We start from the raw sequence: 57,671 nt of genomic DNA on the forward strand, positions 1-57,671 counted from the left end.
AAGACGATGTGGCGTTGCGCTGTTACCCACCTTGAGCCAAGGGTTCGTTCCAGAATTAACCATCGTGATGGTCCCACTAAAGACCTCACTTGGTGCGACGTAGTTTGGCACGGTGATGGTGCCACAGGTTGCGCCGTTTTGATATACCGTTACGTAGAACTCCGCACTTCCTGTCTGCGCAAATGGGTTCTGACACACTACCTTACGACGGAAGTCTGCCTGGTATGGCCCCGCACTCACCCATGAAGAACTCGTTGCTCCATTTGACCAAATAGTCGAGAGAGTGGCACCAGTACTTGGATTCAAATCATAATAACTACAACTTGATGCATCAGTTGATGTGTATCCAAAATTTACCGTTCCGTTGTAAGGGATTGCCGTAGAAGCTCCGGGTGACCACGTCACCACGGGGACGCCATAAATCTGAATTGAGTATGAACTCCATCCTGATACTGGCCCACCATTGGTCTCTGTACGCGCCTTAAAGGTCTTCGCACCTGATCCCGCCCAATTATTCTGTGCACTTAATTGTGTGCCTGAAGTTGTTGTGCCTGTTGGAGGGAGATACTGATCAGTCGTACCATTATTATCCCAATCAATTGCATACACGATACCATCACCTGATGGATTCGTTGCCTGGAAAGTGAAGGAATAACTTGTGCTTACCTGACCCTGTACCGGACCACCGATGGTTGGTGGATTTGGGTTGGGTTTCGTTTCTGAACACGATGCATTCGTTCCTCCATTTGCACCATTACAAGTCCATGTCCACTGGAGTGGACCGCTAACATTACTGACTGAAGTACCTGCTGCACAGGTGTAATGTGTTGGCCCGGCACTACATGCGCCATTGAGGGGAGCAACCGTAACAGTCGTATTTGTATTAGCAGTCGTTCCTCCAGGGCCCGTACATGTCAACGTAAAGACCGTTGTACTTGTAAGCGCACCTGTTCCCACACTTGTGCCGCTTAAAGTCGTCTGCCAATTTGGCGTTGCTCCTTTTTGAATATTACAGCTTGACGCATTTGCAGATGACCATGTAATTGCCGAAGAAGCATTGTACGCGATACTTGTCGGCGACGCACTAATCGACACGCTTGGATTTACATAAACGGTCACCGAGTTATTACTATTTCCACCCGTACCAACGCAAGAAATGGCGAAGGTTGTGTTTGCAGTGAGTGCGCCGCTTGAGACACTCCCTGAGAGCCCTGATTGCCATGCGCTACCCGCCTTCGTTACTGAACAACTTGTCGCATCAGTTGATGACCAGGTGATCGTTGCGGAGCCATTATATGCAACAGGTGTTGCAGAGGTGCTGATTGTCGCAGTTGAAGCAGGAACGATAGTGACATTGTATGTTGTCCAACCTGATACGCGACCATCACTGGTCTCTGTGCGTGCCTTAAAGGTTTTCACGCCTGCCCCCGCCCAGCTATTTCCTTGACTAAACGTCCAGCCTGAAGCGCCGTATGCGGAAGACTGATCTGCGACACCATTATTGTCCCAATCGATTCCATAACGGACTGTTGAGCTCAGTGGGTCAGTGCCGGTAAAGGTGTAGGTGTAACTTGTAGAAATTGCCCCAGATGTAGGACCACCAATTGTCGGCGCAACTGGGTTTGGTTTTGTCTCAGAACACAAACCCGAGTTAGTGCCATTATTTGAACCATTACAATTCCAGGTCCATGTTGTTGTATTGCTGAGATTATTCACCGACGTTCCAGGAGAACAGTTATAGTGCGTTGCACTACAAACACCATTCACCTTTGCAATCTGACAGGTTGGACTATTTGTACCATTATTTGCCCCAGCGCAATACCAATTGTTGTAAGATGCATCGTCGGCGGTATCGACAAGCGTACCTGTTGTGCACCCATTGATACTACTTAAGTTACATGCACCATTTGTCTTTGGATACGAACAGTTCACGCTATTTGCGCCACCATTTGAACCCGCACAGTACCAGATGTTGTTATTTGCATCATCGGCAAGATCGGTCCATGATCCGGCAGAACAACCATTGATGGCAGTGTTGTTACATGCGCCATTTACAGGTGTCGGAACAGTCACATTATATGTACTCCAACCCGAACTACGTCCATCGCTCGCGAGCGTATATGCCTTAAATGTCTTTGCACCAGCACTAGACCAACTATTGTTTTGTGTAAATATCCAGTTTGATGTGCTATATGCAGATGATTGATCAACAACACTGTTGTTGTCCCAGTCGATCTGATAGCTCACTGTACTGCCCAATGGATCTGCCGCCTGGAATGTATATGGATAACTCGTGCTGATGATTGGCGATGTCTGACCACCTATAGTAGGAACTGCGGGTAGTGGCTTCGTCTCTGAACAAGCAGGACTACTTCCCCCACAACCACCCGTACAGCTCCAATTCCATGTAAGTGTGTTGCTTACGTTACTTGCTGATGTACCCGCAGAGCATCCATAATGCGTTGCGCTGCAAGCACCATTAAGTGCTGCAACCGAACATGATCCGTAGGCATATGTTCCCGACCATGCACCGTTTGACTGACAGCTTTGCACCTGACTCGTACAAGAAGATCCGCAGGCAACTGATGATGCTTGATACATCGTGCGCGTCGATGCTGCCGGGGCAGAAGAAAGTGTGTATGACCCACTCCAAGCGCCACTCGTCTGACAATACTGTGTCTCGCTATAATAGCTATAGGTTCCACAGGCAGAAGTTGCTGCAGCATACATCGTACGCGAAGATGCTGCAGGAGCTGAAGCAAGTGTATATGAACCAGAAAGAGTCCCTGCATTACAGGTGCGTGTTTGACTTACTGGTGCTGATCCACAAGCATAGGAGCCACTTGCGTATGCAGTGACCGACTGTCCACTTGCAATAGTTCCTCCCCACGGAAGATTACATGCGGGTTTCGTCTCACTACAGGATGCATTCGAGCCACCTCCAGTACCATTACAATTCCAAGTCCACGCAGCAGCTCCATCAACATTATTTGCTGACGTTCCTGCAGCACAAGCATAATGAGAAGCCGAACATACTCCATTTACTGCAAGAACTTCAGAACACGAAGCTAGACCATATGCATGCGAACAATCCCAATAATACGCCGAGCCGCTATAATATTGAGAACTCGCGCCTCCCCAAGAGCAGCCATAGTGCGTAGGACTACAAGAGGACGCACCACAACACGTACCACAATCAGGATAAGGGGTACAGTTATACCAACCCGTATCATCACCTATACAATCACAATCATAATAAGCTTCAGCACTGCTGAAGGAAAGTGAGACGCCTTTATTCTCATTATTAACGTTAAGTGATGGCGCAAAGAATAACACCGCCATGACGAAGAATAAGGCTAGCACGGGAAAGATTTTTCTCCACAACATAATTATCCATATTATACACTAAATATCTTGCATTTTTAAATCGCACGTGAAGTAAACCCACCGCATAACACGCGCGAAGCAAAAAACTCCACGTATGGAGTTTTCATTTGCATTAGAGCTGCGTTGCGGCGAGTGCTGAGTTTATGCGTGGTATCAACGTATTTTTCTGCAGTGCAATCGCCGTGAGTAATTTTGTCACATCATGGTCATGTGCAAAAAAGAGCGCATCGGAGCCATTATCCTCCCAATAACCGAGCGCACGGAGCATGCGGATGGCCATATAGAGTTCAAAATAATAACAGTCTTCTCGCGATTCAAGTGTTTCGAGGCGTGTGAGCTCAGTGATGAGCTCTTCGTAAAGTTCAGCATGTGGCTCTTCTCCATGAATAAGCCGCATAAGCATGCTTGAAAGTGCCGCGAGCACCTTACGGCGATGGGGATGGCGAAAGAGTACACTCTGCGTGCTAATCGTGCGCGCACTGGTTAGTCTCCAACCATGTTTTCCGCGTACAAGATCGAGATGTGCATGAGCAAAACGCTGCAGAACGAAACGCAGACGAGACTTCCCGAGACGTAGACTCTTGGCAATCACCATCACGAGACCGAGTTCTTTTGTATATACAAAAAGAAGCGCATCCCCTTCTCCTGTGGGCTTTGACTGCAATACAATTCCCTCAACATGATAAATACGATACGCCATGAATGCTTCTATTTTCCCTGAAAAAACTCTGTGCCGCAAGATTACACAAGAGCGTAAACGTGTTTATCTATAACAAAAACGCCATTGCTGGCGTTTTTGTTACATTTTTTCGAGTGCAAATTCAAGCTTTCCCTCAAGTAGCGCTACCGACTGCGTCGTTTCGCCTTCCTTGATGTCGAGGATGGTCGCCTCAACCGAGAGCATTTCCTGCATGTCGAGCGCAAAAGCCATTGCCTCCTCATTACCTGCGATAAGCAATCGTGCTGCCTCACCAGGATTGAACCCTGAGCGCTTGCGCTCTTCCTGAATCGCGCGAAGCACGTCACGCATCACTCCCTCGCGCTTAAGCTCTGGAGTCAAAACAAGATCAAGCTCTACAGCATCAGCGAGAAGGGCTGCGTCATGTGAAACAGTCTTTACATTAAGCTCATCGGCAATGATTGCAGTAAGAGCGGCGTCCGCAACGAGTGCTTTGTTACCCACATAAAGTGCGGCGAGTGGCTGACGCACCTTGATGCCGTTCTTTGCACGCTGCTCAAGTGCAAGTGTTACCGTCTTACGCACCGCCTCCATCGTATCGAGCACAGTGTGTAGAGCAACACCAGGCACTGGCCACTGCTCAAGATGCACACTTTCAAGCTTCTTCTCCACAGGAAGACGCTGATAGAGATCCTCGGCAAGGAATGGAGTGAACGGTGCAAGCAAACGCGAGAGTTGGAATAATATCCAGCCAAGCGTCATCTCTGCAAATGCCCTATCTTCTCCCTCTCCCTTCAAGCGATCGCGTGAGCGGCGAAGCCACCATGTCGAAAGATCATCAATCAGTGGCAAGACTTGCTTTGCTGCACGATCAAGCTCGTTGGTCTCAAGGAAGTGTGTGGCCTCGTTATGCGTCTCATTCCATCGTGCAATGATCCAACGATCAAGTGCATGAGTCGACTTCGGCTGCTCACGGAGCACCGCCTGTCCCGTAGCATACATCTCATAGAACGAGCGTACATTATCAAGACGTAATGTGAGTTTCTTTGTGATCTCATCAACACCAAGTGTTGAAAATTTCAGATCCTCGCCGCGCATCGCAGGCGACGCAACCATATAGAAGCGTAGTGCATCAGCACCATACTTCCCTACGACTTCCATAGGGTCTGGATAATTACGTAGCTTCTTGCTCATCTTTTCACCGTTCTCAGCAAGGACAAGACCGTTTACAATCACATTTCGAAATGGCGACTTTCCAAAGAGTCCAATTCCAAGAAGCAGCATAGAATAGAACCATCCTCTTGTCTGGTCAAGACCCTCGGCGATGAAATGCGCCGGGAAATTATGCAAGAACATCTTTCCTGCATCATCATTCTCATTACCACTAAAGTAGTGCTGCGCAAATGGCATTGAGCCAGACTCAAACCAGCAGTCGAACACTTCGGGAATACGCCTCATCTTGCCTCCACAGGCACAGCTGAAGACCACATCATCAATGTGCGGTCGATGGAGATCAAGCGCGTAGTCAGCATTATGCGGAAGTGGAGCAAACTTCATCTTATGCACCTCAGCATTAAGGACATAATCATCGTTTGCATTTTTACGCAATCGTATCGTCTCCGCCTCATCTGCGCCACGCGCTACTGCATCAAGCATCCATACACCATACTCGTGTGTAACAAAAAGAATGTTCTTCCCTTCATACACTGCGTCGGTCGCATAAAATGCCTCTCCAAAGCGACGCTTCATATCACGCAATGATTCACCATTCGGCGCTGCACGCGCAAACTTTTCCTCAACTGACGGGAACATCGCGCGATACTCATCGACACTGTGACCATTGAGGTCACCTGCATCTACCTCGTGCAGTCGTGCATCATAAATGATTTGATCTCGAGGAATACCAACCATATCTGCCGCAATCTCTGCCGTCTCCTTCGTACGCTGCATCGGTGAAGCGATAATGATATCGATCTTCATCTTCTGTAACTTTTCACCAGCACTCTTCACTTGCTCTATCCCCTTCTTCGTCAGTGGATTAACGTCATCTTCGCGACAGGAAATGATATCCTGCACATTTGACTCTGCCTCACCATGGCGAATTGCGAAATAGTGGTTCTTCGGAGGCTGCGCATCACGCAGCTCATCAATATGACCAATGACACGAATAGCATCACAGTCCTTACATTTCCATACAGGAATTGCTGCACCCCAATAGCGGCTGCGCGAAATCGCCCAATCGCGTGCTCCCTCAAGCCAATTATGGAAACGGCCGTGGCCTACAGCATCTGGCACCCAATTGATTTCCTTATTTGCTTCAACAGCCTTCTCTTTAATCTCGCCCACATTCACAAACCATGAAGATGCCGCGTAATTGATGAGTGGCCAATCGCAGCGCCAACAATACGGATAGCTGTGAGTCATATTCTCCTTGCTGAAGAAGAGATTTGCATCTTGAAGGAACTTGATGACAGCGATGTCGGTGCTGAGTCGTACGCGGTCATCATCGCTCTTTGGTTTCACTGACATTCCCGCAAAACCAGTCACTTCATCCTTAATCGTTCCATCCATGCGCACATGCTGAATGAACGGGAGTTGTTCCCGCTTCCCGAGCTGCATATCATCATCACCAAATGCTGGCGCAATATGCACTATCCCTGTACCCGTATCACTTGCAACGAAATCTGCACCATAGACATGCCAACCACGCTCGCGGTTTATGAGCTCAGCGTCATTAGCATAATCCATAAATGGAGGAATATATGCGATTCCAACGAGCTCTTTACCTGATACTTCTCCGGTCACGACAGCGCTTGGAGCAATACGAGGCAATGTATCCTTCTGTGCAATATATGTTGTCGCATCTCCAGGAAGCGTAAATCGCACATAAGCAAGATCCACATTGACCGCGAGTGCAACATTTCCCGGCAACGTCCAAGGAGTCGTTGTCCATGCAAGAAGTGCAACATCAGGATTATCACGCAACGGAAATTTAAGCGTGACTGAGATATCCTTTACATCCTTATACCCGCCCGCAACCTCTGAGGCAGCGAGTGTCGTCTCACAACGAGGACAAATGTGCATAGACTTGTAGCCCTCATAAATGAGCTTCTTGTCATAGAGTGTTTTGAAGGCCCACCATACACTTGCCATATAGCCAGTATCCATCGTCTTGTAGGCATGATCCATGTCTACCCAACGACCAACACGTGGTACGATTTCCTTCCATTCTTTGTCATACATCAGCACCGATGCTTCTGCTTTCGCATTAAAGGCACCGATACCATATTCCTCGATCTGTCGCTTATGCTCGAGGCCAAGTTCTTGTTCAATGAGATTCTCCACCGGAAGTCCGTGGCAGTCCCAACCCCACACACGGCGCACATAGCGTCCACGCATCGTCTGAAAACGAGGAATGACATCCTTGATGGTACCCGCAAGAATATGCCCATAGTGGGGCAAGCCGGTGGCAAATGGTGGCCCATCGAAAAACACGAACGGCTCATTGTGCGCAGTAGCTTCGAGTGACTTCTTAAAAATACGCTCTTTCGTCCAAAAATCTCCGATACGCACCTCGCGCTCGGCTAATGTTTCCTTTGAAAGATCGTGTGGCTGCTTTGAATCCATAGTGTTCTTATAGTATAGGAAAATGACCATTTATCAAGAATGTGGTGTTGTGCAATGTGTGGACTAGCGGAGCCCTAAATCATTTGTTAGTATTATCCTCATGGAAGTACCATCAGCAAACACGGAGAATACCACGAATGAAGCACAAGGGAGCTTCATGGGTCCGATCTGGAAAATCACACTCATGACAATGCTCGGCACCGCATGCATCGGTTATGCAATAAACCTTTTTGCACTTGAAAAGCGACATGAGGAAAATATGCAGGAGGTTGCAAAAGTCGAATTCCGTACACAGCAATATGCAGCGTACCGAGACATTTACAAGACCGAAGGCAAGGCCGCTGCGGACGCCACACTAAAAAACAACTAATATGGCACGCAAAGAAATCATTCAGTTGAGTGGAACGCACATCCTCATCGCAATGGCCGTCATTGGTAATCTCCTTGTTGGCGCCTTTCTCTATCGCTATCACTCTTTTGCACTCTTCCGCCTTGAGGATAGAGACCTTGCAACTTTCACAAAAGCGCAGCGCGCAGAACGCGATGTCAAAGAAGAGATTCGCGAACTTGAGCATGCCAAATCATGGAACGAGACAGCCTACGCACTCAAGAATCCTTGGAGTGCGGACGAAAAACTCTAAAACAAAAAACGAGCCTTCGGCTCGTTTTTGTTTTGTTTACATCTTGCTTGGCACAGCGATGCCGAGCAATGTAAGCCCGCGCTCTATCACGATGCTTGTCGCTTTGGCAATTGCGAGATTATAGCCAATCGCAGGATTCTCAGTATCGAGAATCTTGGTATTACCGTACCAGCCATTGAATGCCTGTGCGGTCTCAAGCAGATAGGTCGCGATATGATGTGGTGCCCATTCATTTATTGAAAGCTGCACTACCTCAGGGAAACGCGTGAGCATTTTCTCAATCTGGGTGACCTCGGTAGTCGGGACTACACACTCTCCCCGCTTGCAGGCCACATACCCTTCAGCTGCAGCCTTCGTGAGCACAGAACGTGCGCGCACAACGGTATATTGCAGATACGGACCAGAATCACCCTCAAACGAAAGAGAAGTGTCGGGATCAAAGTTGATATTTTTTCCTGCTGCGGCACGCAAAATTGCGAACTTTATCGCTCCTATTGCGACGCGATCAATATCCTCATCAATAAGCTGCGGCGCACGTTCACGTACTTCTTCTGCGAGTGTATCGATGATATCCGCTGCTAGTGGTACGCCACCAAGACGCGAAGACATCTTCTGTCCCTTGAATGTCATGCGACCATGCGTACGATGTATGGAAAGCTTTTCCCAGAGTGGATTTATCCTTTTCGCTGCCGCGAGGACAACATCGAAGTGTGAAGCCTGTTCGTGATCGGTGATAAAAAGTGAGAGATCAGGATTATATCGATCAAATTTGAGCGAGAGCAAGCCGAGGTCTTTTGCTTCGTACGTTGGTCGTCCCTCCTTGTTCACAAACACACGCGTATGGAGGCCATCCTGTTCACCCTCATAGATGATTGCTCCTTCACTCTTTGCAAACACATCTCCAATATGTGTAGCAACAAGCTGCTCCCCCACCTTTCCCGCCTCACTCTCAAAAATATACGCATCGAAATGTGAACCGAGGCGCTTCGTAGTCTCTACAAAGTAGTCAAGATTAATAGTCTTACACTCCTCGAAGATATCAAGTATGTTTCCTGGTATGCGCTCGAAGAGTGTCTTCGAGATCTCGAGCACCTCAGCTTTCACCACATCACTCTCTTCATAAAGCTGCGTCCCCTTCGCATAGCAAGCACCTAAGTATGCAAGTTTATCTTGCTCCGTCTTGCACGCACGCAGTTTTTCAATACCATCTTGAGCTACAACATACACCGCTTTTGCAATACCAAGCGAGACGTCGGATGGAAAAGAAATAGAAGTCACCTTGCCTGCCCCCGAAAATTCTGCAAGTCGTTTGATCGACTCACCTACGGCATTGTTCATCAAGTGGCCGATGTGAAACGGTTTGAATAAGTTTGGACTTGAATGCTCAACGAGAATTTTCTTACCGTCCCACGAATCCTCTTTTCCATAGATTTCACCTTCCTCCACAATGCGCTCCACCTCACCACGAAATACCTCATCTTCGATCGTGAAATTAATAAAACCAGGACCAGCAATTGCAATAGTCTTTACTCCTTTGATGGCACGGGAGGTAAGCGCCACGACAAGCTCCTCGGCAAGCGTACGAGGATTCTTCCCTACACTCTTTGCGACGACCATAGCGGCATTTGTCGCAAAATCACCATGTGATGCAACAGTCGGATGCTCCAATCCAAAAGCAACCTCAGGCAGGCCAATAGCAATAAGCGTAGCGCTAATTTCGCGCCTCAGGAATTCGCTGAACATATGTGATTACTATATATGCTTTGCCTTAAACCCGCAACAAAAGAAAACGCGCCCGAAGGCGCGAATATTTGCTAGTGTTTTGCAAGAATACGACGAACGATGTCCTCAGCTTCCTTGCAGACGATCTCGAGAGGCTTCGTTGCATCGATACGATACATCTTACCAGGAACCTCCTCGGCGAAAAACTGCTCGTAGCCCTTGCGCACACGTTCATACCACTCAAGAGGCTCAGTATCGAAGCGTGATGCAGCTTCATTGCGTGCAAGCGCACGTGCACGGCCGACCTCTGCGGGCACATCGAAATAGATGTAGGCATCAGGACGCGCATAGCGCGTAATGATACTGGTGATTCCCGAGAAGTATGCAACCGCATCTTCATGCTCGTACGGAACTTGAATTGCAAACGAAGAACCGTCGAAGCGATCAGTGATGACATGAAATCCCTCAGCACGCTTCGGTGCGATGAACTTCGCAACATGCTCTGCCCTATCAGCGCAAAAGAGCAAAAACTGCGTGTGCCAATGATACTCGCCTGTGCTCTTGCGAAAAATAAATTCGCGCATGGCTTTATCATCAGGTTCCCTAGTGTAGACCACAGGCAGATCGGAAAGTACACGTGCGAGATGCTCACGCACCGTCGACTTACCACTCCCTTCGATACCTTCAAGCGCGATCATCATTCCATACATAGCTACTCCTTTTATTGTGAATAATCTTACTCAAAATTATCACGAGGGGGACCCCTGTCAATTTACGCAATAGCAATTTTGGGTTCAAATACAGGTAACAAAAAACCCGCTCAGAATATGGGCGGATTTCATATACTATGCATTGAGCAAGCGCTCGAGCTGCGCGTATAATTCCTCCTTGGAGCCACTATTGTCGATGATTACCGCAGACCTTGCCTTGAGTCCATCAATGAGCAGCTCCGACTCAAGCTTGTGATCATTCACGAATTGTTCCATGGTCTTTTCTACATCATCTGACTTTTCGCCACGAAGTTTCATACGTGCAAAACGTGTCTCCATTGGTGCATCGATATAGATGAGGCGAAACCCAGGCTGTCGCTCAAGAAAGGTCACATCATCAGGACGACGGACGCCATCAACGATGATGAGTGGGGCCGTAGATTTTTCTACCTGCGTCGCAAGGGCGCGCGCAAGTGTATCTTCCCCAAAGCCCTCACGGAGTACGCGCGAAAGACGTGAAAGATGTTCACGGTCATTAGGAAGTCCAAGAATTTCTACAATAGAAAAGAGTGAGCTTGAGAAGCGGAACAGTGTCGCATTGTGGCGCTCCTTGAAATATTCCGCGATGGTACCTTTTCCTGCGGCAATAGGACCAGTGATACCGATGATTTGTTTTGCCATATAGAAGAGTATAGCATATGGGAGCTCAAGCCTAAATAAACGGTTATTCTACATTTTGCCCGTTGAGCGCGCTGGCACGAGTCACAAAGTATTCTGCTCCGCACTGCTCGCAGAATACCAAGTGCTCGTCGCCACACCTCGCTGGTCCTCAATATAAAAACACTCTTCGGAAAGAGTGTTTTTATATTTGCGGGCCGAGCTCCGGTTTACAGCAAGGGCGGATGCATACGCATCCGCCACTTGTGACATTTTGATATGTTGTTGAGTTTGAGCCGCGATGGATTACATCTCGCACTTTACACCCATAGACCTTGCTGTACCAGCAACAATCTTCATTGCTGCCTCGAGGTTAGCTGCATTAAGATCAGGCATCTTCTTCTTTGCGATCTCCTCAACCTGTGACTTCGTGAGGGTACCTGCATTCTGTGAGCCTGGCTTGTTTGAAGCCTTCTCCTTGCCGAGTGCCTTAAGGATAAGACGTGACATTGGAGAAACCTTGGTGATGAAATCGTAGGTGCGATCATCGTAAACGGTGATCACTACAGGAACGATATCGCCTACCATGTCCTTTGTTGCATCGTTGAACTTCTTGACGAAGTCACCGATGTTTACACCTGCCTGACCAAGTGCTGGTCCAACTGGTGGTGCTGGTGTTGCCTTACCTCCTGGGATCTGCAACTTCACCAACTTTACTACTTTCTTTGCCATAATATATAAACTTAAGTTTATTGCCCAGCGAAGCGAGAGAAGAAAATGGCGTTACTTCGCATATTTTCTTCCGAGCGAGCGCAGACAACAAGTAATTACTTATTCTTGAGCCATAGAAGCTTGGGATGTAATCAGTGTTGCAACACTGCCTCCCTAATACTCTTGAATACTGTGCATACTACAGCATTTTCCGGAAAAATCAACCCTGCCTTGGATTTCGCATTTACCCTACCCACACCATGAAACCGCGAGAATTTTTGCTCGCAACAGCCTCGCTGGAGCTTGACGCGGTACGATGGTACCGCGAGAGCGAAGCGTGAGGCTGGTCCGAGCAAAAAGGCCGCGGCTGTAAGGTCGCGAAACCCGTGGAATTGTTTTTTCCATCAAAAAACCCTAGCAGGGCTAGAGCTTTTTGATCTGGAAAAAATCCAATTCCACGGGAGTTTCGCGACCGAACATGGAAACATTGACTTTGACTCGAGCTTTCTCACGATCTATCTCTGAGATACGTCCTTCCATATCCTTGAATGGACCATCCATGACCATGACCGTCTCTCCGACTTCAACATCCATGACCGCACGTGCTTCTCCGTCCTTGCCGATGTAGCCGAGGAAGTGTGCAACCTCCTTTGGAGTAAGCGGCACTGGAATAACACCTGCACCGACGAATCCAGTAACGCGTGGCGTATTACGCACGACGTACCATGACTCAGGGTCATACTTCATGTCGACGAGCACATAACCTGGATAGATCTGCTCCTCGACTTCGACACGCTTGGTACCCTTCATCTTTACGGTCTTTTGCTTTGGGACAACGACATCAAAGATCTTTGTACCCATACCGAGTGACTCGATACGCTGCTTCAAGTTACGCACCACCGCATTCTCATATCCTGAGTAGGTGTGAATTGCGTACCACTGACGGCCACGAGCTGCAGTCGCAGCAAAGGTATCATCCTTCGCAACTTCTGATGGGATTTCCTCATGACGAATTTCTTCTTGATCCATAGTGATGTGTTATTTTTTAACCGTGCATTGAAGCACGAAGTACTAGGCTGAATTCTAAGACTGAAGATTTTGGATGAAATTTTCAGATATTCAGCCTTTATTAGGTGCTCAGATTTGAGATGCAATTGCCACTGATGGAGATGTGCGAACTCTAGCGAGCCGTACTCGGAGTACGGTGAGCGAGTCGCGCATCGAAGCAGTGGTAAGTGCGCTCAAATATGAGTGCCCTAGCGGATACCGATAAACGCAGCAAGTGCTTTACCAAATCCGTTGTCGAGAGCTCCCAGTGCAATACCGACAACAACAGAGATACCGATGACAAGCATCGTGTGATTGACTACAGTCTCACGTGTTGGCCATGAGATGTGTACCATCTCTGCACGTGCCTCCTTTAAGTAGGTGATGAATGACGACATAATATTTTGAAGTAGTTCCGTCTGTGGTTCTTATTAAAAACCGCCCACAGGCGAATTACGCTATTAATATACTCCTTTTCCGGACCCAAGTCAATAAGCCATAAAATATATAAAAATGCCCCATTGGGGCATTTAAAAGCTAGGGAAAAAGCAGGAACTGCATGAGCGAAGAGAGCTCAGGCCAGAGATTCATGATCTCCTTTCTGGCGTCCGCCGGCGACTCACTTGCATGGATGACGTTGCGCACCTGACGCAATTCTTCATCGGCAATTTTCATGGAGTCAGTCGATAGTGCGCGAATGGTGCCCGGCTCCGCAAACGCGGGATCGGTGGCACCAACAATCTTGCGCAGGGTTGCATTGGCCTGCTCGCCCGAAAGGATGAATGCATGCACCTTACCCATGGTCATGTTCTCGCGTATCACCGCAAGAATCTCCTTCCCGAGCTCAGTCGGGGTCTTTGAGACTCCTCCGCGCTTGGAAAGGATATCATGACGCTTCGCGCCAAGCCGCTGGCACCAATGATCACTCTTGTCATAGTGACGAGCGGCCTGCAGTGGGGAAATTGAGAACTCCGCCTCCATGATGATGGAAAGCTTTCCATCCGCGACGAGCATTTCTCGGATCTGATCCCGAAGGCCCATCTCCATACCATCGGGCTTGATGAGCGCGAACGCAAACTCATTACCGGACATACCGTCCTCCATAAAATGGCACACGCCATGATTATCTGAAGAAAAACTAACACGCGCAGTACAAAAAGAAAAGAGCCCCGATGTTTGGGGCTCTTTGAAGAACTTATGCGGCAAAAGGCTTTGGCGTGTGCATCGACTTACGTCGCTGCTGTGTGTAAACGAGAGAAGCGTCGAGACGCTCCCCATCGAGGATCACTGTTCTCCGTCCAGTGACGAAGAAGCGGCGCGATGGAATGACGCCAGGAATCACTTTCCGCATCTTTTCGATGACTTCCGAATGTTCCACGGGAGTATTCCACATGCCGTACACCTGCATCTGCAGGGCCTTATCTTTGTGCTTGAAGAGGCCGGCGAATTCCCCCGTCGCTTCAAGCACGATGAATGCGACGGTAGCTGGTGACTTAGGATTCTTGGGATAAGCCCGCACTCCGAGAATGAGTCTCCCCTTCTCGGATACAATATGCGTCTGAGCCAGACACCCCCGCTTCTGCTTCGCGAGCAGATAGCTGACAAGGTTGAGGTCAGAGAGCTGGTGGTTCGGGATGATGACGATCTCCCGTTCCTTGCGCATTGCACGGGCAGCAGGGTCCCCCTGCACCATAGTCACCCCCGGAGGAAATGACTGCTCGGCATAGCCGAGTGTGGCTTCGCCACCTGGTTTTTCCGAAGAAAGTGATTGTGGTTGACTCATGCATACCTCCATACTTTCGAACATTGATGAGAAAGGACAGGTGGCGTACTCTATGTACGTAGGAGTATTATAGCACAAATATATAGTTTGTAAAGGTGTTTGCGGATATAACAAAACGGAGGCTTAAAACCTCCGTTTTCTGTTATTTTCCACCACTAATTTCGTATGTGATAGTTACATTTGAGTGATACTGATTCTGCCCCGTTGGAAGCACTGGAGCAGGAGATACATCAGCAGCCATTGCCTTTGAATATTCCATTCCCCCGCGACCAAAATATGGAATCGCATTGTTCTCATTGAAGTTTGCAATGCGCACCAACTTTACGTTAAGTTGACCAGCAAGCTTTTCTGCCTTCTCCTTTGCTTGAGCAATCGCCTTTGCGCGTGCCTCAGCCTGAACCTTGTCCGTATTCTCTACCTTGAAGTTTAACTGACCAACATCGGTTGCACCATTCTTCGTAACAATATCAAGGATATTTGCTGCATTATCGAAGTTTTTGCTTCCGCGCATTGTAAGCTCAATACGCTGCGAAACCATATATCCACGAAGCTTCTGTGTTCCCGGAACACATGGCTGTGCATATCCCGGCGCTGCGAGTGGGCACACCTGCTGCACATAATCATACTGTGGCTGAAGATCATACGAAAGTGTCTTTATATCATCCTTCGAGAGACCTGCTGCAGTCAACGCATCGACAAGCTTCTGCATTGTACTGTTCACAAACTCACTTGCGAGCTTCTGCTCTTTAGCCTCTTTGCTTACACTAAATGAAAGCGTTACGACATCTGCGGTTGCATATGCGTCACCTTCACCATTAACCGTTACCGTAGCAATCTGCTTATCTTTTGCAGATTCATCCCCCATGCCTTTAATAGCTGAAATACCTACAGCACCCATCAAAAAGATACCTGCAACAAGAGCTGCGGTGCCGACGCGCACAAGAAGCGTTGATTGTGTTTCTGAAATCATAAATATAGTGATTAATTACATTAAGTATAACATGACCCCCTGCAAGTTGTGACAAAAAACAATAAAACACGATTACTCGTGTTTTATTTCCAGAACTTTTTGACTAATTCATTAAATGCCGCCCCACGAGCAAACTCATGAAGGAATTTCTCAAAAGAGGAACCTCCAGGAGAAAATGCGATAATTGCCTTCTCCCCCTTCGCTAGCCCCAATGTCAATTCCCACGCCTTGCGCACACATTCCTCAAGTGTCTTATATTGGACTGGATCCACCTTGAGGTATTTCGCCTTTTTGAGTGCAGCAATGAGCTTCGTCGTCCCTGTTCCTTCGAGAAACACAATTTGCTCCTTTGGAAGCGTGCTGCGCAGTGCACGTGCGAGGTCGTCATAATGAAGCTGCTTATCAGTTCCCCCAGTAATCAGGATGAGTTTTTCCTTCGGCATCTTCCCGAAACGAGTGAGCACGGCAGCAACCCCATCAGGGCTTGTTGCGCAACTATCGTTTATGACGGTAATATGCTTATCAGCATATACTTCTTCCTGACGCATCACTGGATTCTTGAGTGCGAGAATATCTTTTTCGCTCACATTTATTTCGGGTGCAAAGAGTTTTACCGCAAGCAGTGCGGCAAGAAGATTCTGCAAGCTGTGTGGTCCCCGCTCTCTAAGAAATCGATCGACGCGCACTAACTTTTGCTCGATCCCTGCTGCTCGAAACACGGCATAACCGTCACGAACAAATAATCCATTCTTTCGCGCCGGCAACTCTTTGCGACTCGTAAAGAAAATCATACCTTGCGGTTTCATCTTGAGGAAAAATGATGTCCATTTATCCTCCGCATTAAGCACTAGGAAATCTCCACTAGTTTGATTTGCGAATATTCCGCCTTTCGCAGTGGCGTATTGTTCGATTCCTCCATAACGATTCAAGTGATCAGGGTAGATATTCGTAATCACTGAGACGTGTGGTGCACGCTTTGCCCCCGGCAGGAACTCAAGTTGCCACGAAGAGAGCTCAGCGACGACGGGAATATCTTTTCCTTTGATGCGTACGATCTCTTTCAGCAATGCATTCTCTGGAGTATTACCTGAAGGGCGTGTCTGTGGCCATTTCTTCGCGAGTAAATTCGCGATCCATAACGTCGTCGTCGTCTTTCCGCGGGTCCCCGTGACCGCAACAACAGGCTGCACGGCCGTATCGAAGAAAAGTGTCACGTCATTCACGATACGCTTCCCCGCCTTTCTTGCGATTGCGAGAAATGGTGACTCACGAGGTACGCCAGGATTTGCAACAACGATGTCGTGTGCAGCAAAATCCTTTTCATCATGTTTCCCTAGCACATAACGAACCTTTACATCCTTGAGTGCATCGATACTTGGTTTAAGTACCTTGCGCGTACGCATGTCTGTTGCGGTCACCTTTGCTCCTTTACTTGCGAGCCATTTTGTCGTAGCAACACCTCCGCCATGAAGCCCAAGCCCCATCACGAGCGCCTTCTTGCCTTTCAAATTTTCCTTTTCCATGGGGTCATCATAGCATATTTGGATTGTTTTAAAAAAGCACACCATCGTGCGCTTTTACCAGAGACTTGCCCCTGGAGAATATATTTTCCAAGTATTCACTCTCGTCGTATCTACTAGTTGCGGCTGTGAACTTGCCACAAATCCTGGCTCGTTAATCAATCTATCAATAAATGCATACTCGATACCATTGGATATATAAATATAACAACTTATACTACCAACTTTATCCGCTGTAGGCTCAGACGGTATTGCACTAATATAAATTGGTGCCAAACCAGGGATTACATTATTCGCGGAAAACGAACCCCAGAGCGCACATTCTGAACGCGTCAGACCTCCTGTGCTTGGGTAAGACCCATTCGCGTCATAATACATATCGAGAGCCAACTTCACCTCACGAAAATCAGAAACACGTTTTGCGAGCCTTGCTTTCACACGCGCAGCGCCAATGGTCGCAAGTATGACACTTGAAAGCAACACCATTGTCGCAATGACAACAAGTAGCTCAACAAGGCTAAATCCGCGCTCATATTTCATGTACCTATTATACACGAGGAATTGGCACGCTCGACTGAAATATCAAAAAAACTATAATAAATGTTACTAGAGTCCAAACAACGTCTGTAGAGCAATAAAATAAACGCCCAAGGGCGTTATATTTTAATCAAGATGTTCACGCAAAGCTTTCAAGATACTCGCGGATTCATTCGTCTGCACTACGAGTATGCGTGCGGATGAATTATCAGCAGAAATATCAAGGAACGCTGCCTCGCCAGGAGTACCAACGAGCTGCGCATTCAATGCAGGGTTAAGCGCAAGGCCGAACGCTGAAAGACTTTCGATGATGCGATTGCGCACCACAGGTGCCCCTTCTCCAATAGCAGCAGTAAAGACGAGTGCATCGAGTCCACCAAGGACTGCGATATAACTCCCTACGGTCTTCACGACTTGATACACAAAGAGATCAAGTGCGAGCTTTGCCTTTTCGTCACCCTCCCCCGAGAGCCTGATGATATCGCGCATATCACTACTTACTCCAGAGAGTCCGAGAAGTCCAGATTCTTTATTGCAAAGCGTCTCGATCTCCGCACGAGTCTTCCCTGCCGAAAGTAGTGCAAAGATAATGCTTGGGTCAATAGTCCCACTACGCGTCCCCATCATCAAGCCCTCAAGCGGAGTAAAGCCCATCGATGTATCAATGGTCTTTCCGTCACGAAGTGCGGTAATGCTTGCGCCGCTGCCGAGATGAAGCACGATCGTGCGCGTAATTGCAACCTCAGATGCATGTTCATTCAGTCTATCCCATATTGAGGCGACGGAGTGTCCGTGGTATCCATAACGTGCAAAACCAAATTCATCAACCACTTTTGCAGAGAGGCCATAACTCTTCGCCACGTTAGGCATCGTGTGATGGAATGCACTATCGGACGCTGAGATCAGTCTTGTATTCGGAAGTGCAGCGCGAATGAGTGCGAGCTCGAGCCGTGCAGGATGTATATGGAGCGGCGCAAGATATTCCTGTGCCTCAAATTTCTCCATAAATTCATCATCCACGACACGATGCTCTGCGAAATAATCTCCAGGGGCAACTGTGCGCACTGCAATCGCACCAATCGTGGCGATACCACGGGCAGTACAATCAGCAATCACACGATCAATCGCATGCTGAAACTCCTCGGAAGTGATCATCACTTCGATTCGTCCTCCATCAGTCACTGCGAGCTTGAACTCCTGTCCAACTTTTTCAAAATGCCAAACAATGAGTTTTTCATTGCCCTTATAGAGTGCGTATTTCTTGGAAGAACTTCCGATATTTACAATTATTTGTTCCATGTCCATGCGTCAATTTCATCAGGATCCATTCCGTGTTCAATAATATACGAGCGGTGTGCTTTGAGCTTCTCCTCATACTTTGCAACAATTCCCATTCCAAAGTCTCGTGCTATCCAGTCACGCTCCATGAGGGTTGTGAAGATATCAATTACGAGATGGTAACGACTTGTCTTGTTGCGCACATGCATATCAAATGGAGTAGTCGTTGAACCACTCTCAGAGTAGCCGTGCACATGGAAACGGTTCGGGTTTGACTCATGAGGATTATCAAACAAGATTGCTTTCACCGCCTCGGTATAACCGTGGAAATTGAAAATGACTGGCTTATCCACCGTGAAGAAATCATGGAAGTGTGGGCGTGGTGGCACACAATCAGTTCCTCCGATTCCATTCAATGCCGAGAACTCGAGCACATTCACGAAACGCGTGCGCAATGTTGGATACTCGTCCTTTGCAAGCGAGATAGCAGCTAGTGCCTCCTTCACCATGTAACTACCTGAAGCAGCCATCACGATTTCTGGATTTTCATCACTTGCGAATTGCCACGTACTGATTCCGTGTTTCAGCTCCTCCTTCGCTTCCGCATCAGTAAGCCATAGTGGTTCGTCGGTCTTTCCTGCTGCAATCACGTTGATCGAATTCTTTGATTCCAAGCAGTGCTGCATTACGAGTGCTGCAGAGTTTGCATCTGCGGGGAAATAAACGTGCACAAAATCTCCGTGACGAGAAAGCATATCCGAGATGAATCCTGGATTCTGGTGTGAGAAGCCATTATGATCTTGGCGCCAACTTGATGACGTGAGGATATAGTTCGCAGAAGGACAATCGCCTCTCCATGGAAGCTCAAGACAGATACGAAGATACTTCGCGTACTGATCCACCATGCTCGTAATCACCTGAACGAATGCTTCATATGAAGCGAGTACACCATGGCGACCGGTCAAAATATAACCCTGCATCATTCCCTGCATCGTATGCTCAGAGAGCATTTCATAGACATGTCCACCAGGAGCTAAGTCCTTATCCCATGGCTTTCGAGGCCAATTGAATGAACGAGTCGTTGCCTTAAATACTGCATCGAGCTTATTCGAGTAGGTCTCATCTGGAGAAAAGAGTGAAATATTGCCTTGCTCCTTATTGGCCTTCATGACCTCTGCAAGATAGATACCTACTTGCTTCATCGAGCTTGCTACATCGATACCACGCTTATCCGTCGTCTTGAGCGCGACTTCAGGAAGTGTGAGCTTGAGCAATTCACGAGTTGCAGTACATGCATGCTTGGTGCTTCCCATGCGCAAGTGCTCATTTGGCACAAGCGACATGATCTCATCGGTAAACTTCCCATCAACAAAGAGCTCATGGAAGTTATATGAGCGCATCCACGCCTCCACTGCCGCGCGCTGCTCGGGATCGGTGCGCGCCTCGAGTCCAACAACTTGGTGCGAGAGACAATTATCCTCATACTTCTCACCCTGCAATTCCTTGATACCTGACCAGCCCTTTGGTGTACGCATCACAATCATTGGAAATCGCGGTGCAACCACCTCAACACCAGAGCGTGCTGCCTCTTGGATCATGCGAATTTCTTCGTATGCCTGGTCAAGCGCACGGATCATCTGTGCATCAACGTCGCCCTTATATTCATCAACGATCATCGGAGCATAGCCATAGCCATGGAAGAGATCCATCAATTCCTCATCGCTCATACGTCCGAAGAATGTGGGACCTGAGATCTTGTAGCCATTTAAGTGGAGCACAGGGAGCACGGCACCATCCTTCTTTGGGCTAATGAGTTTATTTGCATGCCAAGCAGTCGCGAGCGGACCTGTCTCAGCTTCACCGTCTCCAACAAGACAAGTAACGATCAGTTCGGGATTATCGAGCACCGCACCATATGATGATGCGAGTGAATAACCAAGTTCCCCACCCTCAAGAATCACTCCGGGAGTCTCAGGACTTGAGTGGCTCGGGAAGCCATATGGCCAACTAAACTTACGAGCAATCTCTGCGATGCCTGCTTCGTCACGAAGAATTGTTGGATGAAACTGTGTAAGCGAGCCCTCGAGAAAAACATTCGCCTGAAGTCCAGGAAAACCGTGTCCTGGTCCAAGGACGAACATCATGTCGACATTCTTCTCAATAATCAGACGATTAAGGTGCGCATAAAGGAAATTTATTCCTGGAACGCTTCCCCAGTGACCAAGCAATCGTGGCTTGATATGTTCTTCGCGAAGCGGCTCCGTGAGCATATAATTTCCGCGTAAATAAATCTGAATGGCAGAGAGATAATTCGCGGCGCGAACATATTTCTGCAAACGAGCAATGGTGTCATTTTCAGTCATGCGCCTATTTTATCACAGAAAATGAAAGAACTTGAACGAGCTAAATTCAAGATCGCACTGCTCTTTATTTGTAGAAACTATATTCGGTCGTTCTTTGACTTTTGTCCAAGACGCTATAGTATGACAGCAGATTGTTCTCAGAAAGGAACTCCTATGAGCCTCACTGTTTCTCTCGTGCAGTACCCCTCGAACCCTGCAACGCAGATGGCCAAACATGCTGCCGGCGTATGCAAGAATCCGCACATCCCCCAAATGGGCGCCCCCGGCGTCGATGTGCGCAAGGGACTTTTCCAGGTCTCCCACCACACGACCCTCGCGCATACGAACCTCACGTTCGCCATCGATGGCCTCTCCGTCAACGGCTTTACCTTCGGTGCACACCTCGCGAACATCTACTACAACAGCGATCAGCGTAGCGGAAGGTTCTGCAACGATATGTTCGGGAACCCCGATATCCTTGCGCTCGCTGAGCACATGCAGACGTACTGGAGCTTGGACACGAAACAACTCGAAGCGGCCCTCAACTTCATCAAGAAGGGTCTTCACCTCTATGCGTCACACCTCGACGAAAGCACACAGCTCATGAAGCTGTGGGCAAAAGAGGAACGTCCGTACATAAAGACCGACATGCTCGAAAAGAGCGGGGCGCGCAACTTCGCACAGGAACAACTGCGCATGCTTGTCCCGACGATATTCCCAAGCGGGACCGATATCACACTCAGCCTCACGGCCATCTTTTCGCTGTGGCACACCGCGCACTCTCCGGAGATGCGTGCGCTCACTGATAAGATGCGTGACATCGTACTCGAACTCTGGCCCGATATCGACTATATGTTCGACGAGAAATCACGTCGTGCATATGATTTCGTTCCGAAGTTCGAAGGAGCTCCGCACCTCACGAGCGACCCCGTCGCTCGGTTCATTGGGCACACGGGCGACTTCGGAAAGATCATCGTCCCTGACGAGGAAGACATGTCCCCTGTGGACCTGCTCCCTTATCGTCCCAAGTACATGGACAACAATGGTATCGAAGTCCATTCGGAAATCGAATACTCTGTTGCAACCATGGGGCAAGACCAGAGGCATCGCTCGATCCGCCGCACGGAACCTCGTTTTACGGGTGGCTTCTATATGCCCCCCGTCATCGAGGCGTGCGTCCCCAAGGACATCGTCCTTGCGTACATGGAAGAATGGTACGCCCTGCGTACACTTCTCCCCGAGAGTCTCGTGCTCGCACTTGCTCCGTATGGCGCAGTGGTGCAGTACCGCAAGTTCGCCCCGATCAATGCGTTCGCGCATGAGCAAGCCAAGCGTGCCTGCAAGCTCGCGCAAGGAGAGATTCGCAAAGGAGCACTCCTCCTTCGCGAATCCATTCTGGCTTCAGGTGTGCCCAATGCAGCAATCGCAGCAGAGCTCATCGGCTCACCCTGCTGCCGCAACGGCGGCACCTGCACCGAAGGGCTTTACTACTGTGGTATCAGTCTTGCCGCGATTCGTAGCGGAGACCTTTCAGCCTGCTTCGGTCCGTTCAAAGTGTAAGCATCAAAACAATGCACTCGCCCTTCGGGGCGAGTTTTCATTAAAAAATCCGTCATGCGGATTTTTTAATTAAGCAGCTGCTCTTTAATAAGCTTCATCTCTTCCACCTTTGCGGCGAGATCGGAAGTTGCGGCATACACAGCTTCTACTCCATTTTGTGATCCATAGAAGAAGTGTGTTCCCGCATACTCTCTAATCGCAGCGAGGTCATCCTCAGCATGCCTGCTCCCGATAACAACAAAGCCGATCTTACGAGTTCCGAATTCACTGACTGGCAAATCATAGAGCGAGAGCGAATTCGACGTTCCATCCTTTTCCTTAACGAGCAGTCCGCCTTGGAATCGCGAATCGAGCAGCCACGCATTTTTGTTCTTCCAAGAAAAACGTGCCTGCCCGAATGGCTCAAATGAATGCTCTTCAGTAAGTGTCGCCTTCATGAGGAAACTCTTTTGAGTATCTGAGTATGAAAGTAATTTTGCGAGATCTCGTGGTGTTGTTGTCGATACAGTGAGGCTCGTGCCTCCACTCCACTCTGTGCTCATCATCCCGATTGCCTTCGACTTCTCATTCATGTAGTTGCGAAATACTTTTTCTCCGCGTAACTTTACAATTCCTTTTGCGGCAATATCGCTTCCATCAAAGAGGAGTGGGTAAAGCAATGCGCCAACTTGCACAGCACCGACATCGGTTGCTCTTGCGCTCGCAACATCTTTTCCCTTCACTAATTTTTCAAAATCAATATATTTATATTGATCGATTGTCTCCACTGAGACAAGTGCAGTCATGAGCGCGACGAGTCGCCCCGGATGCACCAGCGCGTCCTCACCATGACTCCAGAGCACTTGACCTGTCTCTTCATCAAACACCGAAAATGCCTGTGCACTCACCTCGGGAAGCGCTCCCGTATCACGCATATAGTAGCGCATCTCGTTGCTTGGAAGCGGAAGTGTACCACCCGTTACGTGCATGCGGGTATTCACACGCACAAGACCGAAAAGTTTTTCGGCATCGGGAGTCGAGAGCCTGATACACCCACCAGAATACCCCTTAGGAACATCCGTACCATCCTGATAGGTCGGCCATCCGTGAATAAAGAAATTTCCGTAAAATTGCATGCTCCATGGCATCCACGTATTCCCAATCGAAGACAAATGCTTTGTCTCCTTCGTCTTCACCGCATAGTCACCTGCAGGTGTCTCCCAAAATGTCCCTGGACGACCTATTGAAAGAATAGAAAATGACGCAACGGTTGTTGTCCCCTCAGTGACTATAAGCGTTTTCGCATCAAGGTTCACACTGATCTCACGCTCATCAGACACCGGGGCATCAATAACATTACTTCGACCATCGAATAATACAGAGAGTGCAGCAAAATCTTTAAGTGATATTTGATTTGGAGGTAATGCTGCAGTATTGGTCGCAGGAGCACTGCCGACGGCTGCTGCAGTCATCTGCGCACCATGAACATTCGGAAGAGCAGAGGCAAAAGCGATAGCAAAAGCCGCACCAGAGCAAAGCGCCCCAGAGAGCATGAACAATTTTGCATGTGTTGGTGCAGTGCGCATGAAAAGTATCAGTCGCGGAAAGCGGCCACTTATCTAGAGTTTACATGGTATTGATGCCCCACACAAACTGTGGATAACATATATATTTCAAATAGATTGGTGTACAATATGCACATATAAGCAAATAACCATAGTATATGCATAAACATTTACTTCCCTATCGCGACAACTTCTTCGAAGATTTTTTCACCGGGGACATGCGTCTCCCAAGTCTATTCGAGGAGCGCACCGGTAGACTCCTTGGATTCCCTCGCATTGATGTACGCGATGAAGCAAAGCATCTCGTCGTCACTGCAAACATCCCTGGCATAGCAGCAAAAGACGTACATATTGACGTTGAAGATAATATGCTCACCCTCAGCGGAAGCGTCTCGCGCGAAGAAGAGGAGGGTAAAAAAGATTCGGACTACTATCGCATGGAGCGAGAAGAAGGGTCTTTTGCTCGCACAATCACACTTCCTACTGGAGTAGATCGTAGTGGCATTGAAGCGAAAACGAAAAATGGTGTACTCACAATCATCCTTCCGAAAAAATCAGAGGAACAAAAATCGAGAATCAACATCAGAGAAGAATAAGAAAACCGCCGGCCCGAGGCCGGCGGCGTTGTTTACTTGTGCACTGCGATGAACAGCGCTCCGTGCGTGTTCTTCTCACTCGCACCTTCACGGATGATGTCGAATTGCATCACCTCGGGAAGGGATTCGGTGCCTGTGGCTGAGACAATATCTCCGAGCATGAAGCGAGCCTCATGGATCCCGGAGACACTCTCGACAAGCGGGACCGTGACGGTCTTGCCGAAGAGTTCCGTGCGCAGCATGAGCTTTGCACCCGCCTCAGCATTCACCGTCGCAGTGATCTCACTCACTGCATAACGCTCCGCCCGAATGGACTCCGTACCCGATGCGCTCGTCACGATTGACTTCGCAGATTCGGTCAGCTCGCCTTGCACGGAAGAGCCGACCCACCTGTTCTGCGTGACGACGTGGACATTGTCCGCACCCTGCACGGAACCCATCGTGAACTGCGTCCCCACGAGCGAACCGCCCGAGTTGCAGTAGATGGTCTGAATGCTGTAGCCACCCGAAAGCGTAATGCTGAAGGTAGGCCGGTCGCCATAGTTCACCCGCACGCTGGTCGGACTGATCGCCGCGCCCGTGTCGCACTGCGTGCTCACGAGAATGGGTTTGTCGAGAGCAGAGTCATCATGACCCCTGCTGCCGGAGCACGCTGAAAAGGTGAGCAGAAGCAGCACGGAAACCAAGGAAGAGGCCGTATTTCGATTGATGCGCACGAGCGCCCCCTGTAAAGAAGTTGTCCTAGACAATATCTAACACATGTGTTCATATTTTGCAAGACAAAAAACAGGGTCTCCCCTGTTTTTCTAGTAAAAGAGTGAAATTATTGCCGCAACGCCAGCGACTGACATCATGCCGATCGTCACCCACCCAAGCGTGCTGAGGAGCCTGCTGTTTGCGTACTCACCCATGATTTCCTTGCTACTGCTTATCTTCACAATGAAAACAAGAGCTATCGGCGCAACGATGCCGTTTGCAACTGCGGAATAGATAAGTGCTTTCATTGGATCAAGTCCGATGAAATTCAATCCGATTCCAATAACCACAGAAACAATGATGACGCCATAGAATGCATACGCCTCTTTGAGCTTGCGGTAGAGACCGTGCTTAAAACCGAAACTCTCAGAAATAGCATACGCGCTCGAACCCGCAAGCACGGGGATCGCGAGCATACCAACGCCTACGATACCAATGGCGAAGAGATAGAAAGCCAGATCGCCCGCAAATGGTCGTAGTGCCTCGGCTGCGTCTGCCGCAGTTGCAATGTTCGTCACCCCATGCGTGAAGAGGGTACCCGCACATGCAGCGATAATGAAGAACATGACAAGATTCGAAAAGAACATTCCACTCACCACATCTTTACGCATCTTCTTGATCGTTCCTGGTTCGATATTCTGCTGCCAAAGATTTTCATCTTCCTTTCCCTGCAAATTCTGTTCTTCGACTTCTTGTGCAGTTTGCCAGAAGAAAAGATAAGGAGAAATCGTTGTACCCAAGATGGCGCAGACCAGAAGAATTTGATCCTTATCAAAGGTCATGGAAGGCATCGCAAGGTGCCTAAATACATCTGGCCAGTTCAGTTCACTCATGAGTGCAGCAAAGATATATGCGAGAAGAGTGAATGAAAGATATTTCAAAATCTTCGCGTACCGCGCATATGTGGTAAAAATTTGGAGCAACGCACTCACAACACCAAAACCAATCACAAGAAGAGCGAAACTCATCTTTGGGAATATGAGCTGCACTCCCTGCGCCATCGCACCAAAATCCGCACCGATGTTGAATGTATTCGCAATAAGAAGCACTGATGTAATAAGATACAGTGTCCAGCGGGGATAGTTCTTGCGAATATTCGCTGCAAGGCCATGACCCGTCACCAGCCCAATGCGTGCACACATTTCCTGCACTGTAGCCATGAATGGAAACGAAAAGGCAGAAAGCCAAATGAGCTGTGGTCCATACTGCGCACCTGTTTGAGAATAGGTCGCAATTCCTGATGGATCATCATCTGCGGCGCCCGTAGTGAGACCCGGACCGATCGTCTCCCAGTATTCTTCCGCAACCTTGAATGGTTTTTTACTAATGAGCATCTGCTCCTCTTTTTGGATGAACTCTATGCCTTCATCGAGCAGCTTCGAGGGTTCCTCAAAAGCTTTCTCGAGTGCATGTTCGAATTGTTCTTCGTTCATAATATGTTTGCTTCATCATATCATAAAACGCCGTAAACAGGCGTTTTAGAGCTCGCGAATCAATGTACGCTTATAATCCTCATCTTTCAAAATACTGATGCCCCGCAATTCCAGTGGCGCAAAATCAGACCAAGAATATATAGTGATATGCGTCAGAGGAACTTCAAAACTTGGCCCAAGCAGCGCAGAGAGTCCATGGTAATACTGCTCGATCCCCGGCACATGCACGCGCTCAACAATAGCGCGACGAATATGCGGAGGGACATCACTTTTCCCCGCCTCCATGAGTCGCTCTCTTGTATAAATTTCCTCATGTAACGAGTATCTTCCAAGGCGCTCATATGACCAATCTTGCGCTTTCGCCAATGTCTCTAGATTTTGTAATGTTTCATTAAATTGCTGGAACTCTTCAACCAAATCATGTACGCGTCGTGCATTATCGGACACAACGATACTAATATGAAATTCTGATTTCAGTGTTAATCCATTTGAAGCGCCAACCACCTTGATCTCCTCGGGTATTTCCAAATGTGCAACACCAAGCATGAGGGTGCAGTCGTGGCTATTGAACTTGATTTGCGTCGGTAATAACATAACAATCATTATAGCAAACAAAAAAGAGGCACTCGCCTCTTTGTTGCTATTCCACTACACGGACTATTCGTGCAGATTTTTCTGCCTTTTTTATAGTAACACTCTCCCCCGTTTCAAGTGCAATAACCTCCTCCTGATTGTCCGCATAGATATTTGCGGGGCCTCGCGTCAGCTTGAGGACGACGGTGCGTTGCTCCGCAAGTACGACATGATCCGCTTGCTCTGTACTATTATTGAAAGCGAGCCCGATTCCTGTCTCGAAATAACTATCGGTAATACTACGATAATAACCCGTTGACCCAAATGGTGTCGCAACCACCACTCCGTCACCAATGACTTCATGAAGCTCCATACTCCCATCAACGGTGATCTTATAGCGAATACCGTGACGCGGATCAGTATTGTGGACGGTAATGTCATTAAGACCAATCAATGTTTTCCCTTTTGCCTGCGCCTCGAGCTTCCATACATCGGCAATGTGATACTCACCATCGCGTACGCGACGCAAAACTTCTTCATTTTCAAAAGTTCCTGAACCAAACTTACACATCTTGCAAATATTACTATCACGCAGCACGATCTTCGGAATTTCAGGATACATAAACTCTGAGAGTATGAGCGTGCCATCCCCTCCAAAACTAATGACAAAGTCAGGGTTATTTTCCACAATTGTAAAATCATATTTTTTCACGAGATCCGTGATATTTTCTGGATGATTTCCAAATATCAATGCTTTCATCACTTAAGAATAACATCCGCAAGGAGAACAGCAACGCGTGCCGAAATGTCTATAATATATGGTATTATTTACTCATGAAAGCGCACATCGATAGTTTGGCTCATGTTGTCATGGCGATACATGACGACGAAGCACTCCACTCAGGATTTAGTAACGCAGTCGAAATACTCAGTGAGGCAGTTCCTCATCGCAGGAAGATTCTCGTTGCAGGAAACGGTGGCAGTGCAGGAGAAGCGCAACGCTTCGCACTCGCATTTGTAGTGAAATTCCAAAAGGAACACGAGGCATATCCTGCCCTCTCACTCGCATCGGACCCATCAGTGCTCACCGCGATTGGTAATGATTTTGGTTTTGCTGAGGAGTTTGTACGTCAAGTTGAAGCTTTTGGTGAGGCCGACGATATTTTCGTCGCACTCTCCGTGAGTGGCAACTCAGAAAATGTCATTCGTGCAGCAGTAAGAGCAAAGGAACTCGGCATGAAGACCATTGCCCTCATTGGTAAGGGTGGCGGAAAAATGAAAGGCATTTGTGACGCAGAGATGATCATTCCATCAGAGGACGGATCACGTATCCAAGAAATGCATCTTTTCATTCTCGATGCATTGTGCGCTGAGATGGAAAACAGCTTCAAATAAAATAAAACACCATGCCCACAAGGCATGGTGTTTTTGCAACACACGACCCCGCTGGTGAGCAATACCCTCCCCATGGGACCAGCATGCTATGATGAGCACACAAAACCGTACACCTATGCTTCCTACCATCGAACAACGACTTGCAACCCTGCTCCACGCGAAAGCCACCCAGATTATTGCCGCAATCAAATTACTCGACGAGGGCTCGACTGTTCCATTCATTGCTCGTTATCGCAAAGAAGTTACCGGTAGTCTCGACGATACTCAATTGCGCCTCCTTGAAGAGAAATTGCGCTACATGCGTGAGCTTGAGGAGCGCCGCACTGCGATTATTGCCTCCATCGAGGAGCAAGGCAAGATGACACCCGAACTTCTTGCATCGATTCAGCAAGCAGAAGACAAAACGCGACTCGAGGACCTCTACCTCCCCTACAAGCCAAAGCGTCGCACAAAGGCACAGATTGCAATCGAAGCTGGACTTGATGTACTTGCTGAAAGTCTTCTCAAAGACCCGAGACTCAATCCTGAAACTGAAGCAGTCAAGTTTTTGCGTCCCGCATTCAAGGTCGAAGCTGGAGAAAATCCTGGAGTACCCGACACAAAGACCGCCCTCGAAGGCGCACGTGCAATCCTCATGGAGCGCTTCGCCGAAGAAGCAGAACTCCTGAAATCACTCCGTGGCTACATCATCAAGCACGGCGTCGTCGACGCGAAGGTTAATGAAGGAAAAGAAAAGGAAGGAGAAAAGTTTGCAGACTATTTCGACTACAATGAACCATTAGTACACATTCCCTCACATCGCGCACTTGCACTACTCCGCGCCCAGAACGAGGGAATCCTTTCGATAAACTTGAGGCTCGATAGTGAAAAAGAGCGTCCGAAACTTTCGGATCCACACAATCCATGCGAGGAACGTATCGCAGATCAGTATCATATCGAAGACCGAGGACGCCCCGCAGACCCCTGGCTTCTTGATACAGTACGCCTCTCCTGGAGAGGAAAGATATTTCCTCATCTTGAGACTGATCTTATGGGCAAGTTGCGTGAGCATGCGGAGGAAGAAGCGATCAATGTATTCGCGCGCAATCTCAAGGCGCTTCTCCTTGCAGCACCTGCAGGACACCGTGTCACAATGGGACTTGACCCGGGCCTCCGCACTGGGACAAAGGTTGCTGTTGTTGATGCAACAGGCAAAGTACTTGAACATGCAACCATTTACCCACACCAGCCACACAATGATTGGGAGGGTGCACTCAAAACACTAACCAGTCTTGCGAAGAAACATCATGTTTCACTACTCTCCATCGGCAATGGCACCGCTTCGCGTGAAACAGATAAACTTGCAATTGAACTCATTAAACGTGAACCCGAACTCAAACTCGCAAAACTCGTTGTCTCTGAGGCGGGCGCATCAGTATACTCTGCATCGGCATATGCATCAAAAGAATTACCCGATCTCGATGTTTCCATTCGTGGCGCAGTGTCCATCGCACGTCGCTTACAGGACCCACTCGCGGAACTTGTGAAAATCGATCCGAAATCGATCGGTGTTGGACAATATCAACATGACGTGAATCAACCTGACCTCGCACGCTCACTTGATGCTGTCGTCGAAGATTGTGTGAATGCAGTCGGGGTCGATGTGAATACCGCCTCGAGCCCACTCCTTGCGCGCGTGTCTGGACTTTCAGCAAGTGTCGCACAAGCAATCGTTGCTTTTCGTGAGAAGAAAGGAATGTTTCACACCCGCAAAGAACTCCATGATGTTCCTCGCCTGGGAGACAAGGCGTTCGAGCAGGCAGCAGGATTCTTGCGCATCACAAATGGCGAGGATCCACTCGATGCCTCAGGTGTCCACCCTGAGTCCTATCCTGTCGTTAAGAAGATATTGAAGGACTTAAAGCTCAGTCTGAAGGAGGTCATCGGAAAAAGTGAAGTACTCAAGGCTATTGAGCCAGCCAAGTATGCGGATGCACAGTTCGGTATTCCAACAATTACCGATATCATCAAAGAGCTCGAGAAGCCTGGCCGTGATCCACGACCTGAGTTCAAAACTGCGACATTTACTGAAGGAGTAGAGACACTCAAGGACTTAAAGAAAGGAATGGTGCTTGAAGGAGTAGTAACGAATGTCGCTGCGTTCGGAGTATTCGTTGACATCGGCGTGCATCAAGACGGACTCATTCATATCTCACAGCTCTCAGATACTTTTGTGAAAGATCCCCACACCATCGTGAAGGTGGGTGATGTGGTAAATGTCGAAGTGATGGAGGTGGAGGTAGAGAGGAAAAGGATAGGACTGAAAAGGGTGAAATAAAAGCTAGAGCGAGAGCTCTAGTTTTTGTATTAGTAGTATACCATTGACATTTGTGATACTTATTGTATAACTCATTCAGGCCGAAACCAAGCTCGCAGTTGCGAGCGCTCAAAAGGATGTTCCCATGAGTATGTTCAACTCACCGCAGCAGAACAATACACCCAGAGAAAGAGAGTTCCCCATCTGGTTCTATCTCATCGCGGCTGCGATCGTGAGCATCATCTGTCTCGCCCTCTTCTACCTCGCGATCAAACCTGCCATCGACCAGAAGCGTGCGTATACGCTGGGGAGCACGGTTGGACACAAAGCGTTCACCGCTCGACTCCTTGGTCACGACAACGAAATCATCGGCATCGACGAGGAGAAGACGTTCACCCTCTTCGTGTACTACACCGGCTCGGTCACCTACTACGCCGGGGGGCGTGGCGGTGACACGAAGAACATCCGGACGCAAGGCGGTGATGGTAATTATGACATCGCCAAGTTCAAGCGTCAGATCGCGGAACTCGAAGCCAAGGGCATGAAGCTCGATGAGAGTTCGGTCACGATGGAGCGCTTCCCTGATGGCATGTTCATCGTCGGAAAGCTCAACAAGAAATAAAAATACAGGCGCCAAGGTGGCGCCTGTTTTTATTGGAGGAAATGAAAACCGCCGAGGCGATTTTCAAATTACTTATTTTTCAGATCATGTCTGACGACAAGATAAGTTCCGATCCAAGAACCAATCGCGAGTGGCACTATATACAAATAATTCTGCACATAATTAAGAACACCAAAAGCGATGAGGAAATGCATCAGTGCACCGACACTAGCAGAGGCAAAAGGCCTTTTGTTCGTAACCGCAATCGTATAATAAGCATACATTGCATCGACTATCATGTAAGCAACAAAAACAGTTACGGCGATCTTCAAATCAAAAGTTTGCCAATGCGAGCTTATGTCCATGAAAAAAGTATAACAAATTCATATATAATTACACCTTCTCGTACTCATATTCCAGAGGTAAATGGAGTGCCGTCATGGTAGATATGCGAGATATTTTTGGTGGATAGAAAGATATGACGATTCAAAATTTTCAAGAATATGAAAATCGTTCCCTACTTCATTGACTTCTGTTTGCTGAAATATGTTTCAAGATCAGCATATTCACTCTTGAACATATCGAAATACTCAGCTTGGTTCGAAAAATGAATCACATCGAGACGTGCAAATCTAACCATCTCCCCCTTCCATCCAAAAGAGATGATCGGGGAAAGGCTAAGTTGGCTAAAGTTTTGTCCACAAACAGCGGCCGTACCATTTGGCACTGAAGAAATGAGTTTCTCATCATAACGAGGCAACACGGCTCTTCCCGATGAGATCGCTACAGCAGAACCATCAATGAGTAGGATCGATGCTTCGCCGATAAAGCCCCCTCGCCCGAGAAGCGTAAGGATTTGAACATTCCCTGAACAGCTTTGCTCAGCCAGGTCAAAAATTCTAGAAATATGTGTCGCGACGATCGGAGTAATGCTCCTATAATAATCATAAGTCATTCCGTTCTGATCCCTTTCGAATACTGCAGGGTCTGGCAGATAAGGAACATCAGCAAGCAAAGAATTCTTATCCTGATATTCAGCACTACAATCGAGTATCATGTTCCCTCCTGCATCACGAGCACCCGGTCCATTCGTCTTGAAATCGCTGCAAATTTTTATTATTTCATCTTTTTTTGCATTGAGTGGAATAGTATCCACCATCTGGACGAATGCCTCGCTCCGCTCAGCGCGAACGTCCGACTGATTTTTCATCTGTTTTTGCTCGAAATGATCCGAAATGATACTGATCACAAAACTAACGAACAACAGAGAGAGTAAACCAAAGACGACAACCTCGAATTTGCTAACTTCCTTGGGACTCTTTTGGAGCACGGGAGTATTTGCATCGATCAATGGCTCATTCGACATGGTGGCTTCTTCCCTATCATTCCCCCGATGAATGACAAACAGGAGAATATATATAACAAGGATGACGAACGAAACGCCCGCAAGGACCATACCGAAGAGCGCTCCAAAACCATTATCGTTCGCCATCGCGATCAAACCAAGAATAATACCTGCGAGTGGAAATAAGCCAATGAAAACAAGCATAGAAGTCTTGGCAACACGAGGGACCTTGCTTGAAACTGACGAAATTTCGTTCTCTTTAGAGAGCAACTTTTTTGCACGATACAGGAACATCACCAATAACGGTAAGGCCAAAGGGAACAGCATTGGCTCTTTCAATATGGTTAAAGCACCCACCGCCCCAGTCCCTTCAGGGCCTAGAAAAATAAAATAGAGAAAGAGTATTGCCAGTACGATATAACCCCAACCAACGATTTTAGGAGATCTCATGGATTCATTGTAACAAACATGAGATAGGCGGCAAGCAGTTGGGTGCAATAATGCAAAATGAGATTTGTATTGTGTTACATAAAATACGAATTCATACCTATAGGGATTTAGTCACAAGTCACTAAGTCTTTTGGCGACGAGTCGCCAAAAGACAAAGTGCTCGCTACCCCGACTCGCCGACCGTGAGCACGGCTGGATTTATCACGGCCTTCTAATTATTAATGTATGCTTCGCATGCGAATTAAAAAGAGATTTGCCCTGCGTCACATCCATATTCTGCTCCATGCATTCGCAGAATATGGTGTGCGCCCGGGCCCGCCCTCGGCCACAATGTTCTTTGCCGCAAAGAACATTGGCTTCGCGGCCTCCGGGCTTCAAATCCCTGTTCGCCTCCGAGTGGCCTCTGCGCGAAAGCTTTGCTTTCTTGCAGGCCACTCGGGGCGACCGGGACCGCAAAAAGAAAACACTCGCAGAATTTCTGCGAGTGTTTTCTTTATTGGGTCCCTACAGGGATTTGAACCCTGGCTGGAGGTTCCACAAACCTCAGTGCTAACCACTACACCATAAGGACCATTCGATATATAACATTGCGAGACCCGTTGGGTCTTAAACGTTATGGAGCGATAATAACAGGTTTTCTTGAAAAATCAAGTGACAATAATATAAAAGAAAAAGCATCCTTATGGTAAACCACAAGGATGCGAAACAATACAAACACTAGGCAATAGAACGTAATTGACCCAACTCTTTACGCACTGCATCGACAGAAGGTCGCAGTTCGGGGAGCAGCAGCCAGATATCGTAGAGCGAGTGCCTAAACTTTGCACTCACGTCTCGAAGGATACGATACGTCATATACTGATGAGCAACATAACGCCGAATGACCGACAGCGTCGCCTTCCCTGCCAACGCGTGTGCATGTCGTGGGAGAATATGCTTATCGTCATAGACGATCTCCATAAGCGTATCGACATCTTCGAGCCAAAATGCAACAAGAAATACAATGAACCAATACAACTGCTTACTAAGCAACTTGCAATATGGTCCAAGAGTACCATCATTGAGGAGCGTCAGGTTCGTAAAGATTTCCATGGAATACCTCTTGGTTGTAGGTATGGAAATAGCACGTAACAAAAATTTAACTAGATAAGTTCTACCAAAATATCAAGCATTGTCAAGCTTTTGCTTGCAAAGGATAGTAAGCATGTTACGCTGAATACATGAAAATACTCTTTCTTTTTGGCGGAGGGAAATGGGATAACGATGCCCTCCTGCTCAAGGATTCGTATACTGTGAAAATCGCACGCTCAGCTTCGATTGAGGAGCGGCTCATTACGGGGAAAGGTAAAACACCAGATGAACTTCGCGATGGCGAGAGCACTGCTATGCTCATCACTATGAAGCCAACGGACTATGTCATCGTATTCGATGAACGCGGAAAGAAGTTCTCATCAGAAAAATTTGCTGAGCTCCTCGAGCGTGCAGAGCAGGACGGCAAGCGTGTAGTGATTGCCGTGGGTGGAGCATATGGAATGAATGATGAAGTCCGTGCGCGTGCGCAAAACATCGTTGCATTTAGTGACATGATCTTCCCGCACGATCTCGCACGTATCATGGCGATGGAGCAAGTGTATCGAGGGTTGGCTATTCAGAAGGGCTCCCCCTACCACCACGCAGGTTAAATAGCATATTTTGGCGCATTTTACATTGCTTCACTGCGAGATTCACTCAATGTATGATAATACATCTCGTTAAAATTCTCGCAGTTCCAGCAACGCAAACTGCATCCAAAATCTTCTATTTACAACAATGCGAATTGGAACATTTATCGCAAAGAAAAAACGCACCAAGGGTGCGTTTTTGATTTTGTACTATTACCAGAATTCTTTCACACGAGCAGGTCGTTCCATGGAACCGATGGGCACCCTGATGATGTATTCAACGCGGGGCTGATCAGCCGTGAACCAAAGCGCTTTTCCGACGATGTTTATCGTCCTCTTTTCGATGACTCCGCCATCACGTTGCTCAAAAGAAAGACGCACCTCTCCTTCAGTGAATATTCCTTGTGACGGAAACCCTTCACTATCGAGATTCACGATATAGGCATCTTTCTTCGTATCGCCATCATTCGATACTGCAACAGCAATGACATAGACAACGGCTTTGTGCGGTCGCGAGAGTGGTGAAAGCTTTACCATCTCGGACCACACGACTTTTCGTGCACTCACCTGTAGAGGAATGTAGAGCAGCACGAATACCACAAGCGCGCACCCAACCGCACTAACGAGCAGCGCAGGAACTTTGAGTGCTCTTTTCGTCGCTTTAGCGGAAATGAGCAATGCGAAGAAAAAGAACACACTGAGTACTGTATAGGTAAGCCAGAGCATACGCTCTCCTTTGTTTGGAAATATCCTGCTCAGTTATAGCATGGGGCAATGCACTGTCAACGAAATAAAAACCACTTGATTATTCGTCAAATGGTTCTGGCAATTCAGGACTACGCTCCCAAACAAATCGCTGACGGAGTGCATAGTCATCAATGGTGAGCGACTCAGGATTACTATTACAAAATGCTTCCGCATCGAGCACAAGCTCGCGCTGCGCTGTCGAAAGCCCCATGAGCATACCCATCATTTTGAAATACGCGGCCATGCCATGATGAGGGAGATCCTCGGTGCGTGGTAGATACTCTTCGCCATATGCAAAGAGCTCAATGCTATTGATACGTGGCGCAGCCAGCATGCGTGTAACAGCGGATGTGTGTGCTCCAAAGTCTCCTGCTGAATGCATAGAAGTAAAAGTATCGCGTGATGAAGAGAGAAGATGGCGGAGAGACAGGGGTTCGGTCATAGGGGGATGATAGCAGAGAAATGGGGAAATGCGAAATACTAATGCGATACAGTTACGATGCAGAGGGAAACGTAAAACCGTTCCGGTTTGAGTTTCATTGAGCGCAGGGCCGCACTAAATCAGACATATCAATAGATTAGGGAGGCGAAAAACCTTTTAGGTTTTTACCTCTTGGAACGCTTCGCGTACTAAATCAGATATATCTAATACAAGGGCAAACAAAAACCCTTTGGGTTTGTGTTTGATTGAGCGCAAAGCCGCGCGGAATAGGAGTCGGGACTTGAGCACGACTCTCAAAGTATTAGAGTCCGAGAGAGGACTTTGTCACAAGTCACTAAGTCTCGCTTCGGCTACGCCTCGCTGCGACTAAGTGCTCGCGACCCCGGCTCGGCTACGACCGCTTCGGTCGGAACCTCAGCGGCCGGCTTCGCGGCCTCCGCCTTTCAAGTCCTCGCTCGGATCGCAACGATAAAACAAAAAAGAGCTTGCGCTCTTTTTTGTATCGTTGTGTCCGAGAGAGGACTTGAACCTCCATGGGTTACCCCGCTACCACCTCAAGGTAGTGCGTCTACCAATTTCGCCACCCGGACATTTATTGTGGAGTCACTATAGCAGAACGCCAGAAGAAATCAAGTGCCTTTAAATATTCCTTTAATATGCTAGACTGCGAATACAAACAAAAGGGCACGTGGCGGAATTGGTATACGCGTACGTCTCAGAAGCGTATGGGGAAACCCATGGGAGTTCAAGTCTCCCCGTGCCCACAATGACCAAAAACAATGCGCGAGCATTGTTTTTGTTTGTCATTGCGAGGTACGGAGGGACTTGAAAGACGGAGCCGGGTGCGAGGCGGATATTCATGAAGCTTGGGGCAAGCTTCATACCGCCAAGCAAGACGGAACTACGCCCACAGCGAAGCTTTGGGAGCGAGGACGAGTGAGTCCGGGGAGGAACCACCCTATATTTCTGGAGTGATGAGCGAACAGAAATATAGAGGTGAGTTGACCCCTCGAGTCATCTTCTCTAGTGACTTGTGACCAAGTCTCCCCGTGCCCACAAAACAAAAAACCAGACTCCCGTCTGGTTTTTTGATTATTACATCTGCGCAGGTACTCCCCCACCCATCTTCTTCCCCGCCTTAAGGCTTAGAATAAAGATGATCGTATAAAAGAGGAATCCAACTGAACACAATGGCAAACTATATACGAATGCCATGAATCCATCCGAGAAGAGAATCGGCAATTCTCCTGCAGTAAGATAGCCCGAGAATAATGCGCCAAAAAGTGAAAACCCTGTGACTGCCACCAACAGACCCTTCGTGAATCCATTCTTCACTTGTGCCATGATCATGAGCACGGTGAGTACTGCATACACCAGGAAGCCAGTGTAACACGCAGGATAGCCAAGGAAGTATGGACACTGAGAACCAAAAGCGCATGTTGCGGTAAAGATCTTCACTCCCGAAAGATATCCCGAGAAAGCGAGACCTGCGAGAATAAAACCGAAAATTGTTTTAAACAATGTGGATGTTTTTTCCATATGATTTAGTGTTAACTTAACCATAAGTATAGCATACTTCAATTAGATCATTTCCTTTAGGGTGTTCAAGGCGAGCATTGCACACTTTTCTCGCATCGGACCAATATCTACATGAAGCAAAGCAAGCATATCCTCTCTAGTGAGCGACTTTATCTCTTCTTCGGTCATACCCCTCAGCTTATCGGAAAGCAGCGATGCTGCGGCTTGAGAAATAGCGCAACCGTAACCATCGAAGCTTGCCTCTGAAACCTTTTTAATATTTCCCTCTTCCCACTTGATATACCATGTTAGATCATCTCCGCAGGACACATTCTTTCCTCGGTGCATCAAATCTGCATCGTTCATCACTTGTTTGTGGTGCGGATGCTTATAATGTTCCAAAATATGTGCTTGATAAAGTGAATCCATAGAATTTTAGTCAACAAACAGTTTACGCACTTCTTTTAACGCTTCCACTAATCCATCAATATCACTTTCGTTGTTGTAGAGATAGAAACTTACTCGTGTCGTCGCGGCAACACCAAGCTCCTCATGGTAAGGCAATGCACAATGATGTCCTGGGCGCACAGCAACACCATGTCGACCGAGAATTTCTGCAACATCATGAGGGTGTGCAAAATCACAAATGAATGCGACGTCGCCGATATTCAGTACATCATCATGCTCTGCAATCACATGGACTCCTTCTATCTGCAAAAGTCCCGTAATGGTTTTTGAGACAAGTCCCCCAACATGCTCGTGAATATGCTCAACTCCGATATGCATCAAATAATCGATAGCAGCACCGAGCGCAATCACTCCTCCGATGTTTTTCGTTCCGGGTTCAAATCGATCAGGAATACCAGACCACTCAGCATCATTCTTGCTGACCTCCGCAATCATATGCCCTCCAAAAACCGCTGGCGATAGTGTTTCGAGAAGTTCTCGCTTTACCCAGAGCACCCCCACACCAGTTGGCCCCAAAATTTTGTGGCCTGAAAAGTAAAGCGCATCTGCTCCAAGAGCATGCACATTAACCGGAATATGCCCGATAGCAGCAGTCGCATCCACAATCATAAATGCTGCATGCGCATGGGCGATTGCTGCAATAGTAGAAATAGGATTTATCGTGCCTGTCACATTCGACGCGAGCATGACCGACACAATTGCAGTGTCATCAGTGATCAATTTCTCTGCCTCAGCAATATTCAATCGCACAGAGTCTTTCTGCAGTGCAACGTGCCCGAGCGAAAGTCCTCGACGCTTCACCAACTGCTGTAATGGTACGAGTGAGGCGTGATGTTCCATCACACTCGTCACTACAGTATTTTTTCCGTTTTCCCAAAATGCAGGCGTTTCATCAAGCATACGTATGAGCATGTTTGAAGATTCAGTCGCTCCGCCAGTAAAAATTATCTCGTCTGGCTCCGCGCCGATAAATGCAGCAATTTTATTTCTTGCGTCCTCATAAAGTTCGGTTGCACGCGCTGCTTCAGGAAATATTGCTCGATGCGTATTTGCGCGTGCATGGAGATAATAGTCATCCTGCGCATCAATCACCGCGCGTGGCGTAAGTGAAGTAGCCTGCGAATCGAGGTAGTGCGCACTTCCACTTGCGAGTTGCGGAAAATCTTTGCGAATGCCAATAAGATCGTATGTCATGAATCGAGTATACGTCCGCATAAAAAAGTTGCAAACAAAAAGCCCCCAAGCGGGGGCTTTGCTTACTGCTGAAGATATTCCACGGGGAAGAGAAAGCCTCCAAAGGTGAGCGCGATCTCGAGCTCCTTGAGCTTCGGATTGAACAGGAGGGAGAATTCCTCATTGAGCGACGCGATATCGTCGGCAGTGAAATACTCCGTTGGCTCCAGGCCGTCTTGCCCCACCAACACGAGGTCGACGGAGACCTTCCGCTCAGGGATGTTGAAGGTCAAGCAGACCGTGTTCAGGTTTGGCGTGAAATACTTCTTCGCGAAGAACTTGCCGAGCGCGACGACGAACACCGGCATGATGAGCTCGATGATCTTGTGCGTCTCATCGCGCAAAATCCCTTTGTTCCGATCCAGCGCCTGCTGCGCACGCTCCACGCTCTTCTCCGCGGCACGCACCATCGCTTCGGCAAGAACGAGCTGCTCGATGTTGTGCATCATAAAACCTCCTGGGTTTTCCTGACTTAGAACTACCACACATATTTGCACCTGTAAACCCCTCCCCGTATTTACGCATTTCACCCACTCCACACCATGAAACGGCGAGGATTTCACTTGTGTACCTTAATGGAACGGCGAGAGATTTTTCGCAAGGTTGGCATGTCGGAGCGAGGACCGCAGTGAGACGTATCGGGCATACGATGAACGCGGACCAGAGCGAGACATGCCAAGATTGCGGAAAATATCCCCCGCTACTACTATGCCCACAAGAAACAGCAGAATAAAAAAATAAATCCCATAAGGGATTTATTTTTTTATTCTGCTGTTTCGAAGTCTGTAGATGAACCTCCACCAATAATTGTCTGCTTCATCTTACGACGCACATCACGCACTGCCTTCTCACGTACGTAGTAAAGCTTTGCGCGACGCACTGTTGAGCGCTTCACGAGCTCAATCTCGTTGATTGATGGTGAGAAGAGTGGGAACACGCGCTCTACACCAACACCAGATGCGACACGGCGCACAGTGAATGATGCACCTGCAGTATTGCCGTGCTTCGTTGAGAGCACAAGACCCTCAAATGCCTGCAAACGGTACTTCTGCTTTGCCTTATCTTCAAGGACCTTCACCCAAACACGTACCGTATCACCGGCAGTAAGTTCGAGCTTCTTGCGAGACTCCATGTTGACTGGGGTCGTTGTAATTTTGCTGATCAATTCCGTATTCATAGTGGAGTCAATCTATCACAAATGCTGTTTTTTGGCAAGCCCCATAAGGGTTTATTACTTACAGATGCACAGTACCTTGCATGACATAGTACCATATGCTATACTGGTTTAAGCATTGTAAACATATTTATTACCTATGGACCAAGAAGCAAAAGCACAATTACGCAAAGGCCTGCTTGAGTATTGCATTCTCCTTGCGGTCGGAAACGGAAAAGCATACGCAAGCGATATCATCGAGGCGCTCAAGGTAGCAGACCTCATCATCGTTGAGGGAACACTCTATCCCCTACTTACACGCATGAAGAATAATAGTCTGCTTGAGTATAGTTGGCAGGAATCACCGAGCGGCCCACCGCGCAAGTACTATGCACTTACCCCCTCAGGCAAAGCCCTACGCGGACGGCTCGACAAGACCTGGGACGATCTCATTACTTCCGTTTCATTACTCCGCCGTTAATTCATTACCATGGAAAAGATAACTCAAATCTCAATTAATTCCGTACTCTTTGCTCTCGAGGAGAGCGCATATAATAAACTCTCTTTCTATCTCGAAGAAATTCGTTCTGCATTTGCAGATGAGACGGGTGGGCAAGAGATACTCAAAGATATCGAGGCGCGCATCGCAGAACACCTCAAGAATCGCAGTGAAGCGGTTATATCTATAAAGGCAGTTGACGAAGTCATTGCCACCATGGGTACAGTAGCGGAGCTTACCGGACAGACGGAGACAAGTACGTCAAAGGCAAAGAAGGTTACATCAGCATCTGCTCAAGCAGAGCGACGACTCTATCGTGATGAAGATAGGGCGATTCTCGGTGGCGTCTGTGCAGGAATTGCTGCCTATCTTGAAGTAGATCCAACATGGGTACGCATCGCATTTGTCATACTCATGTTCTTTGGTTTTGGACTCATCATACCGATATACATTATTCTTTGGCTTATTGTTCCTCCCGCCTCAACTACTGCAGAGAAATTAGAAATGCACGGCAACCCCGTTACCCTGCACACTATTGTCGACACGGTCAGGGAGCGCGCCCACGATCTCTATGGAGAAAAGTCAGCAAAAGATGGTACAGCGAAAGAGACAACGCACAAGGAAGACAAGGGAGAACATATCAGAATGCGCATCCATACTGTCGCCGCACGAATCGCGCAGGTATGTGGCACAAGCATCCGCATGATAGTCGGCATAGTGCTCTCACTGATCGGCCTCGGAATGATCATCGGATCAGCTGCTGGCACTACCGCACTACTCTCAGTGGACAAAGCAAAGGAAGTCGGCGATTTCATTGCATATGCAAACGCTGCCCCATTTCTCAATATCGCAATCGCTGCACTCGCACTACTCATTGCAATACCAGGACTCTTCATTCTTTTTGGAGGGATAAATGTACTTCGAAGGAAGGCGGTCGTGCAAATTCGCTACGGCCTCGCAATCTTTGGTATCTGGATGCTTGCACTAACCGTTATTGTCATACTTGGTACTCATTTTGGAATTCGCTATGCTGAATTCGCTGGAAAGTCACGCAATAATGTTCAAGTCACGATATCCCAAGGGACACTTGTGCCTCCTCCAGCTCCTCTTCCACCAAGTGGAGATGCTGGGGAAATCACTATTGCTCCTGCATTGTAATGTAATAAAAACATCCCTAGGGATGTTTTTATATTGCTATATCAAGCACTTGAAGCGCATTCACAAAATCAAGAGGGAGCGGTGCGACAAACTCCATTAGGGCATTCTTTGTGGGATGCCTAACCGCAAGTCGCTCTGCGTGCAATGCAAGATGCTCCATTCCAAGAGCTGCAGCCGTCCCATAACGGGAATCTGCAATAATAGGAAATCCTTCTGCTTTTGCATGTACACGAAGCTGGTGCGTACGGCCAGTCTTTGGAGCAAATCGTACTAGACTATATGTCTTTCCTTCAGCGACACCAACTCCAATCAGTGAATAATCTGTATGCGCGGATCGTAATGTTCCTCGCGCAAATGGCGGCACCGTCCACTCTCGATAGTCCGTACGGTTACGACCAATTGGATGTACTATGCTACCAGTCTTTTCCTTAGGAGCGCCCTCGCAGATTGCGAGATATTGTTTTGTCACCTCTCGCGCAATGAATTGCTGCTGGAGAGGCCAAAATGCGGCATCTGTTTTTGCAATGAGCACCACACCACTCGTCTCCCTATCAAGGCGGTGCACGATGCCTGCGCGAGGTGCATAGCGACCACTATCGAGGGTATGGAGGCCTCCAATGTCAGTATTCCCCGGATAGCGCGCAAGCACCCAATCAGTGAGCGAGGGCTCCTCGGTGCGACCATCACTATGCACTACAAGACCCGCAGGCTTATTGACTGCGAGCAATGCGTCATCTTCATAGATTATTTCCACAGAGGGAATCATGGAGATACTATAGCGTAGAATACGGAATAGGAAAAGAAAAGCGCCTCAGCGCTATTCTTTTCCTAAAATCACGCAAATTACGTGCACACGTTTCGATACTAATACATACTCGAAAGGTTTTCCTTAATCTTCTCGAGTCTTTTCTCTTCTAATTTTTTTCTAAAAAGCTCGATGAGGGTATCACGTTCATTCCCCAAGGTACCAAGATTTACCTCCAGCAATGCAACGATTTGATTTACTTCTTTTTCTAATTCTTCGTTACTCATACTCGTTTATTAGACATACTCTGGGTAAACCTCAGCGTAATTTGGCAAATCGAGTATCTTTATCGCGGAGGAGGGTATGTTTTTACCCACCTGAACGTCAACTCCTCCCCCAGAACCCTTTAACATAGATATGGCACTGCTAAGATTGAATGCTTCAGGTGCCTCACCAAGCATTTTTGCATAATCTTCAAATGTTCCTGTTTCCTTATATTGCTCAATGAAACTTCTTTCAATGACTGCAACATTGAGAGTGCTATTATTTCCTGCGAACTTTTCCCAGTATTTCTCAAAAAAATTGAGAATCTGCATTTTCTCACCTTCGCTAATGTTTGGATGCCGCCTCCCCTCCTTGATATCTGCATCTGATGCAGACATCATATCATTACAAAGATTTTCAACGTTCTCACGTGCCACAGCATAATCTCGCAAATAATATGCCTTCTTTCTATTTCCTTCATTTGGGACATGGAAACCACCGGAAACAAATTGACTAAACCATTCAGGGGAACCGGCGGCATACTGCAATACATCACGTGGAGTAGAAGCAACAGAAGTTTTACTTTCTGAATTTATCCCAGCCCAACCAAGCAACATATTGTGCCCCGCCTTGCGACCGATAGTAGCAATCTTATTGAGGTCTTCCCAGTCCCATGCGCGCTTATTTATTGCGATACCGTCCTCCGCAATACTTTCCTTAAATGCACCATTAAATGCATGGAAATAATACCCCTCATTCACATAATGATCTCTAAAAAAATTAAAAACTTTCGACTTTCCTTCCAATGAACCCACGTCGTTGATGTTTAATTTCTCGGCAATCTTTTTTATGAGAATTTCATTTACCCGTGCATCTTCCATTGCACTAGATAACCCTTCACCTTTTAATCCAAGTGATTTCACGTCTTCAATGAATCCTTGGGCTCCTGCAGGGTCCTTAAATAAGGTCATATATTCGAGCGTGTAGCCAACCACTCTTCCCCTCACCGTTGGACCAAATTCACTGAGACTTGAGGTAAACTCATTCGATTTAAGGAACTTCGAGATTTCTGGCCATTCCACCGACTTCTGCTTCTCCTGCGTCACTGAAGCATCAGGAACATTCCTTTCTTCACTGTTTTTCAGGTGATTACTTTCGCTATGCTGCCCACTGGCCGTGTCGACTCCTTCCGCACTTTCACGTACTCTATCTCCACCATCTTTTGGAGTAGCCCCATCACTCTTACTGCCTTCATTTTCTTGCACTGATTCCACTTGAGGAATATGAACAACCGTTCGTTCCATCTCATCAATCGGAGCGACGAAAGATGACTCTACTGAGGTTCTCAAGTCTGGATTCGAAGAGTAAAATTCTTCACTAGGAATATCTTTAAGAAGAGTCTCCCCAGTTATAGGGTCAACTTTTGTAACAACCACATACCCTTCTGGTGCGTTCTCTTTAATGCTCCAGTCTGACTCAATATCTCCATTTGTCCTTATGACTTTGATAGACGAAGAATTACCCTCGAGTGGACCCGAGGAAGTCTCTTGCTTAATCAAATTCTCCACCACCCCACGAAGGCCTCCTGCGCTTGTAACATAATCAATTTTTGTAGGATCTTCTCGAACCATTGTTATTATTCCCCTCAGTTCTTCCGAGGAATACGATTTTTGAGAACCTTGGATTCCACCCACTTCATCCAACTCCCTATACAGATCCTGAAAGTTTTTTGCAGAAGAAAGTTTACTTGAGAGTTGGTTTCTAAATTTCGCATACATGCGCTCTACAGAATCGGCAATGCTCTTTTTCGCATCCGCAACCAAACCCTCGGCAGTCTTATCTATTTCCTGCAATCGAGCACTTGTACCGAGCTCTGAGTTTATCGCACCTACTTCGTCAGGCTGAAGTCCACTTGTCTCGATGATATGCGTCATCGAAGCAGTGCTAACGGAATGAAAATCTGCTTCCTTCTGAGTGAGAATATGTAATGCGTGCTCGCCTATTTCCTCAGGCGAACTCTCGCTTTCTATTTTTTTATCAATAGATTCTATTCGCTGATGATGTGATTCGTGCTGCTCGGCATGGGCTTCGTTAGACATAATCAAATTATACGGGCACTTATGCGCATTGCAACTGGTTCAAATACAAACAATTGTACTCGCGGAGTTTGGGTTTAAAAGAAAAGAGCATTTGTGTGCTCCTTCCTTAGATTGTCTCTCCGCTAGGTAATCGAAAGAACTTTTCTCGCGCACCCCAGAGGAATATAGGGCCCTTGCTAGGATATCTCACGTCGCCTGGCTCGCGCACCCTACAGGGTCCCGCACGGCCAGGCTCGTCTATTTCATTACATGAACGGTACACCTTTTGGATCTTTTGTTTCAATGACTCACAAAAGTTCTCAAAAGGTCTTGCGCTCTCGCTCCCATATGAATGGGACCCATGAGCGAGAGCTCACCCACGGTTCTCGACGCTCGAAGACTCACTGCTCTCCTCCGCAGGAGAGGTGCCCCTCTCCTGACACCTCTCCGTTCGATTCTTAGCAGAGGGAAAGAAAAAGCGCCAAGGCGCTTTTTCTTTAATGGTCCCTCTGCTAAGAATCGAACTTAGATCTAGAACTTAGAAGGTTCTTGTTCTATCCATTGAACTACAGAGAGTTTATATTGTTCGCCCAGCATAACCCAATTTGCTTTTTTTCGCAAAATGGGTTAGATTGTCATAACAAATGCGCCTTTAGCTCAGTTGGTAGAGCAATTCGTTTACACCGAAAAGGTCGGGGGTTCAAGTCCCTCAAGGCGCACAAAAAGACCACCCCAAAGCAAACGCTTTGGGGTGGTTTCTTTTTGCCCGCCTTGAGGGACTTGAAAGGCGGAGGCTGCGAAGCCAGCCGCTAAGGCTTCCCAGCCGAAGCGGCTGTAGCCGAGCCGTGGCGACGACCACTTAGTCTTACGGCGTCTCAAAGAGCGCCCGTAAGGCTTTGTGAGTCGTGCCAAGTCCCAGACTCCGATTCAGTTCGCTCTTGCGCTCAATCAAACAAAAACCCAGAGGGTTTTGTTTGCTTGTGTATTTAATATATCCTATTCCGCACGCGCAGCGTTCCATGAGTCAAAAACCCAAAGGGTTTTTCGACTCCCACTGCATCGCAATTGCATCTAACAAAAAATAACCGTCAGGTTATTTTTTCGTTGTCGTCGCAGTCGTTGTCGCCAAAGGCGTCGTAGTCGCAACTTGAATTGTTGTCGGAGTCTTAATATTCCCACTTATTGGCACCACTTCTGGTGCAGTTGCAAGCACTCTCTCATAATGCTCACTGCGCTGCGCAACATCTTCCTCCACCCTCGCTAACTCTTCTTCGGTAATAGGAATTGACACTGGTTTTACCTTATTAATCACTGCATTCTCGGTGATGCCCCAACTATAGATATACCACCCTCCACCCATAAGCATTGCGAAAATGATGATTGCGGTCACCATCATGATCTTCCATATTGCCTCGACACCAACATGCTCACGTGTTGCCAAGTGCATCCTGCGGAGCACGGAGCTAAGTATTTTTTTATCCATGGCGATAATTATGGCTTATGTGTATGCAAGAGAGTAAAGCGCACATTTGCACGATAGTTCACCCTTGAGACTCCCCCCGACTGAGATGGTGAATCTTCACTTATTGTAATATCACTGATGAATAGCTTAAATGGATATACTTCGAGCGCTGCAATCGCATGGTAGACATTTTTCCACTCACCAATAAAGCTCAGTGAACCTGCAATCGATGATGAATCAGCGGCAACCTCAAGATCACGCACTTCCGCTTTCACTCCAGTAACTCGTCCAATACGCTCAAGATCAGAAATAAGCTGAATCTGATTTTCATCAGTGACTGTAAATGAGAACTCTTGCAAGCTCGCGTCCACTGCAACCGCACGATCAAGCGTCTTTCTCAGCGAAAGAACTTGCTTACTCTTCCTGATCCACGATTGGAATTCCCCACGTGCGGTATCACTTTCTCCCTTGAGTGTCGTAATCGCATCGATTCCGTACCAAACGATTCCCCCAAGGATCACTGCAAGCAGTGCTGCAACGATCAACGTAATATATGTTCGTTTTTGCATACTACTTGAGTGTTACGGTGAGATTATAAGCAATATCCACCTTTCTTGTGATGAAGCTTTCCGCGTAATGCGCCTCTTCTACAAAAGGAAGTTCACGTATGATTTTCTGATACTCAAGGAGTGCTTCTCGAGTCGCCCCAACACCAGAGAGCTGTAGTCCGCCCGCCTCCCCCTTTCGCGAGAACGAGATATTTTTCGTACTCACTCCCACTGGACGTGCCTTCAGGATTTCCCCGATAAGCATTGAAGGAACGTAGCGCGAGATACCAATATCTGAAAGGAAGTTGTGAATATTCGCCGCATGATTCTTCAGTTCATCCTCAACACTACCCTTCCCTGAGACCGTTTGCTGCAACTGTGCAACACCACTCGTTAGTGATGCATGCTGCACACGCACAATTGCATAAGTTGGCACAAGGAGCACTATTGCAAGAAGCTCAAGTGTCGCAACAAGAAAACACCCTGCGATAAAAAGTCGCATTGATTGCTCCCTTTGGAGCGATGCCTTTTCTTGTGTGGGGAGTAAATTCATATTTGATATATATCTCTAGAGAGGCTCATTACGCAATGCGAGGCCAATTGCTGCAGTATATCCATGCGCTGCATGCATCGGGATATCTGGTATATAGTCAGTGAAATCACAAACATTAATCCATGGATTTGCAATAATCATCGGCACACGCACACCTTGTCCGAGATACTCCGTCATGCCCTTCAAATTTGCGCCACCGCCAGTAAGTGCAACGCGTTCAATTGCTGCAACGGTTGCATTACGTGACTGCCAGAATGCAAAGTGTCGTAATATGCGCGAACGCAGATCCTCGAGTACAGGAAGCATTGCATCGCGGAGTGCACCACCCTCAGCAGCACCCACAAGTCCATGTCGTGCTTTGAGTGCCTCAGCCTCAGCAAAAGGTAATCCCAATTTACGCACAATAGCATTCGTCAGTGTATCACCACCAATATCGAGAATTGCTGAGAAGTATACAATCCCATCTCGCACAATAAATACATTCGTAATATCTTTACCTATATCAATACCCATGTATGCACCTCGATCCTTTTTCGTAAACAAAGCGCGCGCCATTGCGTGTGACTGAAATTCAAAACTCTTTGGAGTGATTCCCGTATCTCTGAATATTTCAAGATATTGGTCAACAATCTTTCGAGGCAGCACGCTTGCGATTACTGACGTTGTATCGTCATTGTCAGAATCAGTGATGACATAGTCGTAAATCGCTTCATTTGGGGGCACGGGTACATATTCTTCAAGATGCACCTCAACCGCGGTACTTACATCACGCAGGGGCACGCGAGGAAATTCCATATGAGCAAGAAATGCCTGCTCCTCAGGAAGGGCAATATTGGCCATATTCAAATGATGCTCATGTGCAAGCTCTCCAATGACTTTTGAGAGTGCCAGTGGGTCGTGAATCGTTCCGCCCTGTACTATTCCTCCGAGCAGCGCAGCTTCCCCAAAACGTGCAACCTTAAAATGGCCACGATATGGCTCAAGCTCAACGAAACGTACACTGTCGGAAGATATGTCGAGTCCGACGGCAGGCATCGTCAAAAACTTTGGTGCGGAAAGAATGGACATTTGTTCATATTATAACACATGAGACAAAGGGAATACGGGGATGAGGAAATGAGTAAATGCACAACAAACATATAGCTCAAACAATATTTCGTGTCGCTCCATTCATGCTATACTCTTTGCATGGAAAATGAAAATCCCTCAACAAGCACAGAACAAGGAACTGCTCCTCAAGTAGCACTTGAAGTCGCCCCCGCTCCTGTCTATGCAACGATCGATGACTTCGCGAAGATCGAAATCAAGATCGGCACGATCCTTACTGCAGAATTCATCGAAGGCGCAGACAAACTCCTTCGTCTTACCATTGATTTCGGTGAAGCAGAACCCCGCCAAATCCTCTCAGGGATTCGCAAATACTACACACCCGAAGAACTTGTCGGCAAACAATGTCCTTTTGTCGTGAATCTCGCACCACGCACAATGAAAGGTCTCACCAGTTATGGAATGATTCTTGCAGCACGCACAGGAGATGATAAACTCGCACTCCTTCACCCAAACATCCCTACTGATGTCGGCGCGCACGTCGGATAAATTAAAAAGACCTCAATGGTCTTTTTATTATGGAATGAAATTTGGCTCAGGCAAAAGTGTAACGCTGAACATATTATAAACTGCTCCACTTATAGCAGAAATTGCATCAGCTACTTCTGCTGCCGATGCTTTTCCATTTGTTTCAAGCACGAGCGCATGCTTTGATGAGACAGAAACATTACCCCACGTTTTTCCTTTCAAACCCGCTTGCTCAATGAGCCATGCAGCGGAAAGCTTCATTCCATCTCCAGATTGAAACTGTGGCATTTCCTTATACTGCTCATGCAACTTCTCTGCTATTATTTTCTCAATTACAGGATTCTTAAAGAAGGAACCGCAATTGGGATGTGCGATATAATCAGGGAGCTTCTGTTTGCGGATAGCACGAATTTGATCGCCTACCTCTTTTGGAGTTATCGCGCTTTCGCTCTTCTCGACTACCTCCTTAGGGAGTGCACGCCTTCTCTTCTGGTGTAACCAAAAACGTACCCGGAGAATAATGTACCGATCACGTTCAACGCCATTAAAAATACTTGAACGGTAACCAAAACCACAGAGGCGTGCGGGGATTCCTCTTATCTCTTTATTCTTACGGTCATACACCTCAACAGCTTCAATACTGTCCGCTGCCTCCGTGCCATACGCCCCAATATTCTGTATTGGTGCCGCTCCCGCAGTACCAGGAATTCCTGCGAGCGCTTCAATGCCCCAAACACCCTCCGCTGCGGCGCGGTCAACAACTGCGTCCCAATCCTCGCCCGCACCCACCGTAAGCACCTTTCCTTCAATAACTGATGGCTGCACAGAAATACCTTTTATTCCAACACGAAGCAGTACGAGATCATCATGCTTTCCATCACCAAAATAAGTGTTCATGCCAGCTCCGATAACATAAACCCGAGATCCCATTTTTGCTATTTCATCCAGAGCCTTCACCACATCTTCGTCAGAGGAAACAGCATAGAGCCCTCGAGCAGTGCCACCCACGCGCAATGCGGAATATTCGTTGAGTGCAATATCTGGGATAAACTCCATAGGGACAGTATATCATATATGATATACTCATAGAATGAATGAACAGGAAAAAATAGGTATTTTCATCCGAAGTATTCGCGAAGCCCGAGGGATGACACAGGCTGATTTCGCAAAGGCACTGAAGACTAGCCAAAGTGCTGTCGCACGTATGGAAAAAGGCGGACAGAATTTTACCACAAGCGCGCTTGAGAATATCAGCAATATTCTTGGACGAAAGATTATTGAAGTGACCGAATCACTCGACTTCCGCATCGAGGGCGGACACAAGCTCCATGGAAGCGTTGCAACGAATGCATCGAAAAACGGAGCGATGGGACTACTCTCTGCAGCGCTTCTGAATCGTGCACCAACGATACTCCACGGTATCCCGCGCATAGAAGAAGCGAATCGCTACATCGAATTCCTCACAAGCTTAGGCATTAAGATTGAGTGGATCGGACCAAACAGTATTCGTTTCACTCCTCCAAAGAAACTTGCACTTGAAAAAATGGACAAGGAGGCGGCAAGCCGCATCCGTTCCTCGATTATGCTCATCGGCTCGCTTATACATTTAGAGCCAAGCTTCGCCCTCCCCCACGCTGGTGGATGCAAAATGGGCAATCGCACCATCGCCGCACATCGCCACGGACTCGAAGAACTCGGAGCAAAGATAGTCACCAAGGATACCCATTACGCCATCACCGCAAAGAAGCTCCACCCTGCGGACATCGTGCTTTACGAGGCAAGTGATACCGCTGCAGAAAATCTCCTTATTGCCGCAGCACGTATTCCAGGCAAGACCACTATCTCATTTGCAACAAGCAACTACATGGTCCAAGAAGTTTGCTTCTTTCTCGAGAAGCTCGGGGTAAAGATCGAAGGTATCGGGACCAGCACCCTCACGGTGCATGGAGTGAAAGAAATTAATACTCCAATCGAATACCACAACAGCGAAGACCCTATTGAGTCGATGATGTTCCTCACCGCGGCTATCGTCACGAATTCGAAACTCACCGTCACGCGTTGCCCTATCGACTTTCTTGCGCTTGAAATGCAAAAGCTCAAAGCGATGGGACTCAAATACAGCACTTCAAAAGTCTATCTCGCACACAACGGACACACGAAACTTGTTGATATCACCGTGCATCCAAGCAAACTCGTAACTGCGGGAGACAAAATTCATGCACAGCCCTACCCTGGTATCAACACTGATAACCTCCCCTTCTTCGTTCCCATTGCAACACAGGCGCTTGGTACGACACTTATCCATGATTGGATGTGGGAGAACCGTGCGATCTACTTCACCGAGCTCAACCGCCTCGGCGCGAACATCACTCTCGCTGACCCTCATCGTGCATTTGTGACAGGTCCGACCAAGCTCAAAGCAGCACAGATTGTCTGCCCTCCCGCATTGCGCCCTGCGATGATTATTCTCATCGCAATGCTCGCCGCAGAGGGTACTTCAATCCTCCGCAATGTTTACTCCATCAATCGTGGATACGAGGAGATTGCAAAGCGACTCAATACTATCGGGGCAAAAATTGAGGTCATCCATAATTAAAAAACACCGCTTGGTGTTTTTTAATCCCACAATTTCGCTGCTTGGTGTGGAACACCAAGATACTCCTCGAGTGAATAGACCATATCTTCATCACCGTCAGGATTCTGCTGCTTTTGCTTGAGGAGCCATTCGAGATAACCACGATCTTCCTTCAAGATATCTGCGAGTTTCTTGCCTGCATACTTCCCGAAACGAATAGTGCGAACAAGTGATGGCTTCAAAGAAATCGCAATCATCTCCTTAATAGCATCCTCCTCAGAACCCTTCTCCTTCACCATCTTTGCAAGCAATCGCTCAAAGAGTTGTTCAAGTACAACGACGTCACCCCAGGCATCATGTGCATTGATACCCTCGACCTCGATGCCGAGAAAATAGCGGAGATACTGCAAGCGATAACTTGGAATCTTGTCTTCAGGATCAAGCGCACGCGCAACCTTCATCGTACAAATAAACTTAGGCACTGCAATATCCTCTTTCTTCAAAATCGCAATATCAAATGCCGCATTATGCGCAACTGATATCGTATCGCTCGCCTCAAAGAGAGCCTTGGTCTTTATATACTCAGGCGCATCCTTGAAGAGTGGCCTGTCACCAATGATCTTCGGGGTAATATGATGCACTGCCATCGACTCAAAAGAAATTGGTGTTGGTGGTGCATACATTGCATTCAAGACCGGCTGCTCAACACCACGCTCCTTGATGCCAAGCTGGATCAAACGTCCTTTTGTAACATCATCAGTAGTTTCTGTATCAAAGAAAATAATCATGTATTTTGAAATTAATAGTCAATGTCCTCATCTGGATCACCATTGCCATCTGACCCGCTGTAACTCGGGTTCACTCCATCAAGGTAGCTCTGCAGAATCAGAGTTGCGGCCGAGGCATCATTCATCGCATTATCTCCTTGAATATGTGCAGCTTGCACAGAAGTATAAGCTTCGAGACGATAGTAGAGCGGGGCTCCCGATTCCATGGCGAGTGCTTCGCAAAATGGTTTTGCCTTTTGCATAATAGGATTTTCTACTCCGTCACGGTTACGGGAATCCCCCGCTACGATAACTCCTACATTCTCCTTTTTCATCAGTGCAAGAATTTCATCCTTAGCGGTATTCGTATTCTGGACGATCGAGTGCGGAAACGCCATTCTCCCCGAGGAGTCAGACAGCGAAATTCCTATACGTTTTGAGCCAAAATCAATGCCGAGATATCTCATGGGATTATCATAGCACGCCCCATATTATCCGCCACGGTATTGCAAATTAGTAAATATTTGGTAGTATGCACTAATCGCGGTAAGGAAACCGAGATGCAATTACAAGGCAGATGCCTAGCAATTGGAGTTTGGTTTGTGGAGGCAAAGCCTCCTCATATAACAATTTGGAGATGTGGCTGAGCGGTTTAAGGCACCTGTCTTGAAAACAGACGCTCCTACGGGGGCCGTGAGTTCGAATCTCACCATCTCCGCCAAAACAAAAAGCGAACACGAAAGTGTTCGTCTTTTTGTTATTTGGCGGAGATGGTGAGATTCGAACGGATAGGGGTCGGGAAAGGAGGCCCTTTCCCGTCTAGGAGAGCAGGACTTCCTCTTCCCTGAAGAGGAAGTCCGTCGAGAACCGTGGGTTCTCGAAACCGAAGGCCGCGCGAGGCTCCTCCGGAGTGCGCGAGCCGTAGGTTGTTCAATTCTCCCATTTCCGCGCTCAAAACGCTTTGGGATTAACTAAAATTTATGAATTGAGTTTCCCGGAAACAGAAGATTTATCTGCTATTTTTTGTTAAGATATAATCATGGAAGAGAAAAGAACTCTTGATGAAATAATAGAAAATATTCCAATCATGAAGGAACTAGAATTAAATTCTAGAAATTGTGGGAAGAGTAGATATCCCAGAAGTGCCTATTCTCTAACAACATATTCTATAAAATTGCAATATCTCAATAATTCCATTAATTATTGTAAAGATATCGGAGATTACTATTCTCTTTGTGTACTTTTTAGGTCATTACTTGAACACTATTTCAGGCATCTATATATCTATACTAGGGCTTTAAAAGAAAATAGTGATGATGTTGGAATTGAATACTACGGAAAATTAAACGGTCACGAAGATTTATGCTCCTTAAGGAGTAATATCTCACTGAATACAAAACTGACTGGAATAAAATCTATTTTAAGTTTGGGTGGTGAACAAAATAAAAGTTTAGATGATATAGCTCAAAACTTTAAAATTAATAATATTCTTTCTTATATAAACGAAAACATTGGGGAAAATAGTGAGCTACGGGAAACATCAAAAGATTCCTTAAATAGATATTCTCGGCTGTACTCAACATTATCATCATTTGTTCATGGTGGCCCTTACGCTGAAAAGTACATGGGGTTGTATTCAAAAAATAATACTAGTAAAGATAAGGATATAGAATTTCTTTCTGATGAAACAAATTCATTAACAAACCAAGCAAGGGAAAATACATCTCTATTTATAGAGATAACAACAGAAAAAACTTAGACTCCCTTGCCCCATAAAGTAGATCAGTAAAATCCAAAAATACCCTTGCGGTGCCAACATTCGTAAGCACTTAACTCATCATCTCGAAGAGATTACAAAACAACGACACCCTTGTGTCGCTGTTTTCCTGTCTATTCATGCATCAACTTATACTCCTTCCAGAAATATCTCTTACTCATCCTGAACACTCCATACGCAATAAAGTACGCCGCGAACACATCGATCGAATAGTGGAGATGTCCGAACAACACTGTCGCCGCCATGAGCATACTGAACCCTATAAATAGATTCCTAAGCCATGGCGTCTTCCAGAACATTAGTGCAAGGAGAAATGGATATCCCGTATGCCCTGAGAAGAACATGTCGGTTCCCGAACTGACTGAGAACAATGCTTCTGCAGCCTGATTCGCCGCCGTATTCGCCCCCGAGAAATAATGATAATACTGGATGTTTGGCGGAGCCACATGGGTGAGCACCATGAAGAACGAGCGAATAAGGAAGAACATCGCCGTCACTTCGAGACCGAATGGGAGCTTACGTGGATCAAAAAATGCAATAATCGTAGGGATGATGGTCAGGAATGCAATCCCACCAAAGAAGAGCACTTCAACATTGAGTGTCGGAATGTGATCGAGAATCAAATCTTTGACGACAATGCCTCCCGTTGTCTGTGTATAGTCATACGCGGTCATCGTTGCATACACGCTGAGTGCGAACAAGGCAATACTCAACGTAATATTCCAAAAGATACCCTTATCATGCGAGATGACCCGATAGTGTTCACGTAATCTATCCATAATCCCACTCATTATATTATGAATCATCGTGAAACACTAATAGGTATTTGGTTTATTTCCTCTATCATCTGATGAAACTTACGCAAACGTATATTGCCTCAAACTCATTTTTTTGCTAGTGTAGGGAACTATGAAAACAAAGACTGCTGTGATCTCCCTATTACTGATCATCGCATTAGTTGGACTTCTTTATGTACTTGTGATCGCTTACCGAAGTGCACGAGAGAGGTCAGGGCTCCAAAAACTTGTTGAAACAACTCAACCTGATATCACTTCAGAAAATGGAATGTATGGCTATTACCGTATCTATACGGGCATGCTCCTTTGCAGTGATTGTGATAGCGTCGCCGCACGCATCATCCTAAAATCAGAACATGCCACTAGTACTGATGGTGTAGCAACGTTTGAAACGACAAAAATCTATGCTGGCGCAAAACCGGAAAAACTGCCCATTCAAAAGGCCTTATGGACTGTTTTGCAAGGAAACTCAGAAAATTCCGAAGCAAAATATATATCCTTATTTACAGACGACAACACCATTGCTACTTTCGTTATAGATGAGAGCTTAAATAGCGCTATTTGGAAAATCATCGTTGAAGCAACTGCGGAGGGCGAGCCTCTTTCCACAAGCGAGCATCGCATTGGCAAGCTCGTACTCATGTCCGAGGGTAATACAATCATGAAATGATTCACGGCCACAGTAGTGGCTGTGTTTTATTTACCATACCCCTTTCACTTTTGTGTTATTATATATGTATGCAATGGAGCACACCCACCGCACATATTCAGAAAAAAAGTAACGACTGGTTTGCTTCGCTCATCGTGATCACCGGTGCGCTCATTTTTGTCTCCATCCTTACAAGCAATTATATTGTTGCACTGCTTATACTCTCAACTGCCGTTGCTCTCATTATTGCTCATAGTGCACCACATCTCGCACAAAACGTTGAACTGCGCACGGGCGGAATCATCGTTGGAAATACACTTACCCCATGGGACACGCTTGAGTCATTTGCGCTTCAGGAATATTTCGGTATTCCACGCCTCCTCCTCCTCTCAAAAAAGCATTGGATGCCAATCATCTCTATTCCTATTGCTGAAGATGTAAACATTGAAGAGCTCCGCGAAGTGGTTGAGGAAGTCCTTCCCGAGAAAGATATCCACGAACCATTTCTCCATTTGCTCGCAGAGCGATTTGGATTATAAAATACCGCACCAATGGTGCGGTATTGTGTTTCAGATTTCGAAATCGAGTGCAGGGTCAGCATCAAGGATGCGCAACTCTGTAATAAATGAAACCCCGGGTTCTTGTGCAAAGAATGCGGCAATCGCGATCGCGGGGATCTTCGCACGCATGCCTGCAGCGAAATCATCCTCATCAACGATGCCACACGCATAGAGCACGGCGCGGTGAAGCTCCTCCGATTCGAACACTGGGGGCACTTCGCATGCAAGCGAAGGATGGTTCCCACGCTCGGCAATATGCGCGCACAAGAAATCGACCATCGC

58 protein-coding genes and 6 tRNA genes (1 of these 64 running past the window's edge) are annotated in these 57,671 nt (G+C 47.3%); 18 read left to right on the plus strand and 46 right to left on the minus strand.

All coding sequences use genetic code 11. From position 1 onward, the window contains the following. From VJ579_01300 to VJ579_01310, 3 genes are all read right to left on the minus strand, one after another. The coding region (locus tag VJ579_01300; GenBank protein ID HXK37685.1) for a hypothetical protein at window positions 1–3,363 on the minus strand (3,363 nt) is incomplete at its 3' end. A 136-nt stretch (window positions 3,364–3,499) separates the two neighbouring features. After that, on the minus strand, window positions 3,500–4,087 hold the full coding sequence (gene recO, locus VJ579_01305; protein HXK37686.1) for a DNA repair protein RecO: 588 nt from the start codon (window positions 4,085–4,087) through the stop codon (window positions 3,500–3,502). Window positions 4,088–4,186: 99 nt separating this feature from the next. Beyond that, window positions 4,187–7,693, minus strand: a complete 3,507-nt coding sequence (locus VJ579_01310; protein ID HXK37687.1) for a class I tRNA ligase family protein — start codon at window positions 7,691–7,693, stop codon at window positions 4,187–4,189. Window positions 7,694–7,793: 100 nt separating this feature from the next. On the opposite strand from VJ579_01310, the gene VJ579_01315 reads away from it, so the two are divergent. Both VJ579_01315 and VJ579_01320 read left to right on the plus strand, forming a co-directional pair. Continuing rightward, window positions 7,794–8,063, plus strand: coding sequence for a hypothetical protein (locus VJ579_01315; protein ID HXK37688.1), 270 nt, complete (start codon window positions 7,794–7,796; stop codon window positions 8,061–8,063). Window position 8,064: 1 nt separating this feature from the next. Then, window positions 8,065–8,334, plus strand: a complete 270-nt coding sequence (locus VJ579_01320) for a hypothetical protein (protein HXK37689.1) — start codon at window positions 8,065–8,067, stop codon at window positions 8,332–8,334. Between the two features lie 36 nt (window positions 8,335–8,370). On the opposite strand, the gene argS is transcribed toward VJ579_01320, so the two are convergent. The 13 genes from argS to VJ579_01385 all read right to left on the minus strand — a co-directional run bounded on the left by argS (window position 8,371) and on the right by VJ579_01385 (window position 21,632). Next, entirely contained in the window at window positions 8,371–10,077 is a 1,707-nt protein-coding gene (argS, locus tag VJ579_01325; protein ID HXK37690.1) for an arginine--tRNA ligase, read from the minus strand. A gap of 71 nt (window positions 10,078–10,148) precedes the next feature. After that, window positions 10,149–10,766, minus strand: a complete 618-nt coding sequence (tmk, locus tag VJ579_01330) for a dTMP kinase (GenBank protein HXK37691.1) — start codon at window positions 10,764–10,766, stop codon at window positions 10,149–10,151. 135 nt (window positions 10,767–10,901) lie between these two features. Next, window positions 10,902–11,447 carry an AAA family ATPase gene (locus VJ579_01335; GenBank protein HXK37692.1) on the minus strand — a complete coding sequence of 182 codons (546 nt, stop codon included), beginning with the start codon at window positions 11,445–11,447 and terminating at the stop codon, window positions 10,902–10,904. A gap of 282 nt (window positions 11,448–11,729) precedes the next feature. Then, the gene (gene rplK / locus VJ579_01340; GenBank protein HXK37693.1) at window positions 11,730–12,155 is read right to left on the minus strand and encodes a 50S ribosomal protein L11; all 426 of its coding nucleotides are present in this window, start codon (window positions 12,153–12,155) and stop codon (window positions 11,730–11,732) included. Between the two features lie 402 nt (window positions 12,156–12,557). Further along, the gene (gene nusG / locus VJ579_01345; protein ID HXK37694.1) at window positions 12,558–13,163 is read right to left on the minus strand and encodes a transcription termination/antitermination protein NusG; all 606 of its coding nucleotides are present in this window, start codon (window positions 13,161–13,163) and stop codon (window positions 12,558–12,560) included. Between the two features lie 227 nt (window positions 13,164–13,390). Continuing rightward, window positions 13,391–13,579, minus strand: coding sequence for a preprotein translocase subunit SecE (gene secE / locus VJ579_01350; protein ID HXK37695.1), 189 nt, complete (start codon window positions 13,577–13,579; stop codon window positions 13,391–13,393). A gap of 139 nt (window positions 13,580–13,718) precedes the next feature. Further along, window positions 13,719–14,273, minus strand: coding sequence for a nucleoside-diphosphate kinase (locus VJ579_01355; protein ID HXK37696.1), 555 nt, complete (start codon window positions 14,271–14,273; stop codon window positions 13,719–13,721). A 103-nt stretch (window positions 14,274–14,376) separates the two neighbouring features. After that, the gene (locus tag VJ579_01360) at window positions 14,377–14,964 is read right to left on the minus strand and encodes a hypothetical protein (GenBank protein ID HXK37697.1); all 588 of its coding nucleotides are present in this window, start codon (window positions 14,962–14,964) and stop codon (window positions 14,377–14,379) included. Window positions 14,965–15,106: 142 nt separating this feature from the next. Then, window positions 15,107–15,934, minus strand: a complete 828-nt coding sequence (locus VJ579_01365) for an SIMPL domain-containing protein (protein HXK37698.1) — start codon at window positions 15,932–15,934, stop codon at window positions 15,107–15,109. Between the two features lie 83 nt (window positions 15,935–16,017). Continuing rightward, complete coding sequence (gene murD, locus VJ579_01370) at window positions 16,018–17,457, minus strand: UDP-N-acetylmuramoyl-L-alanine--D-glutamate ligase (protein HXK37699.1); 1,440 nt, start codon at window positions 17,455–17,457, stop codon at window positions 16,018–16,020. A 54-nt stretch (window positions 17,458–17,511) separates the two neighbouring features. Continuing rightward, on the minus strand, window positions 17,512–17,994 hold the full coding sequence (locus VJ579_01375; GenBank protein ID HXK37700.1) for a prepilin-type N-terminal cleavage/methylation domain-containing protein: 483 nt from the start codon (window positions 17,992–17,994) through the stop codon (window positions 17,512–17,514). Between the two features lie 123 nt (window positions 17,995–18,117). Beyond that, on the minus strand, window positions 18,118–19,290 hold the full coding sequence (locus tag VJ579_01380; protein HXK37701.1) for an acetate/propionate family kinase: 1,173 nt from the start codon (window positions 19,288–19,290) through the stop codon (window positions 18,118–18,120). Beyond that, entirely contained in the window at window positions 19,278–21,632 is a 2,355-nt protein-coding gene (locus tag VJ579_01385; GenBank protein ID HXK37702.1) for a phosphoketolase family protein, read from the minus strand. Before VJ579_01385 ends, VJ579_01380 begins: the two co-directional genes overlap by 13 nt. A gap of 153 nt (window positions 21,633–21,785) precedes the next feature. Here VJ579_01385 and VJ579_01390 point away from each other — a divergent pair, with 153 nt between their 5' ends. Then, on the plus strand, window positions 21,786–23,171 hold the full coding sequence (locus VJ579_01390) for a hypothetical protein (GenBank protein HXK37703.1): 1,386 nt from the start codon (window positions 21,786–21,788) through the stop codon (window positions 23,169–23,171). Window positions 23,172–23,236: 65 nt separating this feature from the next. Here VJ579_01390 and VJ579_01395 read toward each other — a convergent pair whose 3' ends face one another. Continuing rightward, window positions 23,237–24,736, minus strand: a complete 1,500-nt coding sequence (locus VJ579_01395) for a L,D-transpeptidase family protein (GenBank protein HXK37704.1) — start codon at window positions 24,734–24,736, stop codon at window positions 23,237–23,239. A 137-nt stretch (window positions 24,737–24,873) separates the two neighbouring features. Between VJ579_01395 and VJ579_01400 the strand changes: the two genes are divergently transcribed. Beyond that, window positions 24,874–25,311, plus strand: coding sequence for an Hsp20/alpha crystallin family protein (locus tag VJ579_01400; GenBank protein HXK37705.1), 438 nt, complete (start codon window positions 24,874–24,876; stop codon window positions 25,309–25,311). 32 nt (window positions 25,312–25,343) lie between these two features. Here the strand turns inward: VJ579_01400 and VJ579_01405 are convergent, their stop codons facing one another. The 4 genes from VJ579_01405 to VJ579_01420 form a co-directional block, all read right to left on the minus strand. Then, window positions 25,344–25,859, minus strand: a complete 516-nt coding sequence (locus VJ579_01405; protein ID HXK37706.1) for a hypothetical protein — start codon at window positions 25,857–25,859, stop codon at window positions 25,344–25,346. Window positions 25,860–26,117: 258 nt separating this feature from the next. After that, window positions 26,118–27,500: a divalent metal cation transporter gene (locus VJ579_01410; GenBank protein HXK37707.1), complete on the minus strand. Its 1,383-nt coding sequence runs from the start codon at window positions 27,498–27,500 to the stop codon at window positions 26,118–26,120. A 45-nt stretch (window positions 27,501–27,545) separates the two neighbouring features. Then, a complete protein-coding gene (locus VJ579_01415) occupies window positions 27,546–28,094 on the minus strand; it encodes a hypothetical protein (protein HXK37708.1) in 549 nt (182 codons plus the stop codon). 46 nt (window positions 28,095–28,140) lie between these two features. Then, window positions 28,141–28,833 (minus strand): hypothetical protein, encoded by a 693-nt coding sequence (locus VJ579_01420; protein HXK37709.1) that lies wholly within the window; start codon window positions 28,831–28,833, stop codon window positions 28,141–28,143. A gap of 74 nt (window positions 28,834–28,907) precedes the next feature. Here VJ579_01420 and VJ579_01425 point away from each other — a divergent pair, with 74 nt between their 5' ends. From VJ579_01425 to VJ579_01435, 3 genes are all read left to right on the plus strand, one after another. Then, complete coding sequence (locus VJ579_01425; protein ID HXK37710.1) at window positions 28,908–29,468, plus strand: SIS domain-containing protein; 561 nt, start codon at window positions 28,908–28,910, stop codon at window positions 29,466–29,468. Window positions 29,469–29,583: 115 nt separating this feature from the next. After that, window positions 29,584–31,785, plus strand: coding sequence for a Tex family protein (locus VJ579_01430; GenBank protein ID HXK37711.1), 2,202 nt, complete (start codon window positions 29,584–29,586; stop codon window positions 31,783–31,785). 124 nt (window positions 31,786–31,909) lie between these two features. Then, window positions 31,910–32,386 carry a hypothetical protein gene (locus tag VJ579_01435; protein ID HXK37712.1) on the plus strand — a complete coding sequence of 159 codons (477 nt, stop codon included), beginning with the start codon at window positions 31,910–31,912 and terminating at the stop codon, window positions 32,384–32,386. Window positions 32,387–32,454: 68 nt separating this feature from the next. On the opposite strand, the gene VJ579_01440 is transcribed toward VJ579_01435, so the two are convergent. The 4 genes from VJ579_01440 to VJ579_01455 all read right to left on the minus strand — a co-directional run bounded on the left by VJ579_01440 (window position 32,455) and on the right by VJ579_01455 (window position 35,252). Further along, window positions 32,455–32,730, minus strand: a complete 276-nt coding sequence (locus VJ579_01440) for a hypothetical protein (protein HXK37713.1) — start codon at window positions 32,728–32,730, stop codon at window positions 32,455–32,457. Between the two features lie 152 nt (window positions 32,731–32,882). Next, window positions 32,883–34,160 (minus strand): hypothetical protein, encoded by a 1,278-nt coding sequence (locus tag VJ579_01445; protein HXK37714.1) that lies wholly within the window; start codon window positions 34,158–34,160, stop codon window positions 32,883–32,885. 499 nt (window positions 34,161–34,659) lie between these two features. After that, a tRNA-His gene (locus VJ579_01450) sits at window positions 34,660–34,731 on the minus strand. Window positions 34,732–34,877: 146 nt separating this feature from the next. After that, a complete protein-coding gene (locus VJ579_01455; protein ID HXK37715.1) occupies window positions 34,878–35,252 on the minus strand; it encodes a hypothetical protein in 375 nt (124 codons plus the stop codon). A 128-nt stretch (window positions 35,253–35,380) separates the two neighbouring features. Here VJ579_01455 and VJ579_01460 point away from each other — a divergent pair, with 128 nt between their 5' ends. Further along, window positions 35,381–35,842: a 23S rRNA (pseudouridine(1915)-N(3))-methyltransferase RlmH gene (locus VJ579_01460; protein HXK37716.1), complete on the plus strand. Its 462-nt coding sequence runs from the start codon at window positions 35,381–35,383 to the stop codon at window positions 35,840–35,842. 192 nt (window positions 35,843–36,034) lie between these two features. Here the strand turns inward: VJ579_01460 and VJ579_01465 are convergent, their stop codons facing one another. The 3 genes from VJ579_01465 to VJ579_01475 all read right to left on the minus strand — a co-directional run bounded on the left by VJ579_01465 (window position 36,035) and on the right by VJ579_01475 (window position 37,600). Beyond that, window positions 36,035–36,547 (minus strand): hypothetical protein, encoded by a 513-nt coding sequence (locus VJ579_01465; protein HXK37717.1) that lies wholly within the window; start codon window positions 36,545–36,547, stop codon window positions 36,035–36,037. A 79-nt stretch (window positions 36,548–36,626) separates the two neighbouring features. After that, a complete protein-coding gene (locus VJ579_01470; GenBank protein ID HXK37718.1) occupies window positions 36,627–37,010 on the minus strand; it encodes a hypothetical protein in 384 nt (127 codons plus the stop codon). A 508-nt stretch (window positions 37,011–37,518) separates the two neighbouring features. Beyond that, window positions 37,519–37,600, minus strand: a tRNA-Leu gene (locus VJ579_01475). Window positions 37,601–37,692: 92 nt separating this feature from the next. On the opposite strand from VJ579_01475, the gene VJ579_01480 reads away from it, so the two are divergent. Beyond that, a tRNA-Leu gene (locus tag VJ579_01480) sits at window positions 37,693–37,774 on the plus strand. A gap of 331 nt (window positions 37,775–38,105) precedes the next feature. Here VJ579_01480 and VJ579_01485 read toward each other — a convergent pair. The 5 genes from VJ579_01485 to rplS all read right to left on the minus strand — a co-directional run bounded on the left by VJ579_01485 (window position 38,106) and on the right by rplS (window position 41,406). Then, window positions 38,106–38,549: a hypothetical protein gene (locus VJ579_01485; GenBank protein HXK37719.1), complete on the minus strand. Its 444-nt coding sequence runs from the start codon at window positions 38,547–38,549 to the stop codon at window positions 38,106–38,108. Between the two features lie 42 nt (window positions 38,550–38,591). Next, on the minus strand, window positions 38,592–38,957 hold the full coding sequence (locus VJ579_01490; protein ID HXK37720.1) for an SUF system NifU family Fe-S cluster assembly protein: 366 nt from the start codon (window positions 38,955–38,957) through the stop codon (window positions 38,592–38,594). A gap of 6 nt (window positions 38,958–38,963) precedes the next feature. Next, entirely contained in the window at window positions 38,964–40,190 is a 1,227-nt protein-coding gene (locus tag VJ579_01495) for a cysteine desulfurase (GenBank protein HXK37721.1), read from the minus strand. Window positions 40,191–40,252: 62 nt separating this feature from the next. Beyond that, window positions 40,253–40,678, minus strand: a complete 426-nt coding sequence (locus VJ579_01500; protein ID HXK37722.1) for a hypothetical protein — start codon at window positions 40,676–40,678, stop codon at window positions 40,253–40,255. 314 nt (window positions 40,679–40,992) lie between these two features. Next, entirely contained in the window at window positions 40,993–41,406 is a 414-nt protein-coding gene (gene rplS, locus VJ579_01505) for a 50S ribosomal protein L19 (GenBank protein HXK37723.1), read from the minus strand. A gap of 136 nt (window positions 41,407–41,542) precedes the next feature. Here rplS and VJ579_01510 point away from each other — a divergent pair, with 136 nt between their 5' ends. Both VJ579_01510 and VJ579_01515 read left to right on the plus strand, forming a co-directional pair. Next, window positions 41,543–41,863: a PadR family transcriptional regulator gene (locus VJ579_01510; GenBank protein HXK37724.1), complete on the plus strand. Its 321-nt coding sequence runs from the start codon at window positions 41,543–41,545 to the stop codon at window positions 41,861–41,863. A gap of 9 nt (window positions 41,864–41,872) precedes the next feature. Further along, window positions 41,873–43,039 (plus strand): PspC domain-containing protein, encoded by a 1,167-nt coding sequence (locus VJ579_01515; GenBank protein HXK37725.1) that lies wholly within the window; start codon window positions 41,873–41,875, stop codon window positions 43,037–43,039. 28 nt (window positions 43,040–43,067) lie between these two features. Here VJ579_01515 and VJ579_01520 read toward each other — a convergent pair whose 3' ends face one another. The 4 genes from VJ579_01520 to VJ579_01535 all read right to left on the minus strand — a co-directional run bounded on the left by VJ579_01520 (window position 43,068) and on the right by VJ579_01535 (window position 46,702). Then, on the minus strand, window positions 43,068–43,805 hold the full coding sequence (locus VJ579_01520; GenBank protein ID HXK37726.1) for an RluA family pseudouridine synthase: 738 nt from the start codon (window positions 43,803–43,805) through the stop codon (window positions 43,068–43,070). Window positions 43,806–43,903: 98 nt separating this feature from the next. Further along, window positions 43,904–44,071 (minus strand): hypothetical protein, encoded by a 168-nt coding sequence (locus VJ579_01525; GenBank protein HXK37727.1) that lies wholly within the window; start codon window positions 44,069–44,071, stop codon window positions 43,904–43,906. A 9-nt stretch (window positions 44,072–44,080) separates the two neighbouring features. Then, the gene (locus VJ579_01530; protein HXK37728.1) at window positions 44,081–46,147 is read right to left on the minus strand and encodes a hypothetical protein; all 2,067 of its coding nucleotides are present in this window, start codon (window positions 46,145–46,147) and stop codon (window positions 44,081–44,083) included. A gap of 480 nt (window positions 46,148–46,627) precedes the next feature. Further along, window positions 46,628–46,702, minus strand: a tRNA-Arg gene (locus tag VJ579_01535). A gap of 70 nt (window positions 46,703–46,772) precedes the next feature. Between VJ579_01535 and VJ579_01540 the strand changes: the two genes are divergently transcribed. Continuing rightward, window positions 46,773–46,845: transfer RNA gene (locus VJ579_01540), tRNA-Val, on the plus strand. A gap of 374 nt (window positions 46,846–47,219) precedes the next feature. On the opposite strand, the gene VJ579_01545 is transcribed toward VJ579_01540, so the two are convergent. From VJ579_01545 to pilM, 4 genes are read right to left on the minus strand one after another with little or no spacing between them, the layout of a single operon-like run. Next, window positions 47,220–47,609, minus strand: coding sequence for a hypothetical protein (locus VJ579_01545; protein ID HXK37729.1), 390 nt, complete (start codon window positions 47,607–47,609; stop codon window positions 47,220–47,222). A gap of 8 nt (window positions 47,610–47,617) precedes the next feature. Beyond that, entirely contained in the window at window positions 47,618–48,157 is a 540-nt protein-coding gene (locus tag VJ579_01550) for a hypothetical protein (protein HXK37730.1), read from the minus strand. 1 nt (window position 48,158) lies between these two features. Beyond that, window positions 48,159–48,689, minus strand: a complete 531-nt coding sequence (locus VJ579_01555) for a hypothetical protein (protein ID HXK37731.1) — start codon at window positions 48,687–48,689, stop codon at window positions 48,159–48,161. 15 nt (window positions 48,690–48,704) lie between these two features. After that, entirely contained in the window at window positions 48,705–49,757 is a 1,053-nt protein-coding gene (gene pilM, locus VJ579_01560) for a type IV pilus assembly protein PilM (GenBank protein HXK37732.1), read from the minus strand. 120 nt (window positions 49,758–49,877) lie between these two features. Here pilM and metG point away from each other — a divergent pair, with 120 nt between their 5' ends. Further along, entirely contained in the window at window positions 49,878–50,285 is a 408-nt protein-coding gene (metG, locus tag VJ579_01565) for a methionine--tRNA ligase subunit beta (protein ID HXK37733.1), read from the plus strand. Between the two features lie 27 nt (window positions 50,286–50,312). Here the strand turns inward: metG and murB are convergent, their stop codons facing one another. Beyond that, on the minus strand, window positions 50,313–51,320 hold the full coding sequence (gene murB, locus VJ579_01570) for a UDP-N-acetylmuramate dehydrogenase (GenBank protein ID HXK37734.1): 1,008 nt from the start codon (window positions 51,318–51,320) through the stop codon (window positions 50,313–50,315). Between the two features lie 34 nt (window positions 51,321–51,354). On the opposite strand from murB, the gene VJ579_01575 reads away from it, so the two are divergent. Next, window positions 51,355–52,860 carry a UDP-N-acetylglucosamine 1-carboxyvinyltransferase gene (locus VJ579_01575; GenBank protein HXK37735.1) on the plus strand — a complete coding sequence of 502 codons (1,506 nt, stop codon included), beginning with the start codon at window positions 51,355–51,357 and terminating at the stop codon, window positions 52,858–52,860. Window positions 52,861–52,880: 20 nt separating this feature from the next. On the opposite strand, the gene VJ579_01580 is transcribed toward VJ579_01575, so the two are convergent. Then, complete coding sequence (locus VJ579_01580) at window positions 52,881–53,627, minus strand: exonuclease domain-containing protein (protein HXK37736.1); 747 nt, start codon at window positions 53,625–53,627, stop codon at window positions 52,881–52,883. Window positions 53,628–53,638: 11 nt separating this feature from the next. Then, on the minus strand, window positions 53,639–54,073 hold the full coding sequence (gene ruvX / locus VJ579_01585; protein ID HXK37737.1) for a Holliday junction resolvase RuvX: 435 nt from the start codon (window positions 54,071–54,073) through the stop codon (window positions 53,639–53,641). A gap of 166 nt (window positions 54,074–54,239) precedes the next feature. Here ruvX and VJ579_01590 point away from each other — a divergent pair. Further along, window positions 54,240–54,327 (plus strand) — tRNA-Ser (locus VJ579_01590). A 318-nt stretch (window positions 54,328–54,645) separates the two neighbouring features. Then, window positions 54,646–55,365, plus strand: coding sequence for a hypothetical protein (locus VJ579_01595; GenBank protein ID HXK37738.1), 720 nt, complete (start codon window positions 54,646–54,648; stop codon window positions 55,363–55,365). Window positions 55,366–55,496: 131 nt separating this feature from the next. Here VJ579_01595 and VJ579_01600 read toward each other — a convergent pair whose 3' ends face one another. After that, the gene (locus tag VJ579_01600; protein HXK37739.1) at window positions 55,497–56,162 is read right to left on the minus strand and encodes a phosphatase PAP2-related protein; all 666 of its coding nucleotides are present in this window, start codon (window positions 56,160–56,162) and stop codon (window positions 55,497–55,499) included. Between the two features lie 130 nt (window positions 56,163–56,292). Between VJ579_01600 and VJ579_01605 the strand changes: the two genes are divergently transcribed. Further along, window positions 56,293–56,850 carry a hypothetical protein gene (locus VJ579_01605; protein HXK37740.1) on the plus strand — a complete coding sequence of 186 codons (558 nt, stop codon included), beginning with the start codon at window positions 56,293–56,295 and terminating at the stop codon, window positions 56,848–56,850. Between the two features lie 68 nt (window positions 56,851–56,918). After that, window positions 56,919–57,368 carry a hypothetical protein gene (locus VJ579_01610; protein ID HXK37741.1) on the plus strand — a complete coding sequence of 150 codons (450 nt, stop codon included), beginning with the start codon at window positions 56,919–56,921 and terminating at the stop codon, window positions 57,366–57,368. Window positions 57,369–57,398: 30 nt separating this feature from the next. Here VJ579_01610 and VJ579_01615 read toward each other — a convergent pair whose 3' ends face one another. Next, window positions 57,399–57,671: the end of a hypothetical protein gene (locus tag VJ579_01615; protein HXK37742.1), read on the minus strand. The gene runs 288 nt beyond the window's last position; 273 of the gene's 561 nt are visible here — the last part of the coding sequence; the start codon falls outside the window, past its right edge; its stop codon occupies window positions 57,399–57,401.

This window comes from Candidatus Paceibacterota bacterium (assembly GCA_035583355.1).
Lineage (GTDB): Bacteria > Patescibacteriota > Minisyncoccia > Phycocordibacterales > UBA6899 > JAJZQJ01.

Bases quoted from the DNA above. Each gene is read 5' to 3' on its own strand.
- recO (HXK37686.1), bottom strand. From the start codon at position 4,087: ATGGCGTATCGTATTTATCATGTTGAGGGAATTGTATTGCAGTCAAAG.
- VJ579_01310 (HXK37687.1), bottom strand. From the start codon at position 7,693: ATGGATTCAAAGCAGCCACACGATCTTTCAAAGGAAACATTAGCCGAG.
- VJ579_01315 (HXK37688.1), top strand. From the start codon at position 7,794: ATGGAAGTACCATCAGCAAACACGGAGAATACCACGAATGAAGCACAA.
- VJ579_01320 (HXK37689.1), top strand. From the start codon at position 8,065: ATGGCACGCAAAGAAATCATTCAGTTGAGTGGAACGCACATCCTCATC.
- argS (HXK37690.1), bottom strand. From the start codon at position 10,077: ATGTTCAGCGAATTCCTGAGGCGCGAAATTAGCGCTACGCTTATTGCT.
- tmk (HXK37691.1), bottom strand. From the start codon at position 10,766: ATGTATGGAATGATGATCGCGCTTGAAGGTATCGAAGGGAGTGGTAAG.
- VJ579_01335 (HXK37692.1), bottom strand. From the start codon at position 11,447: ATGGCAAAACAAATCATCGGTATCACTGGTCCTATTGCCGCAGGAAAA.
- rplK (HXK37693.1), bottom strand. From the start codon at position 12,155: ATGGCAAAGAAAGTAGTAAAGTTGGTGAAGTTGCAGATCCCAGGAGGT.
- nusG (HXK37694.1), bottom strand. From the start codon at position 13,163: ATGGATCAAGAAGAAATTCGTCATGAGGAAATCCCATCAGAAGTTGCG.
- secE (HXK37695.1), bottom strand. From the start codon at position 13,579: ATGTCGTCATTCATCACCTACTTAAAGGAGGCACGTGCAGAGATGGTA.
- VJ579_01355 (HXK37696.1), bottom strand. From the start codon at position 14,273: ATGTCCGGTAATGAGTTTGCGTTCGCGCTCATCAAGCCCGATGGTATG.
- VJ579_01360 (HXK37697.1), bottom strand. From the start codon at position 14,964: ATGAGTCAACCACAATCACTTTCTTCGGAAAAACCAGGTGGCGAAGCC.
- VJ579_01365 (HXK37698.1), bottom strand. From the start codon at position 15,934: ATGATTTCAGAAACACAATCAACGCTTCTTGTGCGCGTCGGCACCGCA.
- murD (HXK37699.1), bottom strand. From the start codon at position 17,457: ATGGAAAAGGAAAATTTGAAAGGCAAGAAGGCGCTCGTGATGGGGCTT.
- VJ579_01375 (HXK37700.1), bottom strand. From the start codon at position 17,994: ATGAAATATGAGCGCGGATTTAGCCTTGTTGAGCTACTTGTTGTCATT.
- VJ579_01380 (HXK37701.1), bottom strand. From the start codon at position 19,290: ATGGAACAAATAATTGTAAATATCGGAAGTTCTTCCAAGAAATACGCA.
- VJ579_01385 (HXK37702.1), bottom strand. From the start codon at position 21,632: ATGACTGAAAATGACACCATTGCTCGTTTGCAGAAATATGTTCGCGCC.
- VJ579_01390 (HXK37703.1), top strand. From the start codon at position 21,786: ATGAGCCTCACTGTTTCTCTCGTGCAGTACCCCTCGAACCCTGCAACG.
- VJ579_01395 (HXK37704.1), bottom strand. From the start codon at position 24,736: ATGCGCACTGCACCAACACATGCAAAATTGTTCATGCTCTCTGGGGCG.
- VJ579_01400 (HXK37705.1), top strand. From the start codon at position 24,874: ATGCATAAACATTTACTTCCCTATCGCGACAACTTCTTCGAAGATTTT.
- VJ579_01410 (HXK37707.1), bottom strand. From the start codon at position 27,500: ATGAACGAAGAACAATTCGAACATGCACTCGAGAAAGCTTTTGAGGAA.
- VJ579_01415 (HXK37708.1), bottom strand. From the start codon at position 28,094: ATGTTATTACCGACGCAAATCAAGTTCAATAGCCACGACTGCACCCTC.
- VJ579_01420 (HXK37709.1), bottom strand. From the start codon at position 28,833: ATGAAAGCATTGATATTTGGAAATCATCCAGAAAATATCACGGATCTC.
- VJ579_01425 (HXK37710.1), top strand. From the start codon at position 28,908: ATGAAAGCGCACATCGATAGTTTGGCTCATGTTGTCATGGCGATACAT.
- VJ579_01430 (HXK37711.1), top strand. From the start codon at position 29,584: ATGCTTCCTACCATCGAACAACGACTTGCAACCCTGCTCCACGCGAAA.
- VJ579_01435 (HXK37712.1), top strand. From the start codon at position 31,910: ATGAGTATGTTCAACTCACCGCAGCAGAACAATACACCCAGAGAAAGA.
- VJ579_01440 (HXK37713.1), bottom strand. From the start codon at position 32,730: ATGGACATAAGCTCGCATTGGCAAACTTTTGATTTGAAGATCGCCGTA.
- VJ579_01445 (HXK37714.1), bottom strand. From the start codon at position 34,160: ATGAGATCTCCTAAAATCGTTGGTTGGGGTTATATCGTACTGGCAATA.
- VJ579_01455 (HXK37715.1), bottom strand. From the start codon at position 35,252: ATGGAAATCTTTACGAACCTGACGCTCCTCAATGATGGTACTCTTGGA.
- VJ579_01460 (HXK37716.1), top strand. From the start codon at position 35,381: ATGAAAATACTCTTTCTTTTTGGCGGAGGGAAATGGGATAACGATGCC.
- VJ579_01465 (HXK37717.1), bottom strand. From the start codon at position 36,547: ATGCTCTGGCTTACCTATACAGTACTCAGTGTGTTCTTTTTCTTCGCA.
- VJ579_01470 (HXK37718.1), bottom strand. From the start codon at position 37,010: ATGACCGAACCCCTGTCTCTCCGCCATCTTCTCTCTTCATCACGCGAT.
- VJ579_01485 (HXK37719.1), bottom strand. From the start codon at position 38,549: ATGGAAAAAACATCCACATTGTTTAAAACAATTTTCGGTTTTATTCTC.
- VJ579_01490 (HXK37720.1), bottom strand. From the start codon at position 38,957: ATGGATTCACTTTATCAAGCACATATTTTGGAACATTATAAGCATCCG.
- VJ579_01495 (HXK37721.1), bottom strand. From the start codon at position 40,190: ATGACATACGATCTTATTGGCATTCGCAAAGATTTTCCGCAACTCGCA.
- VJ579_01500 (HXK37722.1), bottom strand. From the start codon at position 40,678: ATGATGCACAACATCGAGCAGCTCGTTCTTGCCGAAGCGATGGTGCGT.
- rplS (HXK37723.1), bottom strand. From the start codon at position 41,406: ATGAATACGGAATTGATCAGCAAAATTACAACGACCCCAGTCAACATG.
- VJ579_01510 (HXK37724.1), top strand. From the start codon at position 41,543: ATGGACCAAGAAGCAAAAGCACAATTACGCAAAGGCCTGCTTGAGTAT.
- VJ579_01515 (HXK37725.1), top strand. From the start codon at position 41,873: ATGGAAAAGATAACTCAAATCTCAATTAATTCCGTACTCTTTGCTCTC.
- VJ579_01520 (HXK37726.1), bottom strand. From the start codon at position 43,805: ATGATTCCCTCTGTGGAAATAATCTATGAAGATGACGCATTGCTCGCA.
- VJ579_01525 (HXK37727.1), bottom strand. From the start codon at position 44,071: ATGAGTAACGAAGAATTAGAAAAAGAAGTAAATCAAATCGTTGCATTG.
- VJ579_01530 (HXK37728.1), bottom strand. From the start codon at position 46,147: ATGTCTAACGAAGCCCATGCCGAGCAGCACGAATCACATCATCAGCGA.
- VJ579_01545 (HXK37729.1), bottom strand. From the start codon at position 47,609: ATGGATAAAAAAATACTTAGCTCCGTGCTCCGCAGGATGCACTTGGCA.
- VJ579_01550 (HXK37730.1), bottom strand. From the start codon at position 48,157: ATGCAAAAACGAACATATATTACGTTGATCGTTGCAGCACTGCTTGCA.
- VJ579_01555 (HXK37731.1), bottom strand. From the start codon at position 48,689: ATGAATTTACTCCCCACACAAGAAAAGGCATCGCTCCAAAGGGAGCAA.
- pilM (HXK37732.1), bottom strand. From the start codon at position 49,757: ATGTCCATTCTTTCCGCACCAAAGTTTTTGACGATGCCTGCCGTCGGA.
- metG (HXK37733.1), top strand. From the start codon at position 49,878: ATGGAAAATGAAAATCCCTCAACAAGCACAGAACAAGGAACTGCTCCT.
- murB (HXK37734.1), bottom strand. From the start codon at position 51,320: ATGGAGTTTATCCCAGATATTGCACTCAACGAATATTCCGCATTGCGC.
- VJ579_01575 (HXK37735.1), top strand. From the start codon at position 51,355: ATGAATGAACAGGAAAAAATAGGTATTTTCATCCGAAGTATTCGCGAA.
- VJ579_01580 (HXK37736.1), bottom strand. From the start codon at position 53,627: ATGATTATTTTCTTTGATACAGAAACTACTGATGATGTTACAAAAGGA.
- ruvX (HXK37737.1), bottom strand. From the start codon at position 54,073: ATGAGATATCTCGGCATTGATTTTGGCTCAAAACGTATAGGAATTTCG.
- VJ579_01595 (HXK37738.1), top strand. From the start codon at position 54,646: ATGGAAGAGAAAAGAACTCTTGATGAAATAATAGAAAATATTCCAATC.
- VJ579_01600 (HXK37739.1), bottom strand. From the start codon at position 56,162: ATGGATAGATTACGTGAACACTATCGGGTCATCTCGCATGATAAGGGT.
- VJ579_01605 (HXK37740.1), top strand. From the start codon at position 56,293: ATGAAAACAAAGACTGCTGTGATCTCCCTATTACTGATCATCGCATTA.
- VJ579_01610 (HXK37741.1), top strand. From the start codon at position 56,919: ATGCAATGGAGCACACCCACCGCACATATTCAGAAAAAAAGTAACGAC.